This is a genomic window from Dactylosporangium sp. CA-139066 (assembly GCF_050936175.1).
In the GTDB taxonomy this organism is placed as follows: Bacteria; Actinomycetota; Actinomycetes; order Mycobacteriales; family Micromonosporaceae; genus Dactylosporangium.
In genome coordinates this window covers 1,182,342-1,240,012 of sequence record NZ_JBNJNH010000002.1, presented here as the reverse complement: position 1 = coordinate 1,240,012, position 57,671 = coordinate 1,182,342, and the positions used below count along the sequence as shown (strand labels likewise).

At 73.1% G+C, this 57,671-nt stretch carries 48 protein-coding genes and 1 pseudogene (2 of these 49 cut by a window edge); 29 read left to right on the top strand and 20 right to left on the bottom strand.

Features of this window, described 5'->3' with window-relative positions; translation table 11 throughout:
- The 5 genes in view from ACQEVU_RS50510 to ACQEVU_RS50490 are tightly spaced (each overlapping or abutting the next) and all read left to right on the top strand, a layout consistent with a single transcriptional unit that may run on beyond the window.
- On the top strand, positions 1-13 hold the 3' end of the coding sequence (locus ACQEVU_RS50510; protein WP_433337596.1) for an SWIM zinc finger family protein. It extends 1,337 nt beyond the left edge of the window; 13 of the gene's 1,350 nt are visible here — the last part of the coding sequence; its start codon lies beyond the left edge, outside the window; its stop codon occupies positions 11-13.
- Positions 10-1,686, top strand: a complete 1,677-nt coding sequence (locus ACQEVU_RS50505; RefSeq protein WP_433337594.1) for a DUF5691 domain-containing protein — start codon at positions 10-12, stop codon at positions 1,684-1,686. The genes ACQEVU_RS50510 and ACQEVU_RS50505 overlap by 4 nt, the downstream gene beginning before the upstream one ends.
- Positions 1,683-2,810, top strand: coding sequence for an ATP-binding protein (locus ACQEVU_RS50500; protein WP_433337592.1), 1,128 nt, complete (start codon positions 1,683-1,685; stop codon positions 2,808-2,810). Before ACQEVU_RS50505 ends, ACQEVU_RS50500 begins: the two co-directional genes overlap by 4 nt.
- On the top strand, positions 2,800-5,475 hold the full coding sequence (locus ACQEVU_RS50495; protein WP_433337590.1) for a DUF5682 family protein: 2,676 nt from the start codon (positions 2,800-2,802) through the stop codon (positions 5,473-5,475). The genes ACQEVU_RS50500 and ACQEVU_RS50495 overlap by 11 nt, the downstream gene beginning before the upstream one ends.
- On the top strand, positions 5,468-6,658 hold the full coding sequence (locus ACQEVU_RS50490) for a VWA domain-containing protein (RefSeq protein ID WP_433337588.1): 1,191 nt from the start codon (positions 5,468-5,470) through the stop codon (positions 6,656-6,658). Before ACQEVU_RS50495 ends, ACQEVU_RS50490 begins: the two co-directional genes overlap by 8 nt.
- 1 nt (position 6,659) lies before the next feature.
- Here ACQEVU_RS50490 and ACQEVU_RS50485 read toward each other — a convergent pair whose 3' ends face one another.
- The 10 genes from ACQEVU_RS50485 to ACQEVU_RS50440 form a co-directional block, all read right to left on the bottom strand.
- Positions 6,660-7,868, bottom strand: coding sequence for an ATP-binding protein (locus ACQEVU_RS50485; protein ID WP_433337586.1), 1,209 nt, complete (start codon positions 7,866-7,868; stop codon positions 6,660-6,662).
- Positions 7,869-8,127: 259 nt separating this feature from the next.
- On the bottom strand, positions 8,128-9,048 hold the full coding sequence (locus tag ACQEVU_RS50480; protein WP_433337584.1) for an LppU/SCO3897 family protein: 921 nt from the start codon (positions 9,046-9,048) through the stop codon (positions 8,128-8,130).
- A 115-nt stretch (positions 9,049-9,163) separates the two neighbouring features.
- Positions 9,164-12,388: a UvrD-helicase domain-containing protein gene (locus tag ACQEVU_RS50475; protein WP_433337582.1), complete on the bottom strand. Its 3,225-nt coding sequence runs from the start codon at positions 12,386-12,388 to the stop codon at positions 9,164-9,166.
- A 21-nt stretch (positions 12,389-12,409) separates the two neighbouring features.
- Complete coding sequence (locus ACQEVU_RS50470; RefSeq protein ID WP_433337580.1) at positions 12,410-13,747, bottom strand: metallophosphoesterase; 1,338 nt, start codon at positions 13,745-13,747, stop codon at positions 12,410-12,412.
- Between the two features lie 4 nt (positions 13,748-13,751).
- Positions 13,752-13,988: a MoaD/ThiS family protein gene (locus tag ACQEVU_RS50465; RefSeq protein ID WP_433337578.1), complete on the bottom strand. Its 237-nt coding sequence runs from the start codon at positions 13,986-13,988 to the stop codon at positions 13,752-13,754.
- 270 nt (positions 13,989-14,258) lie between these two features.
- On the bottom strand, positions 14,259-15,299 hold the full coding sequence (gene moaA, locus ACQEVU_RS50460; RefSeq protein WP_433337576.1) for a GTP 3',8-cyclase MoaA: 1,041 nt from the start codon (positions 15,297-15,299) through the stop codon (positions 14,259-14,261).
- A 33-nt stretch (positions 15,300-15,332) separates the two neighbouring features.
- Entirely contained in the window at positions 15,333-16,193 is an 861-nt protein-coding gene (locus ACQEVU_RS50455) for a fructosamine kinase family protein (protein ID WP_433337574.1), read from the bottom strand.
- Positions 16,193-16,645 carry a hypothetical protein gene (locus ACQEVU_RS50450; RefSeq protein ID WP_433337572.1) on the bottom strand — a complete coding sequence of 151 codons (453 nt, stop codon included), beginning with the start codon at positions 16,643-16,645 and terminating at the stop codon, positions 16,193-16,195. Before ACQEVU_RS50450 ends, ACQEVU_RS50455 begins: the two co-directional genes overlap by 1 nt.
- Entirely contained in the window at positions 16,617-18,281 is a 1,665-nt protein-coding gene (locus ACQEVU_RS50445; RefSeq protein ID WP_433337570.1) for a GTPase, read from the bottom strand. Before ACQEVU_RS50445 ends, ACQEVU_RS50450 begins: the two co-directional genes overlap by 29 nt.
- Positions 18,278-20,092 (bottom strand): ABC transporter, encoded by a 1,815-nt coding sequence (locus ACQEVU_RS50440; RefSeq protein ID WP_433337568.1) that lies wholly within the window; start codon positions 20,090-20,092, stop codon positions 18,278-18,280. Before ACQEVU_RS50440 ends, ACQEVU_RS50445 begins: the two co-directional genes overlap by 4 nt.
- A 226-nt stretch (positions 20,093-20,318) precedes the next feature.
- Between ACQEVU_RS50440 and dnaK the strand changes: the two genes are divergently transcribed.
- From dnaK to ACQEVU_RS50420, 4 genes are read left to right on the top strand one after another with little or no spacing between them, the layout of a single operon-like run.
- Positions 20,319-22,187, top strand: a complete 1,869-nt coding sequence (gene dnaK / locus ACQEVU_RS50435) for a molecular chaperone DnaK (protein ID WP_433337566.1) — start codon at positions 20,319-20,321, stop codon at positions 22,185-22,187.
- Positions 22,184-22,849: a nucleotide exchange factor GrpE gene (gene grpE, locus ACQEVU_RS50430; RefSeq protein WP_433337564.1), complete on the top strand. Its 666-nt coding sequence runs from the start codon at positions 22,184-22,186 to the stop codon at positions 22,847-22,849. The genes dnaK and grpE overlap by 4 nt, the downstream gene beginning before the upstream one ends.
- Before the next feature lie 25 nt (positions 22,850-22,874).
- Positions 22,875-24,095, top strand: coding sequence for a molecular chaperone DnaJ (gene dnaJ, locus ACQEVU_RS50425; RefSeq protein WP_433337562.1), 1,221 nt, complete (start codon positions 22,875-22,877; stop codon positions 24,093-24,095).
- Complete coding sequence (locus ACQEVU_RS50420) at positions 24,085-24,543, top strand: heat shock protein transcriptional repressor HspR (RefSeq protein WP_433337560.1); 459 nt, start codon at positions 24,085-24,087, stop codon at positions 24,541-24,543. The genes dnaJ and ACQEVU_RS50420 overlap by 11 nt, the downstream gene beginning before the upstream one ends.
- Before the next feature lie 640 nt (positions 24,544-25,183).
- Here the strand turns inward: ACQEVU_RS50420 and ACQEVU_RS50415 are convergent.
- The gene (locus tag ACQEVU_RS50415; RefSeq protein ID WP_433337558.1) at positions 25,184-25,615 is read right to left on the bottom strand and encodes a hypothetical protein; all 432 of its coding nucleotides are present in this window, start codon (positions 25,613-25,615) and stop codon (positions 25,184-25,186) included.
- Between the two features lie 217 nt (positions 25,616-25,832).
- On the opposite strand from ACQEVU_RS50415, the gene ACQEVU_RS50410 reads away from it, so the two are divergent.
- The 10 genes from ACQEVU_RS50410 (at position 25,833) to ACQEVU_RS50365 (ending at position 35,900) form a co-directional block, all read left to right on the top strand.
- Positions 25,833-26,402 carry a DUF1707 SHOCT-like domain-containing protein gene (locus ACQEVU_RS50410; protein ID WP_433337556.1) on the top strand — a complete coding sequence of 190 codons (570 nt, stop codon included), beginning with the start codon at positions 25,833-25,835 and terminating at the stop codon, positions 26,400-26,402.
- Positions 26,399-27,568 carry a hypothetical protein gene (locus ACQEVU_RS50405; RefSeq protein WP_433337554.1) on the top strand — a complete coding sequence of 390 codons (1,170 nt, stop codon included), beginning with the start codon at positions 26,399-26,401 and terminating at the stop codon, positions 27,566-27,568. The genes ACQEVU_RS50410 and ACQEVU_RS50405 overlap by 4 nt, the downstream gene beginning before the upstream one ends.
- A gap of 83 nt (positions 27,569-27,651) precedes the next feature.
- The gene (clpB, locus tag ACQEVU_RS50400) at positions 27,652-30,246 is read left to right on the top strand and encodes an ATP-dependent chaperone ClpB (RefSeq protein ID WP_433337552.1); all 2,595 of its coding nucleotides are present in this window, start codon (positions 27,652-27,654) and stop codon (positions 30,244-30,246) included.
- Positions 30,247-30,268: 22 nt separating this feature from the next.
- Complete coding sequence (locus ACQEVU_RS50395; protein ID WP_433337550.1) at positions 30,269-30,634, top strand: hypothetical protein; 366 nt, start codon at positions 30,269-30,271, stop codon at positions 30,632-30,634.
- A 53-nt stretch (positions 30,635-30,687) separates the two neighbouring features.
- Positions 30,688-31,362, top strand: a complete 675-nt coding sequence (locus ACQEVU_RS50390; RefSeq protein ID WP_433337548.1) for a hypothetical protein — start codon at positions 30,688-30,690, stop codon at positions 31,360-31,362.
- Between the two features lie 17 nt (positions 31,363-31,379).
- Complete coding sequence (locus ACQEVU_RS50385; RefSeq protein WP_433339720.1) at positions 31,380-32,174, top strand: SDR family NAD(P)-dependent oxidoreductase; 795 nt, start codon at positions 31,380-31,382, stop codon at positions 32,172-32,174.
- A gap of 396 nt (positions 32,175-32,570) precedes the next feature.
- Positions 32,571-33,113, top strand: coding sequence for an orotate phosphoribosyltransferase (pyrE, locus tag ACQEVU_RS50380; protein ID WP_433337546.1), 543 nt, complete (start codon positions 32,571-32,573; stop codon positions 33,111-33,113).
- Positions 33,114-33,170: 57 nt separating this feature from the next.
- Positions 33,171-33,551, top strand: coding sequence for an ArsR/SmtB family transcription factor (locus ACQEVU_RS50375; RefSeq protein WP_345120737.1), 381 nt, complete (start codon positions 33,171-33,173; stop codon positions 33,549-33,551).
- Positions 33,548-34,216 (top strand): class II aldolase/adducin family protein, encoded by a 669-nt coding sequence (locus ACQEVU_RS50370; RefSeq protein ID WP_433339719.1) that lies wholly within the window; start codon positions 33,548-33,550, stop codon positions 34,214-34,216. The genes ACQEVU_RS50375 and ACQEVU_RS50370 overlap by 4 nt, the downstream gene beginning before the upstream one ends.
- 58 nt (positions 34,217-34,274) lie before the next feature.
- Entirely contained in the window at positions 34,275-35,900 is a 1,626-nt protein-coding gene (locus ACQEVU_RS50365; RefSeq protein WP_433337544.1) for a substrate-binding domain-containing protein, read from the top strand.
- On the opposite strand, the gene ACQEVU_RS50360 is transcribed toward ACQEVU_RS50365, so the two are convergent.
- From ACQEVU_RS50360 to ACQEVU_RS50350, 3 genes are read right to left on the bottom strand one after another with little or no spacing between them, the layout of a single operon-like run.
- Positions 35,897-36,679: a DedA family protein gene (locus ACQEVU_RS50360; RefSeq protein ID WP_433337542.1), complete on the bottom strand. Its 783-nt coding sequence runs from the start codon at positions 36,677-36,679 to the stop codon at positions 35,897-35,899. The two genes, ACQEVU_RS50365 and ACQEVU_RS50360, sit on opposite strands and share 4 nt — an antisense overlap.
- 37 nt (positions 36,680-36,716) lie before the next feature.
- On the bottom strand, positions 36,717-39,155 hold the full coding sequence (locus ACQEVU_RS50355; protein WP_433337540.1) for a polynucleotide kinase-phosphatase: 2,439 nt from the start codon (positions 39,153-39,155) through the stop codon (positions 36,717-36,719).
- Positions 39,146-40,612, bottom strand: coding sequence for a 3' terminal RNA ribose 2'-O-methyltransferase Hen1 (locus tag ACQEVU_RS50350; protein ID WP_433337538.1), 1,467 nt, complete (start codon positions 40,610-40,612; stop codon positions 39,146-39,148). Before ACQEVU_RS50350 ends, ACQEVU_RS50355 begins: the two co-directional genes overlap by 10 nt.
- A gap of 64 nt (positions 40,613-40,676) precedes the next feature.
- Between ACQEVU_RS50350 and amrS the strand changes: the two genes are divergently transcribed.
- The 4 genes from amrS (at position 40,677) to ACQEVU_RS50330 (ending at position 44,498) form a co-directional block, all read left to right on the top strand.
- The gene (gene amrS, locus ACQEVU_RS50345; RefSeq protein WP_433337536.1) at positions 40,677-41,741 is read left to right on the top strand and encodes an AmmeMemoRadiSam system radical SAM enzyme; all 1,065 of its coding nucleotides are present in this window, start codon (positions 40,677-40,679) and stop codon (positions 41,739-41,741) included.
- Positions 41,738-42,505, top strand: coding sequence for an AmmeMemoRadiSam system protein B (amrB, locus tag ACQEVU_RS50340; RefSeq protein ID WP_433337534.1), 768 nt, complete (start codon positions 41,738-41,740; stop codon positions 42,503-42,505). The genes amrS and amrB overlap by 4 nt, the downstream gene beginning before the upstream one ends.
- Before the next feature lie 214 nt (positions 42,506-42,719).
- Entirely contained in the window at positions 42,720-43,556 is an 837-nt protein-coding gene (locus tag ACQEVU_RS50335; protein WP_433337532.1) for a phytanoyl-CoA dioxygenase family protein, read from the top strand.
- 87 nt (positions 43,557-43,643) lie between these two features.
- Positions 43,644-44,498 carry a SigE family RNA polymerase sigma factor gene (locus ACQEVU_RS50330; protein ID WP_433337530.1) on the top strand — a complete coding sequence of 285 codons (855 nt, stop codon included), beginning with the start codon at positions 43,644-43,646 and terminating at the stop codon, positions 44,496-44,498.
- Here the strand turns inward: ACQEVU_RS50330 and ACQEVU_RS50325 are convergent, their stop codons facing one another.
- A complete protein-coding gene (locus ACQEVU_RS50325; protein ID WP_433337528.1) occupies positions 44,499-44,711 on the bottom strand; it encodes a hypothetical protein in 213 nt (70 codons plus the stop codon).
- Between the two features lie 235 nt (positions 44,712-44,946).
- Here ACQEVU_RS50325 and fbaA point away from each other — a divergent pair, with 235 nt between their 5' ends.
- Entirely contained in the window at positions 44,947-45,972 is a 1,026-nt protein-coding gene (gene fbaA, locus ACQEVU_RS50320; RefSeq protein ID WP_433337526.1) for a class II fructose-bisphosphate aldolase, read from the top strand.
- 64 nt (positions 45,973-46,036) lie between these two features.
- On the opposite strand, the gene ACQEVU_RS50315 is transcribed toward fbaA, so the two are convergent.
- The gene (locus tag ACQEVU_RS50315) at positions 46,037-47,191 is read right to left on the bottom strand and encodes an IPT/TIG domain-containing protein (RefSeq protein ID WP_433337524.1); all 1,155 of its coding nucleotides are present in this window, start codon (positions 47,189-47,191) and stop codon (positions 46,037-46,039) included.
- Positions 47,192-47,340: 149 nt separating this feature from the next.
- Positions 47,341-48,582: an LOG family protein gene (locus ACQEVU_RS50310; protein WP_433337522.1), complete on the bottom strand. Its 1,242-nt coding sequence runs from the start codon at positions 48,580-48,582 to the stop codon at positions 47,341-47,343.
- A gap of 200 nt (positions 48,583-48,782) precedes the next feature.
- Here ACQEVU_RS50310 and ACQEVU_RS50305 point away from each other — a divergent pair, with 200 nt between their 5' ends.
- The gene (locus ACQEVU_RS50305) at positions 48,783-49,196 is read left to right on the top strand and encodes a DUF3151 domain-containing protein (protein ID WP_433337520.1); all 414 of its coding nucleotides are present in this window, start codon (positions 48,783-48,785) and stop codon (positions 49,194-49,196) included.
- Between the two features lie 7 nt (positions 49,197-49,203).
- Here the strand turns inward: ACQEVU_RS50305 and ACQEVU_RS50300 are convergent.
- Both ACQEVU_RS50300 and ACQEVU_RS50295 read right to left on the bottom strand, forming a co-directional pair.
- Positions 49,204-50,604, bottom strand: a pseudogene (locus ACQEVU_RS50300) (chromosome partitioning protein); the annotation flags it as partial.
- Positions 50,605-51,663: 1,059 nt separating this feature from the next.
- On the bottom strand, positions 51,664-52,539 hold the full coding sequence (locus tag ACQEVU_RS50295; protein ID WP_433337518.1) for a diacylglycerol kinase family protein: 876 nt from the start codon (positions 52,537-52,539) through the stop codon (positions 51,664-51,666).
- 83 nt (positions 52,540-52,622) lie between these two features.
- On the opposite strand from ACQEVU_RS50295, the gene ACQEVU_RS50290 reads away from it, so the two are divergent.
- Genes ACQEVU_RS50290 through ACQEVU_RS50275 form a run of 4 tightly spaced genes read left to right on the top strand, consistent with a single transcriptional unit; the run spans position 52,623 to position 56,636 of the window.
- Positions 52,623-53,909 (top strand): adenylosuccinate synthase, encoded by a 1,287-nt coding sequence (locus ACQEVU_RS50290; RefSeq protein ID WP_433337516.1) that lies wholly within the window; start codon positions 52,623-52,625, stop codon positions 53,907-53,909.
- A 9-nt stretch (positions 53,910-53,918) separates the two neighbouring features.
- The gene (gene purD, locus ACQEVU_RS50285; RefSeq protein WP_433337515.1) at positions 53,919-55,166 is read left to right on the top strand and encodes a phosphoribosylamine--glycine ligase; all 1,248 of its coding nucleotides are present in this window, start codon (positions 53,919-53,921) and stop codon (positions 55,164-55,166) included.
- A 58-nt stretch (positions 55,167-55,224) separates the two neighbouring features.
- Complete coding sequence (locus ACQEVU_RS50280) at positions 55,225-55,731, top strand: SigE family RNA polymerase sigma factor (RefSeq protein WP_433337513.1); 507 nt, start codon at positions 55,225-55,227, stop codon at positions 55,729-55,731.
- The gene (locus ACQEVU_RS50275) at positions 55,722-56,636 is read left to right on the top strand and encodes a hypothetical protein (RefSeq protein ID WP_433337511.1); all 915 of its coding nucleotides are present in this window, start codon (positions 55,722-55,724) and stop codon (positions 56,634-56,636) included. Before ACQEVU_RS50280 ends, ACQEVU_RS50275 begins: the two co-directional genes overlap by 10 nt.
- A 15-nt stretch (positions 56,637-56,651) precedes the next feature.
- Here ACQEVU_RS50275 and ACQEVU_RS50270 read toward each other — a convergent pair whose 3' ends face one another.
- A protein-coding gene (locus tag ACQEVU_RS50270) for a hemolysin family protein (RefSeq protein WP_433337509.1) crosses the window boundary here: on the bottom strand, positions 56,652-57,671 show its 3' portion. Its footprint extends 237 nt past the window's final position; 1,020 of the gene's 1,257 nt are visible here — the last part of the coding sequence; its start codon lies off the right edge, out of view; it ends in the stop codon at positions 56,652-56,654.

The window sequence follows — 57,671 nt, the reverse complement described above, 5'->3', positions numbered from 1 at the left end:
GGTGCGCCTGTGACCCCGCCGCGCCGCACCTCGCTTCCCGGCAGCCCGCCGCCGTCCGTGTTCGCGTCACCCGAGGAAGGGCCGGACGCCGTGGGCGACGCCCGCACGCCGGGTTCGGACGGTTCCGCAGCTCGCCGGTCCGGCGGGGCGGCGCTGCCCGACTGGGGTGACGTGCTCGCGACCGCACTGGTCGGGACGCAGCGGCGCACCCTGCCCCCGGACGTCGGGGCGCCGGGCGAGGACCCGGCCGAGGCGCTGCTGGACGCCGCGGGGGCGTTGACGCTGTATCGGCGGGCGGGGTTCCGGGCGCGCTCCGGGCTCGTCGTGCCGCCGGCCGCGCCGGACGACTCCGACATCCCGCTCGTGTCCTGGTCTTCGGCGGCCCGGGCGGCGGACCTGCTCGCCGTGGACGCGGCCGGCTACGGGACGAGCAACGCCGTGCCGGTGCGCGATGCCGACGGGCGGCTCGAGCTGCTGGCCGAGTGGCTGGGGGCCATCGGGCACCGGCGGGTGCCGGGCGAGCTGCTGCCGGCGCTGCTGGAGATCGGGCGGCGGCATCGGGCGCTGCGGGGGCTGATCGCCGCCGCCGGCGGGCCCCGCGCGGTGTGGCTGGCGGGGCAGCGGGCCGACTGGGGCTACCTGGGGGCCGCCGCCGTGGAGGCGCCGGCCGACGACCGGCAGGGCTGGGAGCTCGGGTCCATCGGGCGGCGGGTCGGCATCCTGACCGCGGTGCGCCGCGGCGGGGCCGAGGGGGAGCAGCGCGGGCGCGACATGCTCACCGCGGTCTGGGCCACCGAGACGCCCGACGACCGGGCCGCGCTGCTCGGTGCGCTGGCCACCGGGCTGTCCGCGGCCGACGAGCCGCTGCTGGAGACCGCGCTGGACGATCGGCGCAAGGAGGTACGGCTCGCGGCGCTGGACCTACTGGCGCTGCTGCCCGACAGTGCCTACGCGCGGCGCATGATCGAGCGGGCGACGCAGTGCGTGCGGGTCGTCGACGGGCGGATCCGGGTGGTGCCGCCGACCGCCTGCGACAAGGCGATGCGCCGCGACGGGATCGTGCCGCGGCCGCCGGCCGGGGTCGGGGAGCGGGCCTGGTGGCTCGAGGAGCTGCTGACCCGGACGCCGCTGCGGGTGTGGGGCGAGCCCGACGAGTTCCTGGCGCTGCCCGTGACCGACGAGTGGGCGGCGGTGCTGCGCCGCGGCCTGGCCCGGGCGGCCGCCGGCCAGCGGGAGCCGGGGTGGGCCACCGCGCTCACCGGGCGGCTCACCGAGGAGGTCGCCGCCGGCGGGCGCCCCGATGACCGGCTGCTGCTCGAGGCCCTCTACGACGCGCTCCCCTCCGACGCGCTCGCCGCCATCGCCGTCGAGGTGCTGCGCCGGGGCCTGGTCGGCGCGGCCGCGGTCGGGGTCGAGCACGTGCTGGAGCTCTGCCCGCGGCCGTGGCCGCCGCCGCTGGTCGAGGCCGTGTTCGCCGCGCTCGACGACCTCGGCGGCCGGCGCGCCGCCGGTTGGCGGCTGGCCGGGCTGTGCGAGCTCGCCGCGCTGCGCCTGCCGGCCGGCATGGCGGCCCGGGCCACGGCGCTGGCCGCCGGGCTGCCCTCCGACGACCCGATGTCCTCCATCGTCGGCCGCTTCGCCGACACCCTCCGGTTTCGCCACGACATGCTCGAGGAGCTCGCGTGACCACTGTTGATGTCACAGCCGCACAGGGAGCGACGGCCTCCGTCGCCGAGACCGTGCAGCGGCGGCACGCCGAGGACGAGTTCGCCGCGGAGCTCGTGGCGCTCGCCGCGAGCGATGAACGGCCCCGGCCGCCGGGGTGGCGGCTGTCGCCGTCGGCGGTGGTGACCTACCTGCTCGGCGGCGAGGCGGCGGACGGGACCGTGATCGTGCCGAAGTACGTCGGGCCGCGGCGGCTGATCGAGGTCGCGGTCGCCACGCTCGCCACGGATCGGGCGCTGCTGCTGCTCGGCGTGCCCGGGACCGCGAAGACCTGGGTGTCCGAGCACCTCGCCGCGGCGATCAGCGGCGACTCGACGCTGCTGGTGCAGGGCACGGCGGGCACGCCGGAGGAGGCGATCCGATACGGCTGGAACTATGCGCGCCTGCTGGCCGAGGGGCCGAGCCGGGCCGCGCTGGTCCCGAGCCCGGTGCTGCGGGCGATGGCCGACGGGCGGATCGCGCGCATCGAGGAGCTGACGCGCGTGCCCTCCGACGTGCAGGACACGCTGATCACGATCCTGTCGGAGAAGACGCTGCCGGTGCCGGAGCTGGGCGAGGAGGTGCAGGCGCGCAAGGGCTTCAACGTGATCGCCACCGCCAACGACCGGGACCGCGGGGTCAACGAGCTGTCCTCGGCGCTGCGGCGGCGGTTCAACACGGTGGTGCTGCCCGTGCCGGCCGGCGTGGAGGAGGAGGTCGACATCGTCGCCCGGCGGGTCGCGGCGCTCGGGCGGGCGCTCGAGCTGCCCGAGCTGCCGGCCGCCGTGGACGAGATCCGGCGGGTCGTCACCGTGTTCCGCGAGCTGCGCAACGGCGTCACCGAGGACGGGCGGACCAAGCTCAAGTCGCCGAGCGGCACGCTGTCCACGGCAGAGGCGATCTCGGTGGTCACCAACGGCATGGCGCTCGCCGCGCACTTCGGCGACGGGGTCCTGCGGGCCGGCGACGTCGCCGCGGGCATCCTCGGCGCCGTGGTCAAGGACCCGGTGTCCGACCAGGTCGTGTGGCAGGAGTACTTGGAGACGGTGGTGCGCGAGCGCGAAGGCTGGCGCGACTTCTACCGAGCGGCCCGCCGTGGCGAGTGAGCCGCTGCTGCTCGGCGTGCGCCACCACGGGCCGGGCTCGGCGCGCGCGGTGCGCCGGGCGCTGGCCGCGTTCCAGCCCGAGGTCGTGCTGATCGAGGGGCCGCCCGAGGCCGACGCGCTCGTGCCCTACGCCGGGGACGAGGACATGCGCGCCCCGGTCGCGCTGCTGGCGTATCCGGCCGACCACCCCGACCCGAAGCTGCGGGCGTCGTTCTGGCCGCTGGCCGAGTTCTCGCCCGAGTGGCAGGCGATCCGGTGGGCGGTGGCGCGCGAGGTGCCGGTGCGGTTCATCGACATGCCCGCGTCGGTGCGCCTGGCGGCTACCGCGGCGGCGGCCAACGCCGGCGGCCCGGGAGCCAACGGTCCGGAAGCCGGCGCCCCGGAGGCCAGCGCCCCGGAGGCCAGCGCCCCGGAGGCCAGCGCCCCGGAGGCCAGCGGCGCGGAGGGCGGCGGCGCGGAGGGCGGCGGCGCGGGGGGCGGCGGCGCGGAGGGCGGCGGCGCGGAAGGTGAGGGCCCGGACGCGGAGGATGATCGCGCGGCCGAAGCCGTGCGGATCGATCCGATCGGGGCGCTCGCGGAGGCGGCCGGATACGACGACCCGGAGCGCTGGTGGGAGGACGTCGTCGAGCACCGGTTCGACCACCCCCTCCGGCCCTCTGGGTCGCCGTCGTCCGGCGACACGTGGTCGGGCGTGTCCGGCGGCGCGCGGTCCGATGCGCCCCGTGACGGGCGGGCCGCCGAGGGGGCGAGCGCCGCGGCGGAGGCGAGCGCCGCGGCGGAGGCGAGCGCCGCGGTGGGGGCGAGCGCCGCGGTGGGGGCGAGCGCCGCGGTGGGGGCGATGGGCGGGGTCGGGCTGTTCGCGGTCGAGCCCGACATCGACGAGGCGGAGCTGCGGGCCGCGGCGGCGCCGTTCGAGGCGATCGCCGAGGCCATGGGGGTCGTGCGGGCGAGCGCGCCCCGGCCGCCGGAGGCGGAGCGGGTCGATGAGGAGCGGCGCGAGGCGTACATGCGCATCGGGCTCCGGGCGGCGCTGAAGGAGTTCGGGCGGGTCGCCGTGGTGTGCGGGGCCTGGCACGTGCCGGCGCTGACCGCGCCGCTGCCGAGCGCCTCGGCGGACGCCGCGACCGTGCGGGGGCTGCCCAAGATCAAGGTGCAGATGACGTGGGTGCCGTGGACGCATGCGCGGCTGGCGTCGTGGCAGGGGTACGGGGCGGGGGTGCGGTCGCCGGGGTGGTATCACCACCTGTTCACGTCCGTGGACGCGCACGTGATCGAGCGGTGGCTGGTGCGCGCGGCGGGGGTGCTGCGCAAGGACGGCGTGCCCGTGTCGAGCGCGCACGTGATCGAGGCGACGCGGCTCGCCGACGCGCTGGCGACCATGCGCGGGCGGCCGCTCGCGGGGCTGGCCGAGGTGACCGACGCCGCGCACGCGGTGCTGTGCGACGGGGATGACCTGCGGCTGGCGCTGATCAACCGGCGGCTGGTCGTGGGGGATCGGCTGGGGCGGGTACCAGATCAGACGCCCGGTGTGCCGATCGCCAAGGACGTGGCCGGGAGCCAGCGGCGGCTGCGGCTGCCGCCCCGGGTCGAGCGCCGGGAGCTGCGGCTGGACCTGCGGCAGCCGTTCGATTTGGATCGCAGCCGGCTGCTGCACCGGCTGCGGCTGCTCGGCGTCGAGTGGGGCAAGGTGCTGGCCGCGGCCAAGGGCAAGGGGACGTTCCGCGAGGAGTGGGAGATCGCCTGGCAGCCCGAGTTCGCGGTGGACCTGGTGGAGGCGGGGGCGTACGGGACGACGGTCCTCGAGGCGGCCACCGCCCGGGTCGCCGAGCAGGCCGCGGCCGCGAAGACGCTGGCCGACGTGACCGCGCTGGTCGAGCGGTGCCTGCTGGCCGACCTGCCCGACGCGCTGCCGGGGGTGCTGGACGCGCTGGACGAGCGGATGGCGCTGGACGCGGACGTGGCGCACCTGATGGAGGCGCTGCCGGCGCTGGCGCGGACGCTGCGGTACGGCGACGTGCGCGGCACCGACCTGACCGCGCTGCGCGACGTCACGCTCGGCACGATCACGCGCATCTGCGTGGGGCTGCCGGCGGCGGTCGGCGGGCTCGACGACAGCGCCGCCGCGGTGATGCGGGACCGGATCGACGGGGTGCAGGCGGCGCTGGCGCTGGTCGACGACGCCGAGGCCCAGGAGCGCTGGCAGGGCGTGCTGGCCGGGCTGTCGACCCGGGACGACCTGCACGGGCTGCTGACCGGCCGGATGAACCGGCTGCTGCTGGACGCGGGCGCGGTCGACGCGGACGAGATCGGCGCCCGGATGGCGCTGGTGCTCACGGTCGGCGTGCCGGTGGCCCGCACGGCCGCGTGGATCGAGGGGTTCCTGGCCGGCGACGGGCTGCTCCTGGTGCACGACGAACGGCTGCTGGCGCTGGTCGACGCGTGGCTGACGGGCATTCCCGGCGACGCGTTCCTCGAGGTGCTGCCGCTGCTGCGGCGCACGTTCAGCGGGTATCCGGCGCCCCAGCGGCGCATGATCGGCGAGCGGGCGGCCCACATCGGCACCGGGCGCCCGGGCGCCGGCGAGGACGACGAGGTCGACCCGGCCCGCGGCGCGCTGCTGCTGCCGGTGGCGGCGCGGCTGCTGGGAAGGGAGCTTCATGTCTGAGCAGGCCGACGATGCGGGCGACGAGCGGCTCCGGCGGTGGCGGCTCGCGCTCGGCGGGGCGCCGGGGGCGGAGGGGACCGGCTACGGGCTGAGCGGCACCGACGCGGCGGTCGACGCCGCGCTGGGGGCGCTCTACGACAGCGGCGGGGAGGGCACGCCGACGCAGCGCGGCGCGGGGCTCGGGGCCTCGGCGCCGCGGGTGGCGCGGTGGCTGGGCGACATCCGGCAGTACTTCCCCTCGACGGTCGTGCAGGTCATGCAGGCCGACGCGATCGAGCGGCTCAACCTCACCCGCCTGCTGCTCGAGCCGGAGATGCTCGACGCCGTCGAGCCCGACGTGCACCTCGTCGGGACGCTGCTGTCGCTCAACCGGGTCATGCCGGACAAGAGCAAGCGGGCCGCGCGCAAGGTGGTGGCGCGGGTCGTGGCCGAGCTCGAGCGGCGGATCACGCAGCCGACGCGCACCGCGCTCAGCGGGGCGCTCAACCGGGCGGCGCGGATCAACCGGCCGCGGCACCACGACATCGACTGGCACCGGACGATCCGGGCCAACCTGAAGCACTACCAGGTGCAGCAGCGCACGATCGTGCCGGAGCGGCTGGTCGGGTACGGGCGGCGGGCCCAGGCCGTGCAGCGCGACATCGTGCTGTGCGTGGACCAGTCGGGGTCGATGGCGGCGTCGGTCGTCTACTCGGGGGTGTTCGCCGCGGTCCTCGCCTCGATGCGCTCGCTGAAGACGTCGCTGGTCGTGTTCGACACCGCGGTCGTGGACCTCACCGACCGGCTCAGCGATCCCGTCGACGTGCTGTTCGGGACGCAGCTGGGCGGGGGCACCGACATCAACCGGGCCATCGCGTACGGGCAGCAGCTCATCACGCGGCCGCGGGACACGATCTTCGTGCTGATCAGCGACCTGTACGAGGGCGGCGTGCGCGAGGAGATGCTGCGGCGGATCGCGGCGATGACAGCGGCCGGGGTGCAGGTCATCACGCTGCTGGCACTGTCGGACGAGGGCGCGCCGGACTACGACCGCGAGAACGCCGCCGCGCTGGCCGCGCTGGGGGTGCCGGCCTTCGCGTGCACGCCGGACGTGTTCCCGGAGCTGATGGCGGCCGCGATCGAGCACCGCGACCTGCGCGGCATCGTGGAACGGGCGGCGGCCGAGGCGAAGAAGGGGGCGTAGGTCACTCGGCCGGCTGGGTGCGCAGATACCGGGCGAAGTGGGGCACCGTGAACGCGACCGTGCCCCGCTCGCCCGAGTAGATCAGGCCCTTCTTGATCAGGGCGTCGCGCGCCGGGGAGAGGCTGGCCGGGCGGCGGCCCAGCGTCTTGGCGATCTCCGAGGTGGCGACCGCCTCCGAGACGTCGACGGCGGGCAGCAACGCGGCCATCGTGCGCATGTACTCGCGCTCGGCCGGCGTCGCGCGCTCGTAGCGCGAGCCGAAGAACCCGACCGCGAGCTCCGCCTCGGCCTCGGGGGCGGCGACGCGCACGTCGGCGGCGGTGATCGGCGAGCGCGGGGCGTGGTCCCAGGTGGCCTTGCCGTAGGCCTGGACGAAGTACGGGTACCCGCCGGACGCCTCGTAAAGGGCGTCGAGGGCCTTCGGCTCGTACTCGACCTCCTCCCGCTCGGCCGGCGCCGTGAGCGCCAGGTCGGCCGCGATCCGGTCGAGGCGGTCGATGCGCTGGTAGCGGAAGAGGCGCTCCGAGTACGACTTGGAGGCGGACAGCAGCGCCGGGACGTGGGGCAGGCCGGCGCCCACGACGATGAGCGGCGCGCCCGTCTGCGACAGCTCGTGGCAGGCCGCGCACAGCGCCGAGATGTCGTCGGCCGCCAGGTCCTGCAGCTCGTCGATGAACAGGGCGACCCCGGTGCCGACGTCCGTGGCCACGCTCGCGGCGTCGGTGAACAGCTCGACCAGGTCGATCTCGATGTCGCCCGAGTCGGCCCGGCCGGTCGCCGCCGGCACGTCGATGCCGGGCTGCCACCGGTCGCGCAGCTTCGACGGCGGCTTGCGCGGGTCCTCACGCAGCGCGAACGCCTTGAGCACCCCGAGGAACTCGTCGATGCGGTCCGGGGCGCGGTGGTGCGGCGCCAGCTCGCGGATCGCCATGTGCAGGGCGGCGGAGACCGGGCGGCGCAGCGGCTGGTCGGGGCGGGCCTCGATCTTGCCGGTGCCCCACAGGTGCGAGATGGCCTCGGAGCGCAGCGTGTTGAGCAGCACGGTCTTGCCGACGCCCCGCAGGCCGGTGAGCATGAGCGAACGCTCGGGCCGGCCGCGCGCGATCCGCTCCAGCACCACCTCGAAGGCGTGCAGCTCACGGTCGCGACCGGCGAGCTCGGGCGGGCGCTGCCCGGCGCCGGGCGCGTAAGGGTTGCGAACCGGATCCACGAATCGCACAGTATCGGGCTTTCTAGCGCGCAGGCTAGAACCCCGTAGAGGAAGCTCTACGGCGTGTCGTCGTGGTCCATCTACGGCTTTCTAGGGTGCACACAAGAAAGCCTTATAAGGCGCCATCGAATACTACCGAACACGCGTTCGATGGCGGGCTCGAACTAATGTACTACACCCCGTTCGGGGACCCGTGCAAGGGGGTCGGTAAAAACACAACGGCCCGGGCAGGCGCCCGGGCCGTGCGAGGTGACCGTGCTCAGCTGTGCAGCTTGAGGCAGAGCACGAAGTCCTGGGAGTCGTTCTGGCTGTCGAAGAAGTAGTCGTGGGTGTACCCCTGCGTGCCCTTGCACTTGGTGGTGTCCTTGGTCGACGGGATGCGCTTGAGCACCTCGTACGCCCCCGGGGCACAGTCCGTCTTCTGCATCTGGGGCTTGTCGTCGGAGCCGACGTTCTTCAGGCACTCGCCGACCTTGACCGTTGCCGCGTCGCCGGCCTGGATGCCGGTGCCGCTCGGCTTGGTCGAGGGGTTGCCGTTCGGCGCGCCCGAGGCGTTGCCGGCCGGCGCCGAGGCGCCCTTGCTGCCGCTGCCGCCGGGCGAGGCCGCCGGGGTGTCCTTCTTGTCCTTCGACACGAAGTAGTAGACGCCGGCGCCGGCGCCGCCGAGCAGCAGCAGAACCAGGATGCCGACCAGCACCGCCGCCCCGCCGGAGCGCTTCTTCTTCGGCGGCTCGGACGGCGCGCCGCCCCACGGGGGCTCGTCGTTGTAGCCGGGCGGCTCGTCGTCATACGGCCGGTAGCCGCCGGTCTGCTGGTAGGTGCGGTCGTCGCCGTAGCCGCCCCCGCCGCGCCGGTCGTCGTAGCCGGGGCCGCCGCCGTAGCCGCCCCCGCCGCCCTGGCCGTAGCCCTGGTCGGGGTAGCCACCCTGGTTGCCGTAGCCCTGGTTGCCGTAGCCGCCGCCCTGGCCGCCGTAGCCGCCCCCGCCGCCCTGGCCGTAGCCTCCGCCGCCCTGGCCGCCGCCGTAGCCCCCGCCCTGGCCGCCGCCCTGATACGGGTCCTGCTGGCCCCATGAGGGCTGGCCGGAGTCCGGTTGGCCATAGGGGTCCTGCTGACCGCCTTGCTGCCATGGGTCCTGAGGTTGACCCCGGTACGGTCCGCCCGGCGGTCCGTAACCCGACATGATGTCCTCCTGGTCCTCGGCCGGTGGTCGGCGTGGTGAGCCTATCGGCGTCAATGCAGCTACGGTAGCTCCACCCCGCCCCCCCTTGGCCTCACGGATCCACGCCAATCCGGGTTCAGATCAGCCGAAGTTGCCGGTCCTTCGGTTTGCGCGGAGCGGCCGGGCCGCGGCGTTCCAGCAGGCCCGGATCGATCGCGGTGAGGAACGGCGACGGCGCCATCTCGCGCTCCGAGCCGTGCCGGAACCGGTTCCGGCTGTGAGAGACAAATAGCCGATCCTGGGCCCGGGTCAGCCCGACGAAGAACAGCCGGCGCTCCTCGGCGACGTCGTCCTCGGACTGCCGGGCGCCGGCGTAGGCGCGCAGCGGCAGCAGCCCGTCCTCGACGCCGACCAGGAACACGACCGGGAACTCGAGGCCCTTCGAGGCGTGCAGCGTGAGCAGGTTCACCCGGTCCGCGCGCGGGTCCCAGCCGTCGACCTCCGCGCCGGTGGCCAGCGCGCCGAGGAACTCGTCCAGGTCGGACTGGGCGCGCAGGGCGAGCGGGGTCATCAGGTCGACCGCGTTCCAGACGTCGGCCTCGCTCAGGCCGATCACGTCGCTGTCCAGCTGGCCGCAGCGGCCGGCGACGACCTGGCCGGCCAGGCGCACCCGGGCCGCGATCGAGCCGCCGAGGCCGAGGGCGCTGCGCAGCTCGCGGGCGATCGCGGCGACGCCGGGGCGGTCGAGCAGCCGGTCGTGCGAGCGCTTCTGCACCGGCACGCCGGCGCGGCTCAGCGCGTCGACGATCGGGGCGGCCTGGGCGTCGGTGCGGTACAGCACCGCGATGTCGGAGAACGACATGGCGCCGACGGCCGCGCGGGAGTCGACCCGCCCGTCGTGGGAGCGATGGGACAGGCCGCCGACCAGCTCGTCGATGGTCCGCACGACGAAGTCGGCCTCGTCGGCGACGGAGGCGGCCGGGTACAGCCCGACCATCGGCGCCTCGAGGTCCAGTCGCGCCGGGTCGAGGCGGCGGCCCGGCACCAGCGTCGTCGGGGCGATCGCCTGCACCGCGGCGGCCAGGATCGGCGCCGACGAGCGGTAGTTGCGGGTCAGCCGCACGACCCGGGCGTCGACCTCCGGCGTGGAGAAGTCGCCGGTGAAGCGCAGGAAGAAGGAGACCTCGGCGCCGCGGAACGCGTAGATGGCCTGGTCGGGGTCGCCGATCGCGCACAGGTTGCCGCCCGGCGGGCAGAGCAGGCGCAGCAGCTCGTACTGCACCGGGTCGACATCCTGATACTCGTCCACGAAGATCCACTGCCAGCGCGCCCGGTAGCGCTCGACCAGCGCCGGCGTCTCGCTCAGCAGCTGCACCGTCAGCGTGAGCAGCTCGTCCAGCGACACCAGGTCGCGCGCCCGCAGCGCCTTGGTCAGCGACTCCTTCGTCGCCGGCTCCATCGCGGCGAGCGCCTTACGCGCCTCGCGCTCCGGCAGCGGCTCGAGCGCGGCCAGCAGGTCCGCCTCCTCGGCGATGCGGAACTGCGGCGTCAGCCCGACCGCGGCGGCGTTCTCGCGCAGGATCGACAGGCCCAGCGCGTGGAACGTGGAGACCGTCACCGCCTCGGTCACCGGCCCGAGCAGCACCTCGAGCCGCTCCCGCAGCTCCTCCGCGGCCCGCCGCGTGAACGTGATCGCCAGGCACTCCTCGGGAAACACGTCGAGCTCGGCGCACAGGTAGGCGATGCGGTGCGTCAGCGTCCGGGTCTTGCCGGTGCCCGGCCCGGCGACGATCAGCAGCGGCCCGCCGGGCGCGGAGGCGGCCACCCGCTGCAGCGCGTCGAGCCGGTCGAGCAGGCCGGTCCCGACCTCCTCCATGCCGGCGAGCATGGGCTCGAGCGGCTCGTGGGGTGAGGGCGGGGGCGCGATGGGCGGAGGCGGGGGCGCCGCCTCGGCGGGCTGGGCCCGGCGCCGTCGTGCCTGCGGTTTCGGGGCCGCTTCCGCTTTGCGCTGCTTGGGAAGAGCCGGCATCGGTACCTCGAACAGCACGTCCTCCTGCACACTCCCCCGCAGCTCGGAGGGCTCGAACAGGCGGATCACGCCGTACTCGCCGTCGTACCCGGGCGTGCGCTGCACCTGGCCCCGGCGCAGCCGCGCGATGCCCTCGCCCAGCAGCTCCCCGCCGGCCCGGGCGACGTCCTCGACGGGCACGTCGCGCAGGATCGACAGCTCCGGCCCGAGCTCGGCCACCAGCGCCGCGAGCTTCTCGTCGACCGTCTTCGACTTCGGCCCGACCCCGTTGATCTCGCCCAGGATCTCGTGCAGCTGGATGAGGTGGGTGACCCCCGGCGCCCCCGGCGGCGTGTAGCCCTCGGGCCGGTCGGCCAGCTCCTCGACGCGGTGCAGCACGCCGACGGTGAGCGGCTTGCCGCACTCGGGGCAGCGCCCCTGCGCCTCGCGGGTGCGCGCGGGCGGCCAGTTCACGTCGCACGCGCGGTGGCCGTCGGCGTGGTACTTGCCCTCCTCGGGAAAGAACTCCAGCGTGCCGACCAGCCCGTCGCCGGTGCGCAGCATGTCGCGGACGCCGGTGTACGACAGGTCGCCCCGCAGCACCGTGGCCTCCCGGGCCAGCGCGGGCGCGGAGTGCGCGTCGGAGTTGGACACCAGGCGGTACTTGTCCAGCGACGACACCCGCCAGTTCATCTCCGGGTCGGAGGACAGCCCGGTCTCCACGGCGAAGATGTGCTCGGCCAGGTCGGCGTAGCAGTCGGCGATCGCGTCGAAGCCCGACTTCGAGCCGAGCGCGGAGAACCACGGCGTCCAGATGTGGGCCGGCACCAGGAACCCGTCCGGGCTCGCCTCGAGCGTGATCTCGAGCAGGTCGCGGGAGTCCAGCCCCAGAATCGGCCGCCCGTCGGAGCCGAGGTTCCCGATGCGCCCGAGCGCCGTGTTGAAGCGGCCGACCGCGTCGAAGTCCGGCTGGTAAATCAGGTGGTGCACCTTGCGGGTACGGTCGCCGCGCTTGTAGATCGTGGAAATCTCCACCGAGAGCATGAACCGCACGGCCTGGTCGGCCACGCCGAGCCGGGCCGGCAGCCGGCGCAGGATGTCGGCCTCGCGGTCGGGGTGCAGCCGGTAGAGCCCCGGCTCGGCCGGGACCAGCGCCTCGCGCAGGTGGTCGTGCCACGCCGGGTGGGTGAAGTCGCCGGTGCCCAGCAGGGCGATGCCCTTGCGCCGCGCCCACCAGGTGAGCGTCTCGATGCTGAGGTCGCGACTGCACGCCCGGGAGTACCGCGAGTGGATGTGCAGGTCCGCGACGAACGAGTCGGGGGCGACGTTCGTGGGCACGCTGCATCCTGCCACAGGCGCCCCAGGTGACGCCGGTTACGCGCCGTGAAGCTCGACTATCGATATGTCCGGCGGCGCCCCGAAGCGGACGGGCGGCCCCCAGAACCCGGCACCGCGCGTGACGTACACCGGCATGCCGTCGACCTTGCCCAGCCCCGCGACGACGGGCTGCTGCAGTCCGACGAGCAGGTTGAACGGGACCATCTGCCCGCCGTGCGTGTGCCCCGACAGCTGCAGGTCGACGCCGTGTTTCGCCGCCTCGCGGGCCTGGACCGGCTGGTGCGCGAGCAGCACGACGGGCCGGCCGGCGTCGCGCCCGTCGAGCGCCTTGCCGTAGTCGGGCCCGTCGCCGGCGCTCGCCCCGGTCGCGTCGTTGACCCCGGCGAGGTCGAGCCCGAGGATCTCCACCCGCTCGTTGCGCAGCACCCGCACCCCGAGCGAGTTGACCTCGTCGACCCACTCCCGCCAGCCGGAGAAGTACTCGTGGTTGCCGGTCACGAAGAAGCTGCCATGCTTGGCGCGCAGGTCCTGCAGCGGCTCGGCCGCCGCCCCGAGCTCGGCCACGCTGCCGTCGACGAGATCCCCGACCACGGCCACGAGATCGGCGTCGACCCCGTTGATCATCCGCACGATCCGCTCGGTGTGCGCCCGCCCGAGCAGCGGCCCGAGGTGGATGTCGGACACGACCGCGATGCGGAACCCGTCCATGCTCGCCGGCAGCTTGCCCAGCCGGATGGGGACGCGCTTGAGTTCGGGCGCGCCCAGCGCCTGGTACGCCCCGATGCCCACGGCACTCGCCGACAGCACCCCGGCGGTGACGGCGAGCGAGCGCCCGAGCAGCAGCCGCCGCGAAGCGTCGAACCCGTCCGCCGCGGCCGGCGACGGCGCCTCGCTGGCCAGCGCGGTCTCGCCGAGGGCGGCGCTGCGCGCGGAATTCGCGGCAGGTGCGGCGTCTCCCGAAGGTGCGGCGTTTGCGGAAATGTCCCCCGCTCCGCGAGGGACATTTCCGACATTTCCGTCGTCGGGAGAAAAGTCCGAACCGGCGGTCTCGCTGGGCGCGGGCGAACCGGCGCGGCGCTGCCAGAGGCGGATCGCCAGGCGCGGGATCTCCAGGAGCAGCAGCGTCACGAGCAGGTAGAACATCACCGCCAGCCACAGGAAGCCGGGCCACGCCACCAGCGGCTGCCGGGAGTGCGGCAGCGTCCGCGACAGGGCCAGCGTCGCCGGGATGACCAGGGCCAGCAGCACCGCGACGACCGTGCCGATCCGGCGCGCGCGACGGGTACGGGTGGTGTCCTTGACGAGGCGTTTCCAGAGGTACCAGTGGATGGCGCCCACCAGGACCAGCACCACCGCGAGCAGGGCGAAGATCACCGGCTCAGCCGCCCGCGAAGGGGGGCAGCACGTCGACCGTGGCGGTGTGCGGAAGAGCGGCCTCGCGGTCCCGCCACGAGGCGCCGTCAACCAGGAAGGAGCAGGCGGTGAGGACGGGCGCCAGGCGCGGGCGGTCGGCGGTGATCGCGGCGATCAGGTCGCCCAGCGTCGCCGCCTCGACCTTCTCCTCGGGCAGTCCGGCGGCCGCGCGGGCCCCGGCGAAGTAGCGGACCAGCAGCACTGAGCGGTCAGCCTCCGATCACGGTGAACGTCGCGGGTCGCCAGCCAGGCCGGCGGCCCGCGGTGCGGGTCGGCAGGAGGGCGCGGCGCGGGTGAGACACGGCGCCAGCCTCCCATCGCGGGGCGGGGGTCGGCGGAAGGGCGCGGCGCGGATGAGACACGGCGTCAGCCTCCGATCGCGGTGAACAGCGCCGCAGCGGGGGTCGGCAGGTGGGACACGGCGTCAGCTTCCGATTGGGGTGAACAGCGCCGCGGCGAGTGGGACACGGCGTCAGCCTCCGATCGCGGACATCGGGCGAGCCGGCTGCAGGAAGCGCGGATCGTCGATGCCGTGCCCGGCCGGCTTGGCCCACATCGCCTTGCGCCACAGGTCGGCGAGCTCCTCATCCGTCGCGCCGGAGCGGAGCGCGCCGCGCAGGTCGGTCTCGTCCTGGCTGAACAGGCAGGAGCGAATGGCGCCGTCAGCGGTCAGGCGGGTGCGGTCGCACGCGCCGCAGAACGGGCTCGACACGCTCGCGATGACGCCGACCTTGGCCGGGCCGCCGCCGACGCCGGTGTGGCCCTCGACCAGCCAGGTCTCGGCGGGGGCGCCGCCGCGGGCGTCCGGATCGGGGAGCAGCGAGTAGGCCGAGCGGAGGCGGGACAGGATGTCGGCGCCGGTCACCATCTCCTCGCGCCGCCACGTGTGGCCGGCGTCGAGGGGCATCTGCTCGATGAAGCGCAGCTCGTACCCGCGCTCGAGCGCGAAGCGCAGCAGCTCGACGGGCTCGTCGTCGTTGACGCCGCGCAGGAGTACCGCATTCATCTTCACCGGCACCAGGCCGGCGTCGGCGGCGGCGGCCAGGCCGGCGATCACGTCGGCGTGGCGGTCGCGGCGGGTGAGCTCCTTGAACCGGGCCGGGTCGGTGGTGTCGAGCGAGACGTTGACCCGGTCCAGGCCGGCGGCGGCCAGCGGGGCGGCGAGGCGGGCCAGGCCGATGCCGTTGGTGGTGAGCATCATGCGCGGGCGGCGGGGCAGTCCGGCGACGGCGCGGACGATCTCGGTGAGGCCCCGGCGCACCAGCGGCTCGCCGCCGGTGAAGCGGACGTCGGTGATGCCGAGCCGGCGCACGGCGATGTCGATGAGGCGCACGACCTCGGCGTCGGTGAGCAGCGACGGGTTGGGCAGCCAGTCGAGGCCCTCGGCGGGCATGCAGTACGTGCAGCGCAGGTTGCACCGGTCGGTGAGCGAGACCCTCAGGTCGGTCGCCACGCGTCCATGCCGGTCGGCCAGTCCGGCCCCCGGAGGCTCGAGCGGAGCCGAATGGGTCATGGTTCGAACCGTACCCGAAATCGCATTCGCGACTCAGAGCGCACGAAGCAGGGATCGTACCGAGTCGCGGTACTGGGCGCCGAACAGGGCGGTATGGACCAGCATGAGGTACAGCCGGTGCAGCGCCCTTCGCTCCTCCCACCCGTCGGCGAGCGGCCATTCCTCCTGGTAGGCGGAGAGCAGCCGATCGTAATGCGGCGTCGCGCCCCACAGTCCGAGCAGCGCCAGATCGGTCTCGCGGTGCCCGCCGTGCGCGGCCGGGTCGACGAGCCAGCCCCGGCCGTGGCGGTCCCACAGCACGTTGCCGGGCCAGAGGTCGCCGTGGATGCGCGATGGGGGTTCGTCCCCGCCGTACGAGTCGATGTGCTCCGTCACCCGTTCGACCTCGGCGATGTCGTCGGTGGTGAGCGCCTCGGTCGAGGCCAGCAGGAACGGCCGCAGCCGGAACCGCGCGAACCACTGGCCCCACGGCAGCGACGAAGGTTCGTTGGGCAGGGGGAGCGTGCCGATGTACCCCGGCCAGGGCGCCCCGAACGCCTCCGCGCCCGAGCGGTGCAGCCGGGCCAGCCCGCGGCCGAGATCCTCCGCGCCCGCCGGGGTCGCCTCGCCGTGGTCGATCCACTCCAGGGCCAGCATGTCGGGCAGCTCGGCATAGATTTCCGGTACGGCAACCGCTCCCGCCGCGCGCAGCCAGCGCAGGCCGGCGGCCTCGGCGGCGAAGAAGCCCTCGGGCGGGTCGGCGAGCGACTTGGCGAACACCGAGCCGCCGTCGTCGAGCGTGAGCCGCTGGGCGGTGCAGATCGACCCGCCCGGCACCGGCGTTTCACGGATCCGCTGGTGCTTGATGAAGACGGGGAGCTGGGCGGGGTGCTCCCGCAGGTAGTGCAGGTCCATCAGCCAGTCTTCTCCAGGTGGTGGGTCGCGGCCAGGGCCGGCGGGGCGAGCGCGCCGGCAACCAGGCTCAACAGGCTCAGCACCCGATCGGTGGTGCCCATGTGCCCGGCGTGCAGCGCGTGGTATCCGAAGTGCAGCGTCCCGAAGAGCGCGGTCGCGAGGCCGGCCAGCCAGCTCACTTCGGGGCGGTCGGCGATCGCGGCGCCGGCGAACAGCAGCGCCAGCGTCAGCATGGTTGCGCCCAGATCGACGGTGAGATGTTGGTTGTACGGCGGGTAGCTCGCCGTCCAGTGCAGCCCGAACCCGGGGAACGTGGCGAAGAAGTGCGCGGGCGCGACGACGGCCCAGGCTCCCCACCCGAGGTTGACCAGTCCGAGCCCGGCGAAACCGAGCCGGCGCACCGGCCGGGCGAACCGGGTGATCCTAGGCGGAGGCGGCGGCGAGGGCTTCACGCGCGTCATCGTACGAGCGCAGCACCTCCTGCACCGGCGTGACGATGTGCGTGTTGGCCACGCCGGCGATCGACTCGCGCAGGCGGCGCTCGGCGCGGGCCCGGGCGTGGCGGGCGGCGATCGCGACGAAGGGGCGGACCACGACCGCGAGCAGCAGGCCGAAGAGCAGGCCGCCGCCCAGGAGCACGGTGGCCAGCGGTATGCCGGCCCCGACCGTCGGGCCCTCGACGTTGGGCAGGCCGAGCAGCGCGAACAGCGCCCGCACGGCCAGCCAGGCCAGGCCGCCGAGCGCGGCCGCGGCGCCGAGCCACTGCAGGGCACCGACCAGGCGCCACCACGCCGGCTTGTGGTCGACGCCCAGGTCGGCCGAGGCGACGGCGACGTCGAGCGCGTCGGGCACGTCGTCGACCCGCGAGCGCGACGCGACGGCGACGGCGGCCGGCCACGGCTCGGGCAGGCCCGCCGACGCGACCGCGGCGACCTCGCGGGAGGCGAGGGCGACGGCGGCCTTCTGCGCCGCGGTGGACTCCGGCAGGGAGGAGGCTTCGGGGCGCGCGACCGGGCCGGCCTGCAGGTGCAGCCGGCGCAGCGGGTCGGGGCGCAGGCGGCGGGCCCAGCGCAGCAGCGGCCAGCCCAGCGTGCCGGTGGCCCGGTGCCGGTAGCTGCGCTCGGTCGCCTCCGCCACGATCGGGGCGCCCGCCGCGTCGCCGAGTGCGCGGGCGAGGTTGTTGACTGCTTCCCGCGGTACCGTCGCGGAGGTTTTGGAGCTTGAAGTCACCAGTGGCCGCAGGTCCGCGACCGCCTGGGTGATGTCGCCGTTGAGGCGCACCAGCGCGGCCGCCCGGGCCGCCACGGCGCGCTCGAGGCCGCTGCGCAGGGTGGCCAGGCCGGGCTGGCCCTTCGCCGAGGTCGGGAACACGGGCACGCCGCCGAGGCCGTCGGCTTCGAGCAGGCGGCGCAGGTCGGCCACGAGCCGCTCGGAGTCCGCGCGGCTGAGCCGGTCGGCCTGGTTGAGCACGACCACGGTGACGTCGCGGTGGCGCTGGAACTGGGCGAGGTACCGCTGGTGGACCACGCGGTCGGCGTACTTCTGCGGGTCGAGCACCCAGATCACGAGGTCGACCAGGCGCAGCAGGCGGTCGACCTCGAGGCGGTGCCGGGCCTCGATCGAGTCGAAGTCGGGCAGGTCGAGCAGGACCAGCCCGCGCAGGGCCGCCTCGTCCTCGCCGTCCAGCGCGCTCTCGCGGGTGAAGCGCCGGTTGGGCGGCACGCCGAGCCAGTCCAGCAGCGGCGTGGCGCCGGCCTGGCCCCAGACGCAGGCGTGCGCGACGCCGGTCGTGGGCCGGCGCACCCCGACGCGGGAGAGCTGAAAGCCGGCCAGCGCGTTGAAGAGGCTGGACTTGCCGCTGCCGGTCGCGCCGGCCAGCGCGACGACGGTGTGCGCGCGGGAGAGCGCGAGCCGCTCGCCGGCGCGGTCGATCACGGTGCGGGGCGTCACCAGCCGGTCCTCGGGCACGTGGCCCTCGGCCGCGGCGACGAACCGGCGCAGCGCCTCGGCCCGGGTGTTGAGCAGGTCCGCGTCGATCGGGCGGGGCTGCCGCGGTACCACCTGTTTGATCCGCTCCACCAGACTCATTCGTCAACCTCGGGCCGCGCGTTGTGGATGGCGACGCTCAGGGCCCGCAGGCGCGGCGACAGCTCCTCGTCGACCCCGGCGCCGGCGAGCGCGGCGCGGAAACGGCCGGCCTCGGCGTCGAACAGCGCGGCGACCCGCTCGGTCAGCGCGCGCCGGGCCCGCTCGGCCAGCGAGCGCACGGCCTGGTCGCCGAAGATCGCCTCGAGCACCTTCTGGGCCGCGATCGTGGTGCCGCCGGCGACCGCGATCTCGGCGCCGGTCGGGATGAACGCGGTGGAGGCGAAGACGCCGACCATGACCAGCAGGCCGGTCGCGTTGACCGCATAGGCGCTGGCCTTGGCGACCACGCGCCGGTCGCCGGCCTCGGTGCGCACCAGCTCCAGCACCGAGCGCTGCCAGTCGCGGATGAGCCGGTCGATGCGCTCGTCGAGGTCGTCGGAGGGGTGGACCAGGCCGGGGGCAGCGTCCAGCAGGGCGGCGCCGGCCGGGTGGGCCCGCCAGGCGGTGCCGGCCCGCTCCGCGGCGTCGGTGGCGGAGCCCTTGAGCAGCACCGCCAGCCCGGATCCGATGGCCTGCTGGAACTGCTCGCCGGGCGCCGGGCGGCCGGTGAACGCGGCCACCGCGCGGTCGCGCAGCTTGCCGACGCGGGCCTGCAGGGCGCGCATGATGTCGCCGGTGCCGACGAGCTCCTGCCAGCGGGCGAGCACCTCGCCGCGCAGCAGCGCGCCGTCGTGGATGCCCTTGTCGACCGACTCGGTGGCCGCCCGGTAGGAGACGTGGACCGCCTCGCCGAGCGCCCTGGCCGCCGTGACCTGCTCGTCGGCGGCCGCGGCCAGGATCACGACGTCGACGGTGAGCGCGTCGATCGCGCCGCCGACGGTCTGGCGCACGACCGCGGCCCGGGCCTCGGCGTCGCGGGCGAGCCGGCCCAGCCAGTCGCTCAGCGGCGCGATCTGGTTCTCGCCCAGCAGGCCCTGGCTGTCCAGGCGGGTCTCGGGCAGCACGAACAGCGGCACGCCGCCGAGGTCGTGGTCGCGCAGCATCTGGGTCAGGTGCGGGCCGATCTCGTCGGCCGCGCCGCTGGGCACCCGGTCGAGCACGAGCGCGACGGCGGTGCCCCGGTTGCGGGCGGTCTGCAGCAGCGTCCACGGCACGGCGTCGGCGTAGCGCGAGGCGGTGGTGACGAACAGCCAGAGGTCGGCGGCGGCCAGCAGCTGCCCGGCCAGCTGGCGGTTGGCGTCCACGACCGAGTCGATGTCGGGCGCGTCGAGCAGCGCCAGCCCGGGCGACAGCGCCGGGGCGGAGACGACCTGCAGTGACCGCGGGTCGGTGCTCGGCCCGGTCGTGCGGGTCAGCGACGGCAGCAGGTTGGCCCGGGAGAACCAGGCCATGTCGGCCGGGTGGCAGACCAGGACCGGGGCCCGGGTGGTCGGGCGCAGCACCCCGGCGGGGCTGATCGGCGTGCGGACCAGGCTGTTGACCAGCGTGGACTTGCCGGCGCCGGTCGAGCCGCCGACCACCACGAGCAGCGGCGCGTCGAGCCGCTCCAGCCGCGGCAGCAGATAGTCGTCGAGCTGGGCGACCATGGCGCCGGCCACGGTGCCGGCCCGCTCGGCGCTGGGCAGCGGCAGGGCGAACCGGGTGTCCCGGACGGTGTCGCGCAGGTCCACCAGGGCGCCGGCCAGCGGCTGGTCCGGTTGGCGCTGGGCTACGACAGGATGAATGCGCTGTGGACGACCGGCCGACGCGCCATCCCCCGAAGGGGTTGGAGCCGTCGACCGGGCGTCCACCGACTCGCCCTGTGTGGTCACGGGTAAAGCGTGCCCGATGCGGCTCGTCAGCGCTACGGAATGCGCGTGACCATCGATGCGACGGAGTGCAATCACACGTGGGAATCACCCGGGCCCGGATGGAGTTGCGTCATACAGGCTCAAGGTTCCACTTGACGATCGAGCGTTGCGTGGCACTATTGAGTGACAGTCACTCAACTTCGCGGCCGGCGGCCAACGCCGACTGCCCCATGGAGGTCAAGCAGCTATGGCACGTGCGGTCGGCATCGACCTCGGAACCACCAACTCGGTGGTCAGTGTCCTGGAGGGCGGCGAGCCCAGCGTCATCGCCAACGCCGAAGGTGCGCGCACGACGCCCTCGATCGTCGCGTTCGCCCGCAACGGCGAGGTCCTTGTCGGTGAGGTCGCCAAGCGGCAGGCCGTCACCAACCCGGACCGGACCATCCGCTCCGTCAAGCGGGAGATGGGCACCAACTGGGCCATCGACATCGACGGTAAGAAGTACACCCCGCAGGAGATCTCGGCGCGGGTCCTGATGAAGCTCAAGCGCGACGCCGAGGCCTACCTGGGCGAGCAGATCACCGACGCGGTCATCACCGTGCCGGCATACTTCAACGACGCGCAGCGCACCGCCACCAAGGAGGCCGGCGAGATCGCCGGGTTCAACGTGCTGCGCATCGTCAACGAGCCCACCGCGGCCGCCCTGGCGTACGGGCTCGACAAGGGCTCCAAGGAGCAGACCGTCCTGGTCTTCGACCTCGGCGGCGGCACCTTCGACGTCTCCGTCCTGGAGCTGGCCGAGGGCGTCGTGGAGGTCAAGTCGACCTCCGGCGACAACCACCTCGGCGGCGACGACTGGGACGAGCGGGTCATCGACCACCTGGTCAAGACGTTCCGCGGCCAGCACGGCATCGACCTGTCGGCCGACAAGATGGCCATGCAGCGACTGCGCGAGGCGGCCGAGAAGGCCAAGATCGAGCTGTCCGCCGCGACCACGACGTCGATCAACCTGCCGTACATCACGGCCGGCCCCGACGGCCCGCTGCACCTCGACACCCAGCTGTCGCGCTCGGAGTTCCAGCGGATGACGCAGGACCTGCTCGACCGCACCAAGGTGCCGTTCGAGTCGGCCATCAAGGACGCCGGCATCAACGTGTCGAAGCTTGACCACGTCATCCTCGTCGGCGGCTCGACCCGTATGCCGGCCGTGACCGACCTGGTCAAGCAGCTCACCGGCAAGGAGCCCAACAAGGGCGTCAACCCGGACGAGGTCGTCGCCGTCGGCGCCGCCCTGCAGGCCGGCGTGCTCAAGGGCGAGGTCAAGGACGTCCTGCTACTCGATGTCACCCCGCTGTCGCTGGGCATCGAGACCAAGGGCGGCATCATGCACAAGCTGGTCGAGCGCAACACGACCATCCCGACCAAGCGCTCCGAGGTGTACACCACCGCGGACGACAACCAGCCCTCCGTGCTCATCCAGGTCTTCCAGGGCGAGCGGGAGATGGCGGCGTACAACAAGCGCCTCGGCACCTTCGAGCTGACCGGCATCCCGCCGGCGCCGCGTGGCGTGCCGCAGATCGAGGTCACCTTCGACATCGACGCCAACGGCATCGTGCACGTGTCCGCCAAGGACCTGGGCACCGGCAAGGAGCAGTCGATGACGATCACCGGCGGCTCGGCGCTGCCGAAGGACGACATCGAGCGGATGATGCGCGACGCGCAGGACCACGCCGACGAGGACAAGCGCCGCCGCGAGGAGGCCGAGACCCGCAACCTCGCCGAGGCCCTGCAGTGGCAGACCGAGAAGTTCCTGGCCGAGAGCGGCGACAAGATCCCGGCCGACTCCCGCGAGCAGATGAACGAGGCGCTGGGCGACCTGCGCAGCGCGCTCGGTGGCAACGACACCGAGCGGATCAAGGCGGCTCACGAGAAGCTCGCCCAGGTCTCGCAGCAGGCCGGCAGCGCGCTGTACGAGCAGCAGCGCCAGCAGGCGGCCGGTGACGCCGGTGGCGCCACGGGCGCGGCGGGCGGCGCGGGCACCGGCGCGAACCCCGGCGGCAACGGGCCGGAGGACGTCGTCGACGCCGAGATCATCGACGAGGACAACAAGAAGTGACGGATGCTCAGGAGCCGGCCGCGCCGGAGGCGCCCGAGGCCGAGGCCGTCGAAGCGGTCGAGGAGACCGACGTGACGGCCGAGGCCACTGCGGAGCCGGAAGAAGAGAAGCCGGTCGAGGGCGAGATCGTGGACGAGGAGTTCACGGTCCACGCCCCGGCCGCCGGCGAAGGACCAAACCAGGCGGCGGCGCAGGGTACGACCGACGACGCGCACCAGCACGGGCTGGGCGCGGAGCTGGCGGCCCTGCGCACCGACCTCGACGAGCGCACGCGGGACCTGCAGCGGGTCACCGCCGAGTACGCCAACTACCGCAAGCGGGTCGACCGCGACCGGGCGCTGGTCGTCGAGCAGGCCAGCGCCAACGTGCTGGGCGCGCTGCTGCCGATCCTCGACGACCTCGACCGGGCGCGCGAGCACGGCGACCTGGTCGGGCCGTTCGGGTCGGTGGCGGAGCAGCTCAACGCCGCGCTGACCAAGTTCGGGCTGACCGTGTTCGGGGCCAAGGGCGACCCGTTCGACCCGACCGTCCACGAGGCGGTGGCCCACCTGACCTCGGCCGAGGTCACCGAGCCGACGTGCATCGACGTGATGCGCCGCGGCTACCTCCTCGGCGAGCGGCTACTGCGACCGGCGCTGGTCGCGGTCGCCGACCCGGAGTAGACGAACGCCTGGAGGAGGTGGCGCAATGAGTTCAAAGGACTGGTTGGAAAAGGATTTCTACGCGGTTCTGGGCGTCACCAAATCCGCTCCCACCGATGAGATCAAGAAGGCGTACCGCAAGCTCGCGCGCGAGCTGCACCCCGACCGCAACCCGAACAACGCGGCGGCCGAGGAGCGGTTCAAGGCGGTGTCGGAGGCATATGACGTGCTCTCCGACCCGGCGCGGCGCAAAGAGTACGACGAGATGCGGTCGCTGTTCGGCGCGGGGCAGTTCCGCCGCAACGCGCGGGCCGGCGGCCCGGCGGGGGCGGGCGGCCCCGGGTTCGACTTCACCGACCTCTTCGGCAATGCCGGCGGGGCGGGCGGGGCACCGGGCGCCGGCAGCGACCGCCGCTTCGGCGGGGCCGGCTTCTCGGACCTGTTCAGCTCGATCTTCTCGGGTGGTGGAGGCGGCGGCCCGACGGCCGGACGCCGAAGCCGCGGGCGCGACGTCGAGACCGAGGTCGTGCTCAACTTCGTCGACGCGGTGCAGGGGGCGACGCTGCCCATCACCCTGCGCACGCCCGGCACCTGCGAGACCTGCCACGGCAACGGCGCCGCCCCCGGCACGTCACCGCGGACCTGCCCGAAGTGCCGGGGCATGGGCGTGGTGAGCAGCAACCAGGGCTCGTTCAGCTTCACCGAGCCCTGCCGCGAGTGCCAGGGCGTCGGCACGATCGTCGACGAGAAGTGCCCGGAGTGCCACGGCACGGGCGGGGTCACCAAAACCCGCACGATCAACGTGCGGATCCCCGCCGGCGTCTCCGACGGCCAGCGCATCCGGCTGGCCGGCCGGGGCGAGCCGGGCACGCGGGGCGGGTCGCCCGGCGACCTGTTCGTGCTCATCAAGGTCCGTCCCGACGCGGTCTTCGGCCGTAGCGGCGACGACCTGACGCTGACGGTGCCGGTGACGTTCGCGGAGGCGGCCCTCGGCGCCGACCTGCGCGTGCCGACCCTCGACGCGACCGTGACGCTGCGGGTGCCCCCGGGCACGCCGAGCGGCCGGACGCTGCGGGTGCGCGGCAAGGGCGTCGCCCGGCGCGACGGCAACGTCGGTGACCTGCTGGTCACGATCGATGTTCATGTGCCGGCCGAGCTGTCCGAGGCGGCCCGGCAGGCTCTGTCCGACTATGCGGCCGCGGCGCCGCCGGCTCCTCGCGAGCGGCTCGACGCGATCGCACGGGAGCGCAGCAGCTATGAACGATGACCCCACGAACCACGGCGAGCACCGCGAGGTCTTCATCAGCATCGGGGCGGTGTCCGACGCCAAGGTTCTGATCATCTCCATCGCCGCCCGGCTGGCCGGGATGCATCCGCAGACCCTGCGGCAGTACGACCGCATGGGCCTCGTGCAGCCCGGCCGGACGGCCGGCGGCGGCCGCCGCTACAGCGAACGCGACGTCGCGCTGCTGCGCGAGGTGCAGCGGCTCAGCCAGGAGGACGGCGTCAACCTCGCCGGCATCAAGCGGATCATCGAGCTCGAGGGCCTGGTCGGCGACCTGCGGCAGCGGGTAGCGGAGCTCGAGGACGAGCTGGTCCGCACGCGCGCGCGGCTGGCTCAGATCGAGGCCGCGGGCTTCCCGCGCCGCGATCTGGTGCCGTCCAACCAGCATCAGACGGCGCTGGTGGTGTGGCGGCCGTCGAAGAACGTTTGACGGGCGCGCGGGGTGGGCACCACTGATATCGGGAATGGTGCGGTGCACACCGGAGGCTGACCGGGATGCACGCGAAGGGTGTGGTCACGTTCGAGGGGCGCCTGGTTAGGGCGCCCCTCGGCGTTTGTGCGCTTCACGCGGTGGGCGCGGTTTCTTGTTGCGCTTCGCGCGGTGGTTGGGGTTTTTGTTGCGCTTCGCGCGCCGTCCTGGGGTCCGAAAGTTAGCCTGGCGCTCGCTTCGCTCGGGCGCGGGCGGGGGGTTCCCACCCCGCGCCCCCCATGGCCGCTGCGCGGCCACTTTTGTTGCGCTTCGCGCCCCTGGCGTTCGCTCGCGGTTTCTTGTCGCGCTTCGCGCAGTGGCTGGGGTTTCTCGTTGCGCTTCGCGCGGTGGTTGGGGTTTTTGTTGCGCTTCGCGCGCCATCCTGGGGTCCGAAAGTTAGCCTGGCGCTCGCTTCGCTCGGGCGCGGGCGGGGGGTTCCCACCCCGCACCCCCCATGGCCGCTGCGCGGCCACTTTTGTTGCGCTTCGCGCGCCTGGCGTCCGCGCGCGGTTTCTTGTCGCGCTTCGCGCGGTGGGCGCGGTTCTTGGTTGCGCTTCGCGCGCCTGGCGTCCGCGCGGGTTTTTGTCGCGCTTCGCGACTGTTAGGTCAGGCGGCGGGGGGTGCGGACCAGGCCGCCCTCGCACCAGTCGTGGTACTCGAAGAGTTCGGGGCGGGCCAGGAGCATTCGGGCGTTGTGGGCCCACGTCGTGAGGAGCTCGTCGCCGTTCTCCTCGGCCTGCTCCACGAACTTCTTCAGCTTGCGCTTCGGGTGGGCGCGAAAGTGCGTCCGGATGCCGTCCGCCGCGTAGATGTAGAGGCAGTGCAGCGCGAAGCGGCGGGCCGGGCAGGCCGGGTCCATCGCCAGCTCGAACAGGGTGCCGATCAGGCGGTCGCCGGCGACCAGCAGGTCCCAGTCGGGGGGCATCGTCTGCAGCAGCGAAGCGTCGGGGTGGTAGGCCCATGCGCGCAGCTCGGCCGCGGTAGGGTCGACCGGGTTCTCGAACCCCCGGAATCCCGCCTGTGTCACGCTCACCATCAGCTCCCGTGGCCGGCGCGTGAGTCACCGAGCGATGCCGCCACATCGCCAGGGTCCTGGTTTCGGCGACAACTTAGCCCGCCACCAGGTTGCATGGGAAGAGCCGAACCGGATCCTCACGCTCGGTAAACCGCGGAAAATGCGGATTTATCCGCTAAAACGCGGCAGCAAACGCAGGATGTCAATGATTCACGATCGGGTTTAGAGTGTCGTCGTGAGCACGGACCGTCCGGACATGCGCATCTCCGACGCCGAGCGGGAGCTCGTGGTGGCCCAGCTCAACGCGGCCGTCTCGGAGGGCCGGCTGACACTGTCGGAGTTCGAGGAGCGCGTGGACGGCGTGCTGCGCTCGCGCACCTTCGGCGACATCGAGCCCTACGTCGGCGACCTCCCGCAGAAGGGGCCCATGTCGGTCCCGGATCAGCTGGAGATCCACAACCAGGCGTCCAACCTCAAGCGCCAGGGTCGATGGACCGTGCCCCGCCGGGTGTACATCAAGACCCGCGCCGGCAACGTCAAGCTGGACTTCACCGAGGCGATCTTCACCGGCACGGTCGTGGAGATCCAGCTCGAGGCCCGCTCCAGCTCGGTCGATCTGGTCCTGCCGCGCGGCGCCACCGCCGACATCGACAACATCGCGCCCCACGCGAGCTCGCTGAAGCAGAAGGTCCCGGCCGCCTACGGCGCCTCCGGCCAGGGGATCACGTTCAAGATCAACGGTGAGGTCCGCAGCAGCAACGTCCGCGTGCGTTACCAGCGCAGATTCTGGCGCTGGCGTTGGTGAGACGTCGGCGCCGGGCGCTGGCCGTCGCGCTGGCCGCGGCCCTGCTCGCGACGCTGGGCGCCGCCTCCTGCGCGCCGAGCAAGAGCGCCGAGCCCGAGGCCGCGCCGACCGACGACGTCTCGTACGAGGACGTCCCCGCCACCCCGGGCGGCTCCGAGGACCCCCACGACCGCCAGAACGTGGTGCCGGTCCCGAAGGGCACGTCGCCCCGCGGCGTCGAGTTCGCCGACCCCAACACCGGCTATGCGCTGTTCAGCAACTGCGTGGCCGGCCAGGCCTGCCAGGCGGGCCTGGTCCTGACGCTGGACGGCGGGTCGAGCTGGGTCGAGCGCAAGCTCCCCTTCGACAACGCCCTGGACGTCGACATGCACCTCGGCCGGGGCAACGTGCTGGTCATCAAGGCGGCGCCGGACGGCTACTTCGTCTCGAAGGACACCGGGCGCACCTGGGACAGGCGCCCGCTGACCCCGGCGCCGGCCGAGCTCAACCTCGCCGACCCGCAGTACTCGGTGGGCTGCCAGGACACCGCGGCCAGCGGCTGCGCCGACGCCCAGCCGTGGATCGTCGGCGACGACGGCGTGCGCCGCCCGCTGCCGGCCCGCCCGTCCGGCGCCTTGCGGTATCTCGGCCTGACCGCCGCGGCGAGCGGCACCCTGTGGCTCACCGCCCAGCCGACCGGCGGCGCCGCCACGCCCGGAGCCGGCACCGCGATCACCGTCTGGAGCAGCGCCGACAAGGGCCGCACCTGGCAGCCCCAGGGCGCCGCGCACGCCACCGACGCCAACGCCACCGTCAAGCCCGTGGTCGCCCCGGACGGCAGCGACGTGTGGCTCGTCGGCCCGCGCTTCGGCGCCCGGCGCCAGCCCGGCACCACGGGATCGGGCTCGACCTGGCTGGAGGCCACCGCCATGCGCGAGGTGGCCGAGCTGTTCAGCGCCGAGGTGCTGCCCGGCGGCGCCGTGCTGATCGCCAGCAGCCAGGGCGTGTGGGTCCTCGACCAGCAGCAGCGCACCCGGGATCCCGGCGCGCGGCTGATCTTCCGGCTGAAGCGCCTCGATGACACGACGATTCTCGGGTACCCCGCCCAGCAGTCCGGCGAGGTGTGGCTCTGCACGGTGAAGTCCAAGGCATGTGACTGGGCGCACGTGGCGGTCAGCTCCCGTTGAGTGACGCAAACTGGAGTTGAGTGGAATAGACTCAACCTCGTGGGTGTCGTACCTCATGTAGGACGCACTGGAACGAGGAGTCGATGAACGCCGAACGCCTGACCACCAAGAGTCGCGAGGTCATCAAGGCCGCCGTGGACGCGGCGAGCCAGCGCGGACACGCGACCGTTGAGCCCTGGCACCTTCTGCTGGCCCTGCTGGACACGGGCGGCTCGACCGCGGCCGGACTGTTGCGCGCCGTCGGCGCCAACCCGGCCGACGTGCGGCGGGCCGCGCTGCATGCCGTCGAGCGGCTGCCCAGCGCCCGTGGCGCGAGCGTGGTGGAGCCCAACGTGGCCCGCGAGTTCGCCAACGCGATCGCGGCCGCGGAGCAGATCGCCCGGCCCCTGGGCGACGAGTACACGTCGACCGAGCACCTGCTGGCCGGCCTGGCCCGCGTCGGCGGGGCGGTCGCGGCGCTGCTGAAGGAGTCCGGCGCGACCGAGGAGACCCTGGTCGCGGCGTTCCCGCAGGTGCGCGGCGGCGACCGCAAGGTCACCACCGCCGACCCCGAGCAGACCTTTCAGGCGCTGGAGAAGTACGGCGTCGACCTGACCCAGGCGGCCCGGGACGGCAAGATCGACCCGGTGATCGGCCGTGACGCCGAGATCCGCCGCGTGATCCAGGTGCTGTCCCGGCGTACCAAGAACAATCCCGTGCTCATCGGCGAGCCCGGCGTCGGCAAGACCGCGATCGTGGAGGGCCTGGCCCAGCGGATCGTGGCCGGCGACATCCCGGAATCGCTGCGCGACAAGCGGCTCGTGAGCCTCGACCTGGGCGCGATGGTGGCCGGCGCGCAGTACCGCGGCCAGTTCGAGGAGCGCCTCAAGTCCGTCCTGGAGGAGATCAAGGGCTCCGACGGGCAGGTCATCACGTTCCTCGACGAGCTGCACACGGTCGTGGGCGCCGGCAAGGGCGAGGGCTCGATGGACGCCGGCAACATGCTCAAGCCGATGCTGGCCCGCGGCGAGCTGCGGATGGTCGGCGCGACGACGCTGGACGAGTATCGCGAGCACATCGAGAAGGACCCGGCCCTGGAGCGTCGCTTCCAGCCCGTGGTCGTGGGCGAGCCGTCGACCGCGGACACGATCGGCATCCTGCGCGGGCTGAAGGAGCGCTACGAGGTGCACCACGGCGTGCGCATCACCGACGCCGCGCTCGTGGCCGCCGCGGCGCTCTCCGATCGGTACATCACCGACCGCTTTCTGCCCGACAAGGCCATCGACCTGGTCGACGAGGCCGCGTCCCGGCTGCGCATGGAGATCGACTCCCGCCCGACCGAGGTCGACGAGGTCGAGCGCAGCGTGCGCCGGCTCGAGATCGAGGAGATGGCGCTGGCCAAGGAGCCCGACGCCGCCTCGGCCGAGCGGCTGCAGCGGCTGCGGGCCGAGCTCGCCGACCGCCGGGAGCAGCTGACCGCGCTCACCGACCGCTGGCAGAACGAGAAGGCCCACATCCAGAAGATCTCCAACACCAAGGAGCAGCTCGAGCAGCTGCGCGGCGAGGCCGAGCGGGCCGAGCGCGACGGCGACCTGGCCCGGGCCTCCGAGCTGCGGTACGGCACGATCCCGGGCCTGCAGCACGAGCTGGAGCGGGCCGAGCGTGAGCTCACCGCGCTGCAGTCGGCGGGCGCCATGCTCAAGGAGGAGGTCTCCGCCGACGACATCGCGGCGGTGGTCGCCTCGTGGACGGGCATCCCGGCCGGCCGGCTCCTGGAGGGCGAGACGGCCAAGCTGCTGCGCATGGAGGACTCGCTGGCCAGCCGCGTCATCGGCCAGGAGCGGGCGATCCAGGCGGTCTCCGACGCGGTGCGCCGCGCCCGGGCCGGCATCGCCGACCCGGACCGCCCGACGGGCAGCTTCCTGTTCCTCGGCCCGACCGGCGTCGGCAAGACGGAGCTGGCCAAGGCGCTGGCCGAGTTTCTGTTCGACGACGAGCGTGCCATGGTGCGCATCGACATGAGCGAGTACAGCGAAAAGCACACCGTCGCCCGGCTCGTCGGCGCGCCGCCCGGCTACGTCGGCTACGAGGAGGGCGGCCAGCTCACCGAGGCGGTGCGCCGCCGGCCCTACACCGTGGTGCTGCTGGACGAGGTCGAGAAGGCCCACCCGGACGTGTTCGACGTCCTGCTGGCCGTGCTCGACGACGGCCGGCTCACCGACGGGCAGGGCCGCACGGTCGACTTCCGCAACGCCATCCTGATCCTGACGTCCAACCTGGGCTCGGAGGTGCTCGCGGACGACCCGACGCTCAGCGCGGAGCAGCGCCGCGACGCCGTCATCGCCGCCGTGCGGGGCCACTTCAAGCCCGAGTTCGTGAACCGGCTGGACGACATGGTGGTGTTCGACGCATTGTCGCAGGCTGATCTGCGTGCGATCGTAGAGATCCAGCTCAATGCGTTGGGCCGGAGGCTGGCCGACCGCCGGCTCACGCTCGAGGTCTCCGACCAGGCGCGTGACTGGCTGGCCAGTCTTGGGTATGACTCGGTGTACGGTGCTCGCCCCCTGCGCCGCCTGGTTCAGACGTCCATCGGCGACCAGCTCGCCAAGGCGCTGCTCTCCGGTGGGATCAGGGACGGTGACCGGGTGCTGGTCGACCTGTCGGACGACAAGAAGGCGCTCACGGTGACCGCGGGCTGAAAGCTGTGGGAGGGTACGGCAGATGCTCTGGAAGAAACACGCGTTCGAGGATGAACTGCGTCTGCTCGCCGAAGCCGACACGCTGGCGTTCGGTGGGGTCGGCATCGCCGGCACCCTCCTGCCCGCCACCAAGGCGTATTTCGCCGTCGAGGAGGGCCTGCGCGAGCACGGCGCGGACCTGCGCCCCCGCCTGGAGGCCCTCCTCGACCGCGCGACGCCGGCCGGCCGGGTCTACGCCGCGGAGCTGCTCACGCACGCCGACGCGGCGGCCGGCCGGGCCGCCTGGCTGCGCCTCGAGGCCCAGGACGCCGAGGTGACGACGTTCAACGGCTGCATCATGAGCAGCACGACCGTCGGCCGGTACGCGGCAGAGCGTCTGCGCGATTAGCGTGACATCGATACGGTGATCCGCAGGGATTTCCTGGGAGGAGTACCAACCCGATGTCTTTCTCCGTCCCGGCTCCGGCGCCTCGCGCCAGGCCGTCGACCGTCAGCCTCGCGGCGACGCTGCTGTTCGTCGCCGCGGGCATCGAAGTAATCAGCGTGATCTTCTCGCTGCTGTACGCGCAGAAGATCGCCGACGGCACCAAGCGGGTCTACGACCAGGCGGGCATGGCGAACGGCGGCAACGCCGGCCTCGCCGTCGGCTCGACGGTCGGCGTGGTCATCGGGTTCATCATCATCGTGATCCTGGTGGTGCTCGGCTACCTCGTCAGCCGCGGCAACCAGGTAGGGCGGGTCCTGACCTGGGTGTTCGGCGGCATCGCGCTGTGCTGCAGCGTCATCGGCCTGAGCACGACGCTGGCCGCCTCGGCGATCTGGGACCAGGCCCGCAAGACCAACCCGCAGCTGCCGTCGTGGGACGAGTACCAGAGGATCGCCTACGCCGACGTCCCCGGCTGGTACATGCCGCTCAGCACCGTCCTGAGCATCGTGCTGATCCTCGCGATCCTGGTGACGATCATCCTGCTGGCGCTGCCGGCCTCGCATCCGTACTTCCGCAAGCCGCAGCAGGAGTGGGAGCCCCCGGTGCCCCCGTCCGGCGGTGGCTTCCCGCCGCCGCCCGATCAGCCGGGCCCCCCGCCCCCGCCCGGATACGGGCCCCCGACCCAGTAGCGCGCCCCTGGCGCTAGATTGCCGCGGTGACCGACCGGCGAACCGCACTCGTCACCGGAGCCACCGCGGGCATTGGCGCCGCCTTCGCGCGCGAGCTCGCCGCCGAGGGCCACGAGCTCGTTCTCGTGGCCCGCAACGGGGATCGGCTGGCGGCCCTGGCCGCCGAGCTGCCGGTCCCCGTTGAGGTTCTTCCGGCCGACCTGGCCACCGCCGCCGGGCGCGACGCCGTCGCGGCCCGGCTCGCCGATCCGGCCCGCCCGGTCGACCTGCTGGTCAACAACGCCGGCCGGAGCCTCAACCGCTCCTTCCTGCGCTCCACCGTGGAGCTCGAGGAGGAGCTGCTGCGGCTCAACGTCAACGCCGTCATGCGGCTGACGCTGGCCGCCCTGCCCGCCATGGTCGAGCGCGGCCGCGGCGACGTCGTCAACGTCTCGTCGGTCTCGGGCTTCGCGGCGATGATGCCGGGCTCGACGTACCCGGCGACCAAGGCCTGGGTCACCAACTTCAGCGAGTCGCAGGCCCAGCTGGTGCGCGGCCAGGGCGTGCGGGTCATGGCGCTGTGCCCGGGGTACACCCGCACCGAGTTCCACGACCGGGCCGGCATCGACACCACCCACATGCCGTCCTGGCTGTGGCTGGACGCTCGCGCGGTGGCCCGGGCCGGCCTGCGGGACCTGCGCCGGGGGCGGATGGTCAGCGTGCCCGGGTGGAAGTACAAGCTGGCGGTCTTCGGCATCCGCCATGCGCCTCGGGGTCTCCTCCAGCGCGTGTCCCGGGACGCCAGGGGACGCATCGGGCACGAGGAACGGTAACGCCCTCTCATCCGTTGGTACGTGCACATGGGCAAGCATTGAGTTTGCTGTGTGTTTCCTCGGGGCATCGAACATGATTGTGGTCACGTACAAACGGATGATGGCCGGATGGCAGCGCTCCCATAGGCGTCCGGTTGACCCGGCGCCGGCCGTTCGGTCGTTTCCGCAGGTCATGGCCGTGCATCGAGCATTGCAACGATCTAATGAGAGCAAGATTCGGTTTCACCGGAGTGGCATCGGTGCATCGTTATCCCCCGTCACCGTCACCTCTCGTGTCACTCGTGGTGATCGCTGCGATCACCTTCGTATTCGCCCTTGTCCACTTGACGGCCTTAAATTTGGCCGAGAGTGCGGGTCATCGATTCACCGCGGGGATTTAGCGCGTACGCTTCGGTCATGACCGACCGTGACGACCTGCTGAAACTCGTACGCGACCTCGCCGTGGTCAACGGGCGGGTCACGCTGTCGTCCGGACAAGTTGCCGACTGGTACGTGGACCTCCGTCGCTTGACGCTGCACCATGCAGGTGCGCCGTTGGTCGGCCGAGTGCTGCTCGACCTTGTCGACGACTGGGAGTTCGACGCCGTGGGAGGGCTGACCCTCGGCGCCGATCCGGTGGCCTCCGCGATGCTTCATGCGGCGGCCGCTCGCGGAGGGCGGGCGCTCGACGCGTTCGTCGTCCGTAAGAGTGACAAAGCTCATGGTCTGCAGCGACGGATCGAAGGACCCGACGTTGCCGGCCGGCGCGTTCTGGCGGTCGAGGACACCTCCACTACAGGTGGAAGTGTGCTGACTGCCGTGGAGGCGCTGCGAGAGGCCGGCGCCGAGGTGGTCGGTGTGGCCGTTATCGTCGATAGAGGCGCGGAAAAGGCGGTTCGCGCCGCGGGGCTGAGCTATCGCTCAGCATTTTCGTTGGCCGACCTCGGCCGACAGGGCTGAAAAATTGTCGATTCGGACCTGCGCATATGCAGGCGGGTCGATGGTGTTGGTGGAAGGATGGAAAACGTGGGAACTGCGCTGGCTGAGATGACCCTGCCCCAGACCTCGCCGCTTGCCGGCGAGCCGATTGACCGCGCTGACGCCGAACGTCTCGCGAGCGTGCTGAAGGCGCTCGCCGACCCGGCCCGACTCCGGCTGCTGAGCCTGATCCAGTCGGCTCCCGACGGCGAAGCGTGTGTGTGTGACCTGACGGCCCCGCTCGGACTCTCGCAGCCGACGGTGAGCCACCACCTGCGAATCCTGACCGAGGCCGGTCTGCTGGAGCGCGAGAAGCGGGGTGTGTGGGCGTTCTACCGCCTCGTGCCCTCCGCCATCGGCACCATCGCCGACCTGCTGACCCCGCCGCGCAAGCGCGCGACCAAGAAGGCGCCTCGCTGATCGCGCCGGGTAGGGCTTCGCGCTACTACCCGGCCGGTGACCTCCGCGACCAGCTTGCCCACGCCGGGCTGGCGGTCGTGCAGGCCGGACTCGTCGTGGGCTCAGGCGGCAACCTGTCCGCCCGGGCGCCCGGCGCCGACGAATGCTGGGTAACCGCGGGCGGGACATGGCTCGATCGCCTCGACCGCGGTTCATTCGTTCGGATCCGAATCACCGACGGCGCGGCACTTGACAGCAATGCCAAGGCCGCGCCGTCGTCAGAACTTGCGCTCCACCTCGCCACGTACCGGGCCCGCCCGGACGTCAACGCCGTGGTGCACCTGCACCCGCAGACCGTCCTGCTGCTCGACGCGATCGGCGAGCCCATCCGGCTGGTCACCACCGACCACGCCTTCTACCTGCGCCGGGTGGCGACCGCGCCCTTCGTGCCGCCGGGCCGCCCCGAGGTCGGCACACTGGCCGCCGAGGCGTGCGCCGACGGCACCGACTGCGTCGTGCTGTCCCGGCACGGCTGCTCAGTCGTCGCCGACTCGGTCGAGCTCGCGCACAAGCGGGCCATCTATCTCGAGGAAGCCGCGCGGCTGACGTACCGCGCCCTGCTCCTCGGCCGTCCCGTCGAGCCCCTGCCGACCGACTGGCTGAGCGCGCCCACCGCCACCGCGTGAAATTTCTTCTGCTTACACTCGTCCTCCTGTTGAACCGCAGGTCAAGGGGGAGTGAACGGTGCGAGTGCGCAACAAGGCTCTCGTCTCCGGGGCCGTCGCACTGGTTGTGGGCGCGGGCGCCCTGGCGGCCGGGCTCGTGGTCGGCGGGCTCAGCGGAGGGTGCTCGGGCGGCGTGAAGCTGCTCGTCGCCGCCGCCCCGGAGATCGAACCCGCCGTGCGCGAGGTCGCCGACCGGTTCGCCGCCACGAAGCCCGAGGTGCGCGGCGACTGCCTCCAGATCCAGGTCAGGGCGGCCGACCCGGCCGGCGTCGCCGGCCTGCTCGCCGCCCGCGCCGGCGGCACCGTCGTGCCGGGCGCCTCGGCCGCTCCGTCCCCGCCCGACGCCGACGTGCCGACCGTGTGGATTCCGGACTCGAGCGCGTGGCTCACCCGCGTGCAGGGCGTGGACCGGCAGGCGTTCGACGCGCAGGTCACCTCGATCGCGGCCAGCCCCGTCGTGCTCGCCGCGGGCCGGCCGGTCGCCGACGCCCTGGGCGCTCGCACCGTCGGCGCCGCCCAGGTCGGCGCCCTGCTGGCCAGGGTTTCCAACAGGCAGTTGCAGATGGGCGCGGTCGACCCGAGGCGCAGCACCGCCGGGCTGGCCGGGGCCGGGCTGCTGTACGACAGCATCGTCACCGACCCGGCGAAGCTCGTCGACATGGTCCGGGCGTACCGCTCGATCGCCCTGGCCCCGGACCAGGCGACGCTGCTGCGCAACGCGGCCGCCGGCCAGGCGGTGATCACCAGTGAGCAGCAGGTGCTCGCGTCGGCGGCCGACGGCGTCACCGCGCTCCCGCTCGACCCGCCGACCACGCTGGACTACCCGTTCGCGGTGGTGAGCGCCAAGCCGGCGGTCAACCTTGCCGCCGCCGAGCTGCTGCGGGCCGCGCTGAGCGGCGCCGACCGCACCGCGTTCGCCCGGCGCGGCTTCCGCGGCCCGGACGGCTCCACCGGCGCCGCCTTCCCGGCCGGGCACGGCGTGACGCAGAGCGAGGCGCAGGTCAAGCCGCTGAGCGATGAGCGCAAGATCGGTGAGGTGCTCGGCTACTGGAACGCGACGACGGCCCCGTCCCGGGTGCTGACGCTGGTCGACGTCACGTCGTCGATGAACCGGCCGATCGTGCGGGGCGGCCCGGCGCGCCTGGAGGTGCTGCGAAAGACGGCCACCGACGGCCTCGGGCTGTTCACCGACGACAGTGAGCTGGGGTTGTGGGCGTACGCCGCGGACCATCAGCAGGTCGTCCCGGTTTCCCAGCTCAACGGGGGCCAGCGGGCGCGGCTGACGTCGGCCGTGGCCGCCGCGAAGGCCGCCCCGACCGACGTGTGCGGCCTCTACGACACGGTCCTCGCGGCGTACCAGTCGCTCAAGGAGGGCTACAAGGAGGGCCGCTCCAACACCGTCGTGGTGTTCACCGACGGCTCGAACTCGAAGTCCGGCATGAGCCTCGAGACGCTGAAGCTCGAGCTGGAGCGGGCCACCGACCCGACCCGCCCGGTCCGCGTGGTGCTGCTCGGCATCGGCCCCGACGTGCACAAGGACGAGCTCGACGCGATCGCGGCGACGACGGGCGGCCGGGCGTTCGTGGTTCAGGACCCGGAGCAGATCGGCAACATCTTCCTCCAGGCCCTGATCCGCTCGAACTAGTCGCGCACCCGGTGGCTGCCCGGGCGGTCGGCCGGCGGCACGGCCGGGATGACCTCGGTCGGGGCGTTGGCCGGGTCGACCGGGCCGGCGCCGTGGCCGCGCCGGCGCTCGCGCCAGCCGCGGAAGATCTCGATGAAGATCGGCAGCGCCGAGATGAGCACGATGACGAGCACGGCCGGCAGCAGGTACGTGTCGATCTTCTCCGGCGGGATCAGGTCCCGGATCTGCTTGGCCAGGGCCCAGCCGGCGAGGATGATGCCGTCGGTCCACAGGATGCCGCCGATGGCGTTCCACAGGAAGAACTGCCCGGCCGGCATGCCCACGACGCCGGCGACCGGGTTGAGGAAGGTGCGCACGATCGGGATGAACCGCGCGAGCACGACCGCCTTCGCCGGGCCGAACTTCGCGAAGTAGTGCTCGGCCTTCTCGACGTACTCCTTCTTGAAGATCCGCGAGTTGGGCCGGTCGAACATCCGCCGGCCGTAGCGGGCGCCCAGGAAGTGCCCGAGCTGGGCGCCGGCGATCGCGCAGATCGGCGCGCCGATCAGCAGCATCGGCAGGCTCAGCTTCGTGGTGAGCAGGTCGGTGGCGGCCGGCGAGGAGGCGACGCCGGCCAGGAACAGCAGCGAGTCGCCCGGGAAGAAGAAGCCGACAAGCAGGCCGGTCTCGACGAACATGATCAGCCATACGCCGATCACGCCGAACGTGCTCAGCAGCCCCTTCGCATCGAGAGGGTTGAAGGCGAGCAGGTCGCCCACGGCGCGCGTCTTTTCTTCCACGGGTCACCAGGGTACGTGAGCGATTCTGAGAGTCTCCTTACAACCTGGGGTCAACCGGCTCCGACTCGCAGGCCAAGATCGCGAAGACGAGCTGATGGACGCGCCAGGCCGGCGCGCCCTCGGCCAGCCGGTCGAGCGCGGCCAGGCCCAGCCCCTGCTCGCGCAGCGCCAGGCCGCGCTTGCGGCCCAGGCGCCGGTCGCGCAGCCCGGCGAGGCGCTCCGGCTCGGTGTAGTCCGGGCCGTAGATGATCCGCAGGTACTCCCGGCCGCGGCACTTGATCGCCGGCTGGACCCGCGGCCCCGCGTCCTCGGCCGGCTTGACGACCATGCCCTCGCCGCCGTCCCCGGTGAGCTCGAGCCACCAGCGCGTGACGGCGGCGACGCCCTCGGGGTCGGCCGGGTCGACGACGATCCGCCGGGTCGGCGCGAACAGCTCCGGCTCGGCCGCCACCAGGCGGTCGACCAGGCCCAGGTGCCACTCGTGGCCCCGGCGCGCGTGGCTGGCGCCGGCGCTCGCGAGCACGTGGAAGGGCGCCACCCGCAGGCCCGCGAGGCCGTCGGTCGGCCAGCAGTAGCGCCGGTACACGGCCGCGAACGCCCCGATCGCCGACTCCCGCCCGGCGAAGCGGCCGGCGAGGTCGCCGACGTCGATGCCGCGCCCGGCGGCGGCGTCCAGCGCGGCCCGGGCCGCGGGCAGGGCGGCGCCGGCCGCGGCGGCCACGCTCGCGTACTGGTCGCGGATGAGCGGCTCGGCCTTGGCCGACCAGGGCAGGACCTCGGCGTCGAGCAGCAGCCAGTCGCTCGCGAGCTCGTCCCACAGCCCGGCCCGGCCGATCGCCGCCGCGACCCGCTCGAGCAGCGGGCCGGCGTCGGCGAAGAAGGGCCGGCCGGTGCGGGTGTACACCGCGCGGGAGCCGTCGCGGCGCACGTTGAAGACGGCCCGCGAGCCCATGTGCTTCTCCTGGCACACGACGCGGGGCACGCCGGCCCGGGCATAGTCGGCGAGCGCCTCGACCGGATGCTCGAGGTACCCCTCCTGCGCCGACGTCGACGCCGGCGCCATCGTGGGCGGGAGCCACACCAGCCACGCCGGGTCGACCGCGAACCGGCTCATGACCTCGAGCGCGGCGGCGGCGTTCTCGGCCGCGACGGTGACCCGCCCGGCCGGCGTCTCCAGGCTGCGCCGCCCGATGACGTCGGCGAGGTCCATTGCGTCGTCCACCTGGACGGCCGGGGCCAGCGGCCGGACCGGCGCGTAGTACTCCCGCTCGGCCGGCACGGAGACGAGCTCTCGCGACGGGTAGCGCAGCGCGGTCAGCGCGCCGCCGAAGACGCAGCCGGTGTCGATGCAGATGGTGTTGTTGACCCACTCGGGGTCGGGGGTCGGGGTGTGGCCGTAGACGACCATGGCGCGCCCGCGGTACTCGGTCGCCCACGGGTAGCGCACCGGCAGGCCGTACTCGTCGGTTTCGCCGGTGGTGTCGCCGTAGAGCGCGAACGAGCGGACCCGGCCCGACGCGCGGCCGTGGTAGGCCTCCTTGAGCCCGGCGTGCGCGACCACGAGCCGGCCGCCGTCGAGGACGTAGTGGCTGATGAGGCCTTCCAGGAACTTCGTGACATCGGGGACAATGTCCGAATCGTCGGCAAGCTGGGCGACGGTTTCGGCGAGGCCGTGCGACATTGAAACCTGGTGTCCGCGCAGCTTGCGCAGCAGCTTCGCCTCGTGGTTGCCCGACACGCACAGCGCCGTGCCGGCGGCCACCATGCTCATGACCAGGCGCAGCACGCCCGGCGAGTCGGGGCCGCGGTCGACCAGGTCGCCGACGAACACCGCGGTGCGCCCCTCGGGGTGCCCGCCGTCGACGTAGCCGAGCCGCGTGAGCAGCGTCTTGAGCTCGGCGAGGCAGCCGTGCACGTCGCCGATGATGTCGAAGGGGCCGGTGAGGTCGCGGCGGTTGTTGAACAGCGGCTCGTACGAGATCTCGGCCGCGTCGATCTCGGCCACCCCGTGCAGCACGTGCACCTGCCGGAAGCCCTCGCGGGCCAGGCCGCGCAGCGAGCGGCGCAGGTCGCGGTGCTGGCGGGCGACGACCGGCCGGCCGAAGTCGCGGTCCGGGCGGGCCTGGGTGCGCGCCCAGCACTCGTCCTCGGGCACGTCGAGCACGATGGCGACCGGCAGCACGTCGTGCTCGCGGGCCAGCGCGACCAGCGCCTGCCGGGCGTGCGCCTGCACGTTGGTGGCGTCCACGACGGTGAGCCGGCCGGCCCGCAGCCGCTTGCCGGCCACGTAGTGCAGCGCGTCGAAGGCGTCGCCGGACGCGGACTGGTCGTTCTCGTCGTCGGCGACCAAAGCCCGGAACGCGTCGGAGGACAGCACCTGCGTGGGCGCGAAGTGGCGCCGGGCGAAGGTGGACTTGCCCGAGCCGGACACGCCGACGAGGGCTACGAGGCAGAGCTCCGGGAGCTTCACGTGCAACTCCTTAGTGGTCGCGTAGCGGCCATGGGGGGTCCGGGGTGGGAACCCCCCGGCGCGCCCCCAGCGAAGCGAGGCGCCGACGACGCTTTCCTGAACACCGCCATCTGGGTGGGAGAGCCGGCCGCCGGGTCCTCGGGGCCGATGCCGGAGCGGGTCACCGCGTAGCCGTAGCGTTCGGCGACGCCGTCGCACCAGGCGGCGAACTGCGCGCGGTCCCACTCGAAGCGGTGGTCGGCGTGGCGCAGGTGGCCGTGCGCAGGGCCGGATAGAAGGCCGGGGTAGAGGGCGTTGTACTCCACGTTCGGCGTCGTCACCACGACCGTCGCCGGCGCCGCGTGCCCGAACACGCTCGCCGCCAGGGCGGGCAGCCGCGGCGGATCGACGTGCTCGATGACCTCCATGAGCACGGCGGCGTCGTACCCCTTGAGGCGGTCGTCGCGGTAGGTGAGCGCGGTCTGCAGGAGCCGGATGCGGGCGCGCTGGCGCTCGGGGAGCCGATCGAGGTGCAGGCGGCGGGCGGCCAGTTCGAGGGAGACGGAGCTGACGTCGGCGCCGACGATTTCGGTGTACCGCCGGTCGCGGGCCAGCTCGCCGAGGAGCGCGCCGGGGCCGCAGCCCAGGTCGAGCACCCGGCTCGCTCCGGACGCCTGGAGCGCCTCCACGACGGCGGCCCGCCGCTGGAGGTTCAGCGATCCGGGTCGCGGCGCCGGCGCCGGGTCCGAGATTCCGGACATCTCCGAGAGGTCGGAGAGCCGCGCCAGCGCGGCCGACGTCAACGCCGAACGGTGCGCGAGGTAGCGCTTGGCGATGAGCGCCTTGTGCGGGTGGGACGCCAGCCAGCCGGTGCCGGCCCGCAGCAGCTTCTCCACCTCGTCCGGCGAGACCCAGTAGTGCTTGGCGTCGTCGAGGACCGGCAGCAGCACGTACACCTGGTTCAGCGCGTCGGCGAGCCGGACGGTGCCGGTGAGGCGCAGGTCGACGTACCGGCTGGGGCCCCACTCGGGCCGTTCGGCGTCCAGCGGGATCGGCGTCTCCTCGACCTTCCATCCCAGCGGTTCGAACAGCTCCGCCGCGCCGCCCTTGGCCCGCAACGCCGGGATGCGCAGCTCCAGCGGGATCGCCGCGGCGGCCAGCTCCGGCCGGTCGCGCGAGTCGCCGCGCATGGCGGAGCGCCAGACCCGGCCGAGCGCCGCGGCCAGCAGGCTCGAGGCCGCGTACGGCCGGTCGTTGACGTGCTGATGCAGCGTGAACGTCTCGTCCGGCCCGCGCCCGCGCAGCTTCGCCGTGTCGACCTCCAGCAGCAGCGCCGCCGTGCAGCGCTCCTCGGTCGCCTCGGGGTAGAACACGTGCGCCCGCCCGGTCGAGACGTCGAAGGTCTGGAGCCGGTCCGGGTGCTTCACCAGGAGGTACCCGAGGTCGGTGGCCGGGCGGTGGGTGGTCGTGACGGTCAGCAGCACGCGATCAGCATGGCGGCCGGAAAAGCCGCGGCCGACCGAATTTCGGCGGGTTAGGGTTAGGGGCATGGCGGTGGTCGCGACCGCACACTGGCACCGGCTCGACGACGGGCGGGTGCAGTGCGACGTGTGCCCGCGCAACTGCCGGCTCCACGAGGGCCAGCGCGGCTTCTGCTTCGTGCGCCAGCGCGAGGGCGACGAGATCGTCCTGACCACCTACGGCCGCTCGTCCGGCTTCTGCGTCGACCCGATCGAGAAGAAGCCGCTCAACCACTTCCTGCCGGGCACGCCGGTGCTGTCGTTCGGCACCGCGGGCTGCAACCTCGGCTGCCGGTTCTGCCAGAACTGGGACATCTCCAAGAGCCGCGAGATCGACACGCTGGGCTCGGCCGCCGAGCCCGAGCAGCTCGCCGACGCGGCGCAGCGCCTGGGGTGCCGCTCGATCGCGTTCACCTACAACGACCCGGTGATCTTCATGGAGTACGCCATGGATGTCGCCGACGCCTGCCGCGCCCGCGGGATCAAGGCGGTCGCGGTCTCGGCCGGCTACATGAACCCGGCGCCCCGCGAGGAGTTCTACCGGCACATCGACGCGGCCAACATCGACCTCAAGGCGTTCAGCGAGCAGTTCTACGAGAAGATCACGTTCGCGCGGCTCGACAAGGTGCTGGAGACGCTGCTGTACCTGCGCGGCACCGACGTCTGGTTCGAGATCACGACCCTGCTGATCCCCGGCCGCAACGACGGCGACGACGAGCTGCGCCGGCAGTGCGACTGGCTGCTCGAGCACCTTGGGCCCGACGTGCCGCTGCACTTCTCCGCGTTCCACCCCGACTTCAAGATGCGCGACGTGCCGCCGACCCCGCCGGCGACGCTGAGCCGCGCGCGGCGCATCGCGCTCGACGCCGGCCTGCGCTACGTGTACACCGGCAACGTCCACGACCCCGGCGGCCAGACCACGACGTGTCCGGGCTGCGGCGCGGCGGCGGTCGTGCGCGACTGGTACGACCTGGTGTCGTACAAGATCACCGATGACGGCCAATGCCGGGCGTGCGGCCACGCGATCCCGGGCGTCTTCGAGGGCCCGGCCGGGGCCTGGGGCCGGCAGCGGCTGCCGGTGAGCATCGCGTGAGACCGCCTGCGGTGGCGGGCGCCTTCTACTCGGCGGACCCGGGCGAGCTGCGCCGATCCGTGCAAACGCTCCTGGATTCGGTACCCCCGGAAGCCGACGGTGCATTCGCGTACGTCGTCCCGCACGCGGGCTACCGCTGGTCGGGCCCGACGGCGGCCTACGTCTACTCCCGGCTCGCCGGTCGCGAGGCCGATCGGGTGGTGATCCTCGGCCCGGCGCACCGGGTGCCGCTGCGCGGCGCCGCCGTGCCGATGCTGGAGCGCTGGTCGACGCCCCTGGGCGAGGTCGAGATCGACGCCGAGGGCGCGCGGGAACTCGTGGCGGCCGGGCTGGCCGTGGCCGACGACGAGCCGCACGCGCTCGAGCACTCACTTGAGGTACAACTGCCGTTCTTGCAGGTCCTTGGCTTTTCGCGGGTGCTGCCGGTGTGCGTAGGGGCGGCCGATGCGCGCGCCGTGGCGGCGCTGCTGTCGGTCGTCGCGGTGCCGGGGTCGCTCGTGTTGTGCAGCACCGATCTTTCGCACTATCTGACACAGGACGAGGCCCGCCGGGTCGACGAGACCACGGCCGACGCGATCGTGCGCCTCGAACCCGAGCGGATCGGGGAGCGGGCCGCCTGCGGGCGCTATCCGCTGCGCGGGCTGCTCGAGTGGGCCCGCGACCGGCGCCCGACCGCGCGCCTGCTGCATCTGGCGACCTCGGCCGACGAGGGCGGACCGGCGGATCGGGTCGTCGGCTACGCCGCGGTCTCCCTCACGGCGTAACGCTCCGTGGTCGTTAGCATCACACCGACGTGATGAACGTCGATTGGGTTGCGCCCCGTTCGGGCAGGATATGCCGACCGAAAAGACGACCTCTCAAGGGGCGTCTCGCGAACGTCTGTCCCAAGGAGGCGCCTGCGGTAGGCGCCGGAACTGGAGACGGGGCATGTCTGCGACGACGACTGCCGGAGCGGCAACGGGCACCGGTTGGGTGCCGATGACGGACGAGCAGCGCGAGCAGTTCGACACGGACGGTTACCTTGTGATCCCGGGTGTGCTCAGCCCGGACGAGGTGCGCCACTACGCGTCGGTGCTCGACGTCGCGCACGCCACGCACCCGAAGGCCGCCGACGGCTCGCTGCACCTGCTCAGCGCCGTCACCAGCTGCCCCGAGCTCGCCGACCTCATCGACCACCCGGCGACCTTCCCGCTCGTCTGGTCGATCCTCGGCTGGAACGTGCACATCTACCACTCGCACCTGGACGTCCACCCGACGATCCCGGAGCAGAAGCCGGACTGGTGGCACTGGCACCAGGACGGCGGCCGCCAGAACCGCGAGATCGAGACCGACCCGCGGGCGCGGCTGTCGGTGAAGCTCGCCTACTGGCTCTCCGACGTGTCGGAGGAGGGCCGGGGCAACCTGACCCTGATCCCGGGCAGCCACAAGACCAACTGGCTGCCCGGCCCGCCGAAGCGCGACGTGCCGTGGCCGGCCCCCGCGGGCGCGATCCAGGTCAAGGTCAACGCCGGCGACGTGGTCTTCTTCGACCGCCGCATCTGGCACGCCCGGTCGTACAACTACTCGGAGATCACCCGCCGCTGCGTGTTCCTCGGATACACGTACCGCTGGATCGCCATCCGCGACGAGGTCGCCGCCCTGCCGAACAAGCCGTGGTGGCCGAGGCTCAACCCGGTCCAGCAGCAGCTGCTCGGCGGCGTCGGCGTCGGTGACGGCGACCACCACTGGGGCCACTACCCCGAGTCGACGCCGCTCTACGCCGCCCTGCGCGACCGCGGCCTGCTCGACCCGAGCTTCCCGCCCCTGATTCCCTGACGCGCCTGCAATGATCGCCCGGCCCCGATCCGTCTTGAGATCGGGACCGGGCGATGTCGTAGTGTGCCCGGCCCGCTTGGGGGTCGGTTGACGTTCGAGGAGTTCGTCGAGGCGCGGCTGCAGGCGCTGCTGCGCTACGCCGTCATGCTCACCGGCGATCCGCACCTGGCGCAGGACCTCGTGCAGGAGACGATGATCCGCGCCCAGCTCAAATGGTGCCGCATCGCCGCCGCCGACCTGCCCGAGCGCTACGTCAAGCGGATGCTCACCAACGTCTACATGGACCTGCATCGCGGCTCGTGGCTGCGCCGGGTCCTGCTGCGCGGCATGGACATCGAGGCCGCCGGGGAGCCGCGCGTGGTGCCCGACCACGCCGACGGGCTCGCCGAGCGCGACCAGATGTGGCTCTGGCTGGGCCGGCTGCCCCGCCAGCAGCGCGCCGCCCTGGTCCTGCGCTACTACGAGGGCCTCACCGACGGCGAGATCGCCGAGATCCTCGGCCGCCCGCCCGGCGTCCAGTCGCGGCACCTCGCCTACGACGGGGCGGGCGGCCTCGGCGAGCCCGGCTACGGCCGCGCGCCAGTGGTGTACGAGCCCGGGTGCCGGCACTACGAGGCCCGCCTGGCCGTGGACTACCTGCGCGCATCGGTCGGCGGCGGCGACGAGCGGGCCGTGCGCGCCTACCTGACGGCGCTGGCCGCCGCGGCGGCCGACCCGGCGCGGCTGCCCGCCCTGCTCAACGCGGCCGGCCAGGGCCTCGAGCTGCACCTCGGGGCGCGCTCGCTGGCCGGCCTCGCCGGCGCGCTGCACGGGATCGGCGCGGATCGCGTCACGGTGCTCCGCCTGCCGGCCGGGATGCCCGACGGCGACGGCCTCTATCCCGCGCTGCGCGCCGGCCAGGTCGGCCCGTGGCTGGCCGCGCACCCCCAGTACGCGGTCTAGCTAGTACTCGTCGTCGAGGTCGACCTCGCGGTCCTGCTCGATCGCGTCGTACTCGTTGGCGTCCCACGGCCGGGCGTGCGTGCTCTGCGGACGATCCAGCGGATTCGCCGGCTGGGCCTGTTCGGCCGCATCCTCCGGCGAGGCCTCCGGATCGCGGACCTCGGGGTCGAGGCGGTCGTCGAGGGTCAGCAGTTCCTCGTCTGGCTGGGTCATCGCGAGGCTCCCTGTCGCTCGGATCGGGCCGTGTTCAACCGTACGACTGTTTCGGCCGGTTCGCCCCCGGGGCGGGCAATTCCGCGCCCCGCCCTCCCCCGGGGGTAGCCCAGGTCACCCGGCGTCAAGCGGTGCGCGCCACTGCGAGATACTCCGTGGCAGGACAGCGCGGTCCGCGTGGAGTCCGCGTCTGTCGGCTCCATACCGCACGATCCAGACCTTGAGGAGCGCCGTCATGCCCATCGCCTCGTCCGATGTCTACGCCGAGATGCTCGACCGCGCCAAGGCCGGCGCGTTCGCCTACCCGGCGATCAACGTCTCGTCGTCTCAGACGCTCAACGCGGCGATCCGCGGCTTCGCCGAGGCCGAGAGCGACGGCATCATCCAGGTCTCGACCGGCGGCGCGGAGTACATCTCCGGCCCGACCGTGAAGGACATGATCACCGGCTCGGTCGCGCTGGCCGCGTTCGCGCACGAGGTCGCGAAGAAGTACTCCGTCAACATCGCCCTGCACACGGACCACTGCCCGAAGGACAAGCTCGACAAGTTCGTCCGCCCGCTGCTGGCCATCTCGACCGAGCGCGTGGCCAAGGGCGAGGATCCGCTGTTCCAGTCGCACATGTGGGACGGCTCGGCCGTGCCGCTGGGCGAGAACCTGGACATCGCCGAGGACCTGCTGGCCCAGACCGCCGCGGCGAAGGTCGTCCTCGAGATCGAGGTCGGCGTCGTGGGCGGCGAGGAGGACGGCGTCGTCGGCGCGATCGACGAGAAGCTGTACACCACCGTCGAGGACGGCCTGGCCATGGTCGAGAAGCTCGGCCTCGGCGAGAAGGGCCGCTACATGGCCGCCCTGACCTTCGGCAACGTGCACGGCGTCTACAAGCCGGGCAACGTCAAGCTGCGCCCGGAGATCCTCAAGACGATCCAGGACGCGGTCGGCGCCAAGTACGGCAAGGAGAAGCCGCTGTCGCTGGTCTTCCACGGCGGTTCGGGCTCGCTGCTCTCCGAGATCCGCGAGGCGCTCGACTACGGCGTGGTGAAGATGAACATCGACACCGACACGCAGTACGCGTTCACCCGCCCGGTCGCCGGCCACATGTTCACCAACTACGACGGCGTGCTCAAGGTCGACGGCGAGGTCGGCAACAAGAAGGCGTACGACCCGCGCGCCTGGGGCAAGGCCGCCGAGGCCGGCCTGGCCGCCCGCGTGGTCGAGGCCTGCGAGCACCTGCGCTCGACGGGCACCACGCTCTCCAAGTAAGTCTCCGCACGCGAAAACGGCCCGGCTGCTCCAGCCGGGCCGTTGTGCTGTTCGAGCACCGCGGCTACTCGCTCAGGAACGTGAAGTAGCTGCCCGGGGTGATCGGGCTGGGGACCGGGCTGGCCGGCACGGTGTTGTTCACGACGGTCACCGGACAGGGGCCGGCGAACTTGCCGGTGCCGAGGCCCGTGGGGTCGTCGGCGACGTCCGGCGTGGTGACGGTGAGCTTGGTGCCGGTGGTGTCGACGGCCGTCACGGTGGCGGCCTTGCCGCAGAAGTTGACCAGCCAGTCGCCGCTGGTGTAGTCCGCGAGCGTCTTGTCGAAGCCGGTCCCGGTGATCACGGTGCTGGTCTGCGCCTTGGTCTTGCCCGAGGTCACGCTGAGCGAGGTGACCGTGGGCGAGGCGACGATCGAGGCACCCGTGTCGGTGCTGGTGAACGTCTTGCTCACCCCGTTCTGGGTGACCGTCAGGCTCGAGTCGCTCGCCGACATGCCGGTGGCGGTCTTGAAGGTCAGGTAGTTGCCGGCGGCCGGCGCCGTGCTCGTCGAGGCCGGGATCTGGGCGTTGGTCGTGCCGTCGTACACCTTCACCTCCGTGCCGGCCTTGCCCCCGAACGTGACGCCGAGGGAGGCCGAGGAGCGCGGGTCGAACGCGAAGCTGGCGCCGGCCGAGACCCGCACGGTCTGCCCGCCGTTGGTGACGAACCGGCTGACCGGCGTCGTCAGGAGCGAGCTGTTCTCGGTGATGACCGCGTTGGTGGCGGCGATCGACGGCGCGGCGACGAAGAACACGCCCTTGGCCGTGGCCGACGGGGTCTTCGTCAGCGTGTTGCTGCCGGCGAAGTTGATGACGATCGGCTCGCCGTTCGGGTTCGCCGTGGTGTCCGTAGCCGCACAACCCCCGGTCGGCGTCTTGACGGCGATCGTCGTGGCGCTGGTGACGATGTAGCTCACGAGGCCGGCGCAGGCCGGGTCGGAGCCGAGGTCGACGCTGGTGACGAACGCCTCGGACAGCGGCTGCCCGGTGACGGTCAGCAGGATCACCTGCTTCGCGGTCGCGGCGGCGAGCTTGCCGGACGTCGGCGAGGTGATGGCGATGGTGCCGGTGAGCGCGTCGGCGTACGCCACGTGCGGCAGCCCGGCGACGATCGTGGCCGTGGCGGCGCCGGCGCCGAGGCCGAGGGCGACGGCTCGTTTTCGCCAGAGTTGGTGAAGCATCTGGGTGCGGTCCTCTCTGGTGCGGTGCGGCGGTGGTCCCCGCAGTCGCGACAAGTGACGACCCAAAGTAACAGTGAAGTAACCCAGAGTATTGGCGAAATGCGCTCAGCTATCCGGACGGAATCTCGCGGCTCCGCCCGCGGCCCGGTTCAGGCGCTCGTGAGCAGCTCGGCGGCCTCGGCGACGTCGTCGGTGATGTGCAGCAGGTGGCGCAGGTCGCCGCCCGGCGACGAGGCCAGCAGCGGCTCGAGCAGGCCCCGCACCGGCAGGCGCTCGGTCCAGTGCTCGACGTCGAGGAACACGAACGGGCCGCTCACGCCGTCGCTCGCGTAGAACGTCTTCGTCGCCGCCTGGAAGACCTCCTGCACGGTGCCGGCCATCCCGGGCGCGAACACGATGCCGCCGCGGGACAGGCGCAGGATGGTGTCCTCGCGGATGGCGTTGGAGAAGTACTTCGCGATCTTCGCGGCGAACAGGTTGGCCGGCTCGTGGCCGTAGAGCCAGGTCGGAATGGCCAGGCCGCCGCGCTTGGCCCAGGTGACCGGGTCGATCTCCGTCTGCTCGGGCTCGTCCGCGTGGTCGCCGATCACCGCCGAGTCGGGCGTCGGTGGCACGGGCCGGCCGAAGCGCTCGCGCACGGCGAGGGCGGCCGACGTGTATGGCCCGTGGTCGTGGAAGTCGGGCGCGGCGGCCAGCGCGTCGATCGCCTCGCGCAGCGTCTCGATCGGGTGCTCGGCCAGGAACGCGCCGAGGTTGGCCGCCTCCATGACGCCGGGCCCGCCGCCGGTCACGACCAGCCGGTCGGCGCGGGCCAGGCGCCACGCCAGCTCGGCGGCGTTTCGGTACTCCACCGCGCCCCGCAGCGCCGCGTGCCCGCCCATGATGCCGATCGCCGCCGCCGGCCCGCGCGCGGCGATCCAGCCGGCCGTCACGTTGGCCAGGGCGTTGTCGATGCCGGAGTCGTGCATCCGCTGCGCGACCGCCTCCCGGATCTCCGGCGTCGCCCCGCCCGTGGCCCGGAAGTGCCGGTACACGATGGTGTCGAACATGCCGTCGAACCCGTCGGAGGCGAACCCGGCGGCGAGGTCCTCCGGCCCGTACAGCTGCGAGGGGTGCGTCGGGTAGGGGATCCCCGCGAACTCGGGCACCACGACCGCGCGGCGCAGCAGCAGGTCGACGACGTGGTCGAGGACCGCGAAGTGACAGCCGATGAAGAGCGAGTCGGTGACGTCCACGGCGGACAGGTCGACGGCGGTGAGGTCGAGGCCCTGCACGATCTTCCCGGCCAGGGTGCCCTGGCTCAGATGAAAACGCAGCTCCTCGAAGGACTCGATCTCGTCCGGCGAGTGGTCGTGGAGCGCGACGACGTCCGGCGGCGGCGGAGTAGGCACGCCACGTATCCTGCCAAACCCTCACAAAGGGCGATGGCCCGACCGAAGATCGAGCCATCGCTGACCGGTTCCTGGGGAGGCTCCGGACTTCCATTTGTAGTACGGCGGCCACCCGCGCATAACCTCCGTGCGCGGGACGCGGGCTCAACCGTTCAGTCGAGCCTTCTTCGCTGCAAATTCGACTCTGGTGTAATTGCGACATGCAGAACCTGCTGCCCGAGCCCGCGCCCACGCGGCTGCCCGCCGACCCGAACGCCGCCGAGCTGCTGGCGAAGGCCGACACCGAGGACGCGGTCAAGGCCGTCGCCGCGGCGTTTCCGGCGTACAGCGCCGCCTGGGCCCGCCTGGCCGAGCTCGCGCTGGCCGAGGGCGAGCCCGTGACGGCGTACGCCTACGCCCGCACCGGCTACCACCGCGGCCTCGACCAGCTGCGCCGCAGCGGCTGGCGCGGCGCCGGCCCGGTCCCGTGGGCCCACGAGCCCAACCAGGGCTTCCTGCGGGCGCTGCACGCGCTCGGCGTCGCGGCCGGGGCGATCGGCGAGGCCGACGAGGCCGAGCGCTGCGCCACGTTCCTCAACGACAGCGACCCGGCCGCCACGCAGGCGCTCGCCTAGCCCTTCCTCAGAGCCCTTCCGACACGGCCGCGGCGACCTTCAGCCAGGCGTCGCGGCTGGCGGCGGAGAGTCCGGGGTACCGGATCGGCTCGCCCGAGTCGATGAACCGCTCGTAGGGCACGATCAGCACGGTCCGGGTCCGCGCCGCGAAGTGCCGGGTGATCGCCGGTACGTCGACGTGCCTGCGGCTCGGCGGCATCGACACGACGGTCACGGCCTGGCGCACGAGCCGCTGCCGCCCGTGCTGCTCGAGATGGTCGAGCATGCGCGAGGCCGTCTCGGCCGAGTCGTTGCGCGCGGACATCGTGACGACGAGCTGGTCGGTGGCGTCGATCGCCGCCTGCCAGTTCTCGGCGCGCACGTTGTTGCCGGTGTCGACGACGATGAGCTTGTAGAAGCGGCTGACGACGTCGCGGATCTCGCCGAACGCATCGGCCGTGAGCATCTCCCCGGCCGTGGCCGACTCGTCCGACGCCAGCACGTCGAACATGCCTTCCCCCTGCGCCCGCACGTACTGCGACAGGTCCCCGACGCGCCCCTGCGCCCCCTGGAAGTTGCCGAGGTCGTGCAGCAGGTCGCGCACGGTGCGGGTGTGGAAGTCCTGCTGGGCGCGCATGCCGAGGGTGCCCTGGGTTTCGTTGTTGTCCCAGGCCAGGACGTACCCGCCGCGCTTCTGCCCGAAGGTCATCGCCAGCAGCAGCACGGCCACGGTCTTGCCGGCGCCGCCCTTGGGGTTGACGACGGTCACCTGCCGCAGGCCGCCGAAGTTGCGGCGGACCATCTCGACTTCCTGCCGGAACTCCATCTCCCGCCGGCCCGGCGGCAGGGCGACGAGCCCCATGGTCCCCTTGGACAGCGCACCGCGCACGCCGCGGGAGGCGACGGGATCGACGGGCTTGGCCTGCCGCCGGCGCGCGAACTCGTCGGCGGTCGGCGTGATGCCGTCGTGCCAGTGGTCCTGCGGCATGGGCGGCAGCGGCGGGATGACAGCGCCCGGCGCGCCCTGCCCATTCGGCGGGTACGGCAGCCCGTCCGGCCCGTAGACCGGCTGCCCGGGCGGCGCCATGTAGGCCCCGGCGGGCGGATATCCCGGCTGTTCGCCCGGCGGCTGTGCGTGGGCCGGCGGCCCCTGGACGTCGCCCACGGGGGGCAGACCTGGTGCATCGACCGGCGGCATGGGCGGCACGCCGGGCGGCGGCCCGAACTGGTCACCGGGCGGCGGCCCGAACTGGTCACCGGGCGCCGGCCCGAGCGGGGCGCCGGGCGCCGGCCCGAGCGGGGCGCCGGACGACGGGATGGCGTCGGGCGGCGGACCGGCGGGCGAGTCGGCCGGATAAATCGGCATTTGTCCGGAATTGGGCGCTGGTGGCTGGAACGGCGTGACGGCGGGCGCGGGCGGTGGCACCGGCGCCCCGGGGCCGCCGAACTGAGAACCGGGCATAGCGGGCGCACCCGGAACCGGCCCGGGCATCGCACCCGGCGGCACCGAGCCGTGCGGAGGCATCGCACCCGACGGCGGTGCGTATCCAGGTGGTGGCACCGATCCGGCCGGAGGCGCGTACCCGGGCGGCGGCGGATACCCAGGCTGCGGCGCATATCCGGGCGGCGGCATGGACCCGGGTGGCGGTGCGTACCCACCGGGCGGCACGTTCCCGGGCGGCGGCATGGACCCGGGTGGCGGTGCGTAGCCACCGGGCGGCACGGGCCCGGGCGGAGGTGGCGCATAAGCAGGTGGCGGCATGTAGCCGGGCGGCGGCATGGACCCGGGTGGAGGCATGGCCCCGGGCGGCGGACCCATGGTTCCAGGCGGTGGAGGCATCGGCCCCGCGCCGGGCGGTGGCCCCGGAATCGGCGGCACGGGCGATCCGGGCGGCGGCAGCGTGGGCAACGGTGGCACCGGCGTAGGCCCGTGCACGTCCGAGTCGGTCATCGGCTGCGCACCCGGCGGCCCCGACACGGGCGGCCCAGACGAGGGCGGCGCGGAGAACGGGCTCGGCGGCGCGGACGAAGGCGGCGCGGACGAAGGCGGCCCGGAGACGGGATTGCGGGGCGACGGGAAGGCGGGCGCCTCACCGTAGGGCGAGCCGATGGGAATGCCGCCCGACATCGGGATCCCACCGCCGCCCGAAACCGGAAACGGACCGGCCCCGGGCACCGGGGTGCCGCCGGGGCCGCTGACGGGTTCGCCGCCGGCGGGGACGTGCGGCACCGGCCGGCCGTGCTGCGGGCCCGGCTCGTCGTCGGCGGCGGGCGCGTCGCGCACCGGCCAGGCCTGCGCCGGCTCGGAAACCGCGCCCGGCGGCTGTGACCAGGGTGAACCGGGCGGCGACGCGCGCTCCTCCCGCCGCCCGTCGATGTTCTCGTCCGGCGGCCAGACCATGTCGTTCACGCTGCCCTTCCCCTCCCCGCGATGCCTTACCACGGTAAGCGACAAGGTCGCCCCGCGGCACCTCGCGCGAGAGTGGCCCTATGGCACGTACACGGCCCAGGCTGCGCGTTCCATCCACCACGAGCGCTTGCGGGTCAGGGTGCCCTCGACGCCGTCGTCGACGAAGGGGACCTCGACCCGCGGGGAGATGGCCACGGCCCGGCCGTGGGCGCGGCGGACCTGGATCTCGACCCTCGGGCGGCGGAACAGGCCGCGGGACGCCACCGGGACCGCCACCGCGACGTCGAGCACGCCGTCCTCCATCGACGGGGCGGTGACCAGCGGCAGTCCGTCGACCGTGGCGTAGCGCGACGCGTTGGCCACGACCGACATGAGGACGGGCTCGGTGCCGTCGGCCAGGACGGCGTCGTCGACCTCGACGCGGGCCAGGTACGTGCTCGCCGTGCCGGCGGCGTCCACGCCGCCCAGGAGGGCGCCGTCCAGGGTGACCGAGCCGCCGTCGTTGCGCAGCAGGTCCAGGCGGCGCGCGTTGCCACCCAGGACCGCGGCCGCCACGTCGGCCGGCTTGCGCGGCAGGCCGAGGCGGGTGGCCAGGTCGGTCGCGTCGGGGCCCAGCGGGAGGACGCCGATCGGCGGGAGGTCGGGGATGGTGCGGTCCTCGGCGATGGTGTCCGGGCGCTTGCTCGGCGCCGGGGCGTACATCCGGACGAGCCGGCGCATCACGGCCCGCAGCTGGGCGTCGGCGGCCGTGGCGACGATCACGCGGGACTCCGGCAGCGCCCGCAGGGCCTCGTCGATCTCGGCGTCGTCGTGCGCGACCACGGTCCGGACCTCGGCACCCGCCGTGCGCAGGGCGTCGCGGCAGGCGAGAATGGGAGTACGGGTGCCGCACGCGCCGCCGTCGCAGCCGCACTGCGAGTCTTCACCGAGCGTGAGCAGCACGATGTCGACCACCGTTGTCAGCCTGCCTTTCCGAAGGTTGTTAGCCTGGCACCCTGGGCGAACGCGGGTCGCCCGACCTTGGAGGGCGAGCAGACATGCCAGCGATCGTGCTCATCGGCGCACAGTGGGGCGACGAGGGCAAGGGCAAGGTTACCGACATGATTGGCGGCGACGTCGACTACGTCGTGCGCTACTCGGGCGGCAATAACGCGGGTCACACCGTGGTGACGCCCGACGGACAGAAGTTCGCCCTGCATCTCATGCCGTCCGGGGCGCTGTGGCCCAACGCGGCGATCGTGATCGGCAACGGGGTGGTCATCGACCCCAAGGTGCTGCTCACCGAGATCGATGGGCTGGCCGAGCGCGGCGTCGATGTGTCCCGCCTGATGATATCGGGTGACGCGCACCTCATCATGCCGCACCACCGGGCGCTGGACCGGGTGGTCGAGCGCTATCTCGGCTCGTCGCGCATCGGCACGACCGGGCGGGGCATCGGGCCGGCCTACGGCGACAAGGTCTCCCGGATGGGCATCCGCGTCCAGGACCTGCTCGACCCGGGCATCCTGCGCAAGAAGCTCGAGATCGTGCTGCGCGAGCGCAACCAGGTGCTCTTCAAGGTGTACAACCGCAAGGAGATCGACGTCGACGCGGTGGTCGAGGAGTACCTCACCTACGCCGAGCGGATCCGCCCCTACATCACCGACACCCGCCAGGAGCTGTGGCGGGGCCTGGAGCAGGGACGCACGGTGCTGCTCGAGGGCGCGCAGGCCACCATGCTCGACATGGACCACGGCACGTATCCGTTCGTGACGTCGTCCAACCCGACCGTCGGCGGCGCCTGCGTCGGGGCGGGCATCCCGCCGATGGCGATCACGCAGGTCATCGGCGTGACCAAGGCCTACACCACGCGGGTGGGGTCGGGGCCGTTCCCGACCGAGCTGTTCGACGAGAACGGCGTGCACCTGCGCAAGATCGGCCGGGAGTACGGCACGACCACCGGGCGCGAGCGGCGCACCGGGTGGTACGACGCCGTCGTCGCCCGCTACGCGACCCGCCTCAACGGAATCACCGACCTGGTCGTGACCAAGCTCGACGTGCTGTCCGGGCTGGAGAAGGTGCCGATCTGCGTCGCCTACGAGGTCGACGGCAAGCGCACCGACGAGATGCCGATGACGCAGACCGACTTCCACCACGCCACGCCGGTGTACGAGGAGCTGCCCGGCTGGTGGGAGGACATCTCCGAGGCCCGCTCGTTCGAGGACCTGCCGGTCAACGCCCGGCGCTACATCGAGCGCATCGAGGAGCTCGCCGGCACCCGCGTGTCCATCGTGGGAGTGGGACCGGGCCGGGACGAAAACGTGGTCCGGCACGCCCTGATCTAGGCTGCTTCAGTGCGCGTACTTCTCATCGGTACCGGCGGTCGCGAGCACGCGATCGCCGCCGCCCTGGCCGCCGACCCGGCCGTGACCGCCCTCATCTGTGCGCCCGGCAACCCGGGCATGGCCGCGCTGGGGACGCTCGCCGACGTCGACCCGGTCGACCCGGGCGCGGTCGCCGCGCTGGCCGTGGAGCTGGGCGCCGACCTGGTCGTGGTCGGGCCGGAGGCGCCGCTGGTGGCCGGGGTCGCCGATGCGGTGCGCGCGAAGGGAATCCCGTGCTTCGGGCCGTCGCAGGCGGCGGCCCAGCTCGAGGGCTCGAAGGCGTTCGCCAAGGACGTGATGCGCGCCGCCGGCGTGCCGACCGCGCGCTCGTTCGTGTGCACCACGCCCGACGAGGTGGCGGCGGCGCTGGACGAGTTCGGGCCGCCGTACGTGGTCAAGGACGACGGGCTGGCCGCCGGCAAGGGCGTCGTGGTGACCGAGGACCGCGCCGAGGCGCTCGCCCACGGGGCCGCCTGCGGGCGGGTCGTCGTCGAGGAGTACCTGGCCGGGCCCGAGGTGTCGCTGTTCGTGGTGACCGACGGCGTGTCCGCGGTACCGCTGCAGCCCGCCCAGGATTTCAAGCGCATCTTCGACGGCGATCAGGGGCCGAACACCGGCGGCATGGGCGCCTACTCGCCGCTGCCCTGGGCCCCGCCGGACCTCGTCGAGGAGGTCATGGCGCGCGTGGTCCAGCCGACGCTGGCCGAGATGCGCCGGCGGGACGCGCAGTTCAACGGCACGCTGTACGTCGGCCTCGCCCTCACCGCCGACGGCCCGAAGGTCATCGAGTTCAACTGCCGCTTCGGCGACCCCGAGACCCAGGCCGTCCTGGCCCGGCTCGAGACCCCGCTGGCCGGCGTCCTGCACGCCGCCGCGGTCGGCCGGCTCGCCGAGGACCCGCCGCTCGCGTGGCGCTCCGGCGCCGCCGTCTGCGTGGTCATGGCCAGCGCCGGCTACCCGGCCTCGGCGAGCCGGGGCGACGTGATCACCGGCGCCGACGACGTCCCCGGCGTGCTGCACGCCGGCACCGCCCGCCGCGCCGACGGGGCGCTGGTCACCGCCGGCGGCCGGGTGCTCACGTGCACCGCGCTCGGCGAAACGCTGGCCGAGGCCCGCGACGCCGCCTACGAGCTGGTGCGCGGGATCGCCTTCGACGGCGCGCAGTTCCGCACCGACATCGCCCGCGCCGCCATCGACGGAAATATCTCCGTACCGTAGGCAACCCGGGCGTCGCACGGCTCCGTTTTCCCGGTGTACCCACGGGGAGGGGCCATGGATGTCCGATGACCAGTCTTATCGCGAGTACGTCGCGGGCAACCTCGACCGCTGGCGCCGCACGGCGTTCCTGCTGTGCGGCGACTGGCACACGGCCGACGACCTGACGTCGACGGTCCTGGTCAAGCTCTTCCGCCACTGGAAGCGGGCGGAGCAGTTCGAGAACCGCGACGCGTACGTGCGGCGCATGCTCATGCGGGCGTGGCTCGACGAGCGGCGCCGGCCGTGGCACCGCCGCGAGACGGCCACCGACGTGGTGCCCGACGCCGTGCGCTCGGAGGCCACCGAGGCCGCCGACACGGACCGGCGCCTGTCCGTGCTCTCCCTCCTGGGTGGGCTGCCGCCCCGCCGCCGGGCCGTGCTGGTCCTGCGGTACTTCTGCGACCTCTCCGTCGAGGAGGTCGCCGAGGCCATGGGCTGCAGCGAAGGAACCGTCAAGAGCCAGACGGCCCGGGCGCTGGAGTCGCTGCGGGCCCACCTGGGCGAGGAGGAACCGCTGTGGACCTGATCCAGGCCATGCAGGCCGCGACCGAAGACCCACCACCGTCGATGATCGACGTCGACGAGCTCATCACCCGCGAGCGCCGCCGCAGCCGCAACATCGACCGGACGCTCGGCGCCGCCATCGTCGCCGGGCTCGTGCTCAGCGCGCTGGCCGTGACCCGCTACGGCAACGACACGAGCACGGGTGAGGGCCCACCACCCGCCGTGGTCGCCGCCCCGCAGACGGCCGCGACGCCGGGCGTGCAGGTCTCGCGGCCGCCCATCGGCCCGGGCGCCGGCCCGAACGTGGGGGTGTCCAACCCGGACGACCTGCTGCCGCCCTGCCAGATCCCGAACATCCCCGTGCCGTCGGGCCCGCCGCGCACGCCGAGCCCGCCGCCGAAGACGCCGGGGGTGAAGCCCTGCGAGGTTCTGGTGCCGCGACTGACGAACGTGCTCGACAAGGCCGTGCGCCGGGAGCTGAAGAACATTCAGGTGACGAACCTCGACGGCACCCCGCTGCCGCCGACGGTGCGGCGCAACTGGAACACCTCCGACCTGTACCGGGCCATGCTCGCGGTCGGCACCGACGGCGGCTACCTGCAGATCGAGATCATGCCGTCGCCGTCGCGCAACCCCGCCACGATGTGCCTCGACGGGGACACGCTGCCGTCGGGGAACAAGTGTCGCTCCGACGAGCTCATCTGCCCCCCGACGGGGTCGAGTGAATCGTGCACCGTGACCAAGATCGACGGGGTGACCGTGCAGGTCTACGAGCGCAGCGCATCGGCGGGCCACATCGGCGGCTTCAGCGTGTACGCCATCCACCCGGACGGCACTGAGGTGCAGCTCGGCACGAATGCCACGTCGCCCGTGACCAAGGAGCAGCTGGTCGGCATCGCCGTGGACAAGGCGATCTCGATCTACTGACGCGTCACGCCGCGGTCACCGCCGGTCCGTCCGGGTCGCGGTGACCGCGGTGATGGCGCGGCCGCGCACCTGGGCCACGGTGAAGCGCCAGTCCTGCACCGCGACCGTGTCACCCGGGCCGGACGGCAGCCGGCCGAGCCGGGCCAGCACCAGGCCCGCGACCGTGGTGAACGGGGCGTCCGGGGCCAGTTCCAGGCCGATGCGCACCTCCGGCAGGTCGTGGACGGGGAACGTGCCGGGCAGCAGCACGCTGCCGTCGGCGTTCTGCTTCACCGGCGGCCCGGTCATCGACCCGAACACCTCCTCGACCACGTCGGCGAGGGTGACGATGCCGTCGACCGCCCCGCGCTCGTCGATGACCAGCGCGAGCTCCTGCCGCTCGGCCTTGAACCGCTGCAGGGCGCCGGCCAGCGCCAGCGACTCCGGCACCAGCAGCGCCGGGCGCATCACGTCCCGCACCGTGCCGCCGGGCGCCCTCACGAGATCCGCCCAGTGCACGATCCCGGCCGCGCTGTCGAGGTCGCCGCTGTCCACGACGGGCGCCCGGGCGTGGCCGGTCGCGGCGAGCGCGGCGGCGGCCTCCGCGACGGGCGCGGTCGAGGGAAGAGCAAAGACCAGCGGCCGCGGTACCAGCACAGTCCGCACGGTCCGCTCCGCGATCTCGACGGCGCCGGAGATGATCTCGCGCTGCTGGCGGGTGAAGGCCGGCTGCGCGGCGACCAGCTCCCGCAGCTCCTCCGGCCCGATCTCGTCGCGCCGCCGGTGCGGGTCGGCCCCGGCCGCGCGCACGACCAGGTCGCTCGCCGCCGACAGCACCCAGTTGGCCGGGCGCAGCAGCGCGGAGAGCAGCCGCAGCGGCCGGGCGGCGAGCATGGCCCAGCCCTCGGCGCGCTGCATGGCGATCCGCTTGGGCGCGAGCTCGCCGATGACCAGCGTGACGAAGGTGAGGATCAGGGTGACCAGCACGACCGCGACCGGGCCGGCCGCGGCGCCGAGAAAGTCCAGCATCGGCGCGACCGGCTCGCTCAGCGACAC

What these genes read in the sequence shown, in the direction of transcription:
- ACQEVU_RS50490 (WP_433337588.1), top strand. Translation starts at nt 5,468, where the DNA reads ATGTCTGAGCAGGCCGACGATGCGGGCGACGAGCGGCTCCGGCGGTGG.
- ACQEVU_RS50325 (WP_433337528.1), bottom strand. Translation starts at nt 44,711, where the DNA reads ATGACCCAGCCAGACGAGGAACTGCTGACCCTCGACGACCGCCTCGAC.
- dnaK (WP_433337566.1), top strand. Translation starts at nt 20,319, where the DNA reads ATGGCACGTGCGGTCGGCATCGACCTCGGAACCACCAACTCGGTGGTC.
- ACQEVU_RS50455 (WP_433337574.1), bottom strand. Translation starts at nt 16,193, where the DNA reads ATGGACCTGCACTACCTGCGGGAGCACCCCGCCCAGCTCCCCGTCTTC.
- ACQEVU_RS50395 (WP_433337550.1), top strand. Translation starts at nt 30,269, where the DNA reads ATGCTCTGGAAGAAACACGCGTTCGAGGATGAACTGCGTCTGCTCGCC.
- ACQEVU_RS50280 (WP_433337513.1), top strand. Translation starts at nt 55,225, where the DNA reads ATGTCCGATGACCAGTCTTATCGCGAGTACGTCGCGGGCAACCTCGAC.
- ACQEVU_RS50445 (WP_433337570.1), bottom strand. Translation starts at nt 18,281, where the DNA reads ATGAGTCTGGTGGAGCGGATCAAACAGGTGGTACCGCGGCAGCCCCGC.
- ACQEVU_RS50420 (WP_433337560.1), top strand. Translation starts at nt 24,085, where the DNA reads ATGAACGATGACCCCACGAACCACGGCGAGCACCGCGAGGTCTTCATC.
- ACQEVU_RS50305 (WP_433337520.1), top strand. Translation starts at nt 48,783, where the DNA reads ATGCAGAACCTGCTGCCCGAGCCCGCGCCCACGCGGCTGCCCGCCGAC.
- ACQEVU_RS50315 (WP_433337524.1), bottom strand. Translation starts at nt 47,191, where the DNA reads ATGCTTCACCAACTCTGGCGAAAACGAGCCGTCGCCCTCGGCCTCGGC.
- clpB (WP_433337552.1), top strand. Translation starts at nt 27,652, where the DNA reads ATGAACGCCGAACGCCTGACCACCAAGAGTCGCGAGGTCATCAAGGCC.
- ACQEVU_RS50480 (WP_433337584.1), bottom strand. Translation starts at nt 9,048, where the DNA reads ATGTCGGGTTACGGACCGCCGGGCGGACCGTACCGGGGTCAACCTCAG.
- ACQEVU_RS50290 (WP_433337516.1), top strand. Translation starts at nt 52,623, where the DNA reads ATGCCAGCGATCGTGCTCATCGGCGCACAGTGGGGCGACGAGGGCAAG.
- amrS (WP_433337536.1), top strand. Translation starts at nt 40,677, where the DNA reads ATGGCGGTGGTCGCGACCGCACACTGGCACCGGCTCGACGACGGGCGG.
- fbaA (WP_433337526.1), top strand. Translation starts at nt 44,947, where the DNA reads ATGCCCATCGCCTCGTCCGATGTCTACGCCGAGATGCTCGACCGCGCC.
- pyrE (WP_433337546.1), top strand. Translation starts at nt 32,571, where the DNA reads ATGACCGACCGTGACGACCTGCTGAAACTCGTACGCGACCTCGCCGTG.
- dnaJ (WP_433337562.1), top strand. Translation starts at nt 22,875, where the DNA reads ATGAGTTCAAAGGACTGGTTGGAAAAGGATTTCTACGCGGTTCTGGGC.
- moaA (WP_433337576.1), bottom strand. Translation starts at nt 15,299, where the DNA reads ATGACCCATTCGGCTCCGCTCGAGCCTCCGGGGGCCGGACTGGCCGAC.
- ACQEVU_RS50375 (WP_345120737.1), top strand. Translation starts at nt 33,171, where the DNA reads ATGGAAAACGTGGGAACTGCGCTGGCTGAGATGACCCTGCCCCAGACC.
- ACQEVU_RS50390 (WP_433337548.1), top strand. Translation starts at nt 30,688, where the DNA reads ATGTCTTTCTCCGTCCCGGCTCCGGCGCCTCGCGCCAGGCCGTCGACC.
- ACQEVU_RS50335 (WP_433337532.1), top strand. Translation starts at nt 42,720, where the DNA reads ATGACGGACGAGCAGCGCGAGCAGTTCGACACGGACGGTTACCTTGTG.